This is a genomic window from Aquincola agrisoli, assembly GCF_036621135.1.
Lineage (GTDB): Bacteria > Pseudomonadota > Gammaproteobacteria > Burkholderiales > Burkholderiaceae_C > Aquincola > Aquincola agrisoli.
Genome location: NZ_JAZIBG010000036.1, coordinates 451,183 through 508,853 on the forward strand (window position 1 = coordinate 451,183; position 57,671 = coordinate 508,853).

Genomic DNA, 57,671 nt, shown 5'->3' on the forward strand with positions numbered 1-57,671 from the left:
AGCTCGGGGCAGATCTCGCGCCAGCGCGCGATGCGCTCCAGGTTGCGCTCGCCGCTGGCCGGGCGCTTCATGCGCTTGAGCACATCGGGGTGCGAGTGCTGGAACGGCACGTCGAGGTACGGCAGGATGCGGCCCGCCGCCATCAGCGGCAGCACCTCGTCGACGTGGGGGTACGGATAGACGTAGTGCAGCCGCACCCAGGCGCCGTGCTGCGCCGCCAGTTCGCCGAGCTTCTCGCACAGGTCGAGCATGCGGGTCTTGACCGGCTTGCCGTCCCAGAAGCCAGTGCGGTACTTCACGTCGACGCCGTAGGCGCTGGTGTCCTGGCTGACCACCAGCAGTTCCTTCACCCCCGCCTCGAACAGCGCCTTCGCCTCGCCCAGCACGTCGCCCACCGGGCGCGAGACGAGGTCGCCTCGCATGCTGGGGATGATGCAGAACGTGCAGCGGTGGTTGCAGCCCTCGCTGATCTTCAGGTAGGCGTAGTGCCTCGGCGTGAGCTTGATGCCCTGCGGGGGCACCAGGTCGACGAAGGGATCGTGCGGCTTGGGCACATGCACGTGCACCGCGTCCATCACCTCCTGCGTGGCGTGCGGGCCGGTGACCGCCAGCACCTTCGGGTGCACCTCGCGCACGAGGTTGCCGCCGCCCGCGCCGGCCTTGGCGCCCAGGCAGCCGGTGACGATCACCTTGCCGTTGTCCGCCAGCGCCTCGCCGATGGTGTCGAGGCTCTCCTTGACGGCGTCGTCGATGAAGCCGCAGGTGTTGACGATGACGAGGTCGGCGCCGGCAAAGGTCTTGCTGGTGTCGTAGCCCTCGGCACGCAGCTGGGTGAGGATCAGCTCGGAGTCGGTGAGTGCCTTGGGGCAGCCCAGCGAGACGAAGCCGATCTTGGGAGCGGCCGCCGTGGCAGGGGGCGTGGCGGTGGAAACGGGGTCGGTCATCCGCGGATTGTCCCGCATCGCCGGGCCGCCGGACCTGCGCAGGGGCGTGTCAGCGTTTTGGCGGGAAGCCCGGGAACAGCGTCTCGGCCTGCTTGGCCATCTGCTCCTGCATCTGCGTGAACAGGTTCTTCGACTGTTCGAGGTAGGTACCCATCAGGCCCTGCATGCCGGGCGCCTGCCCGCTCAGGAACTGCGTCCACATCTCCGGCGTGAAGGTGGCCGGGCCGGCCATGCGCTTCTGCAGCTCGACGAAGGTCTGCAGGTTCTTTTCGAGGTAGGCCCCCATCATCCCCTGCATGGCATGGCCGTAGAACCGGATGATCTGCGCCAGCATCTGCTCGGAGAACATCGGCACGCCGCCGCTCTCCTCCTCGAGGATGATCTGCAGCAGGATGCTGCGCGTGAGGTCCTCGCCGGTCTTGGCGTCGCGCACTTCGAAGGCCTCCGCGGCCAGCACCATCTGCTTCACATCCGCGAGCGTGATGTAGCTGCTGGTCTGGGTGTCGTAGAGGCGGCGATTGGGGTATTTCTTGAGTACGCGCGGCCCTTCGCCGGCCACGCCGGCGCTTGCAGCTTCCGCGGTCACGCCGCGGCGGGAAGAAGCCATGCAGAAAACTCCTGATCGGGATGAAAGGTACCCGGCCGATTCTAGAAGTCGGCCCCACGAGGACCGCGGGGGGTTTTCCCGCGGCGGTGCAGCAATCACCGCAGGCGGTAGCTCAGCCGCCGGCCCTGCACCATCGCGTCCAGCGCCAGCCACTCGCCGTCGGCGGCATACCAGAGGTCGATGGGCGATTCGGCACCGGTGAGCCGCCAGTGTTCCGCCTGCACCGCGGCACCCCGCACGTCGACCAGCCCGGTGCCCACCGGGACCATCTGCACTGCCTCGTCGCGGCCCGTCTGCGGATTGAGCAGCAGCGACTGGCGGCGCAGCGCGGGGCTCCAGTAGGCGAACGTCATCGTGCACGGGGGCAGCGCCTGAGTGGCACCTTGCGCCTCCACCTGCAGTGCCCCGCCTTCCAGCCGGGCCGACACGCTCGTTTCGCGGCCGTTGGCATCGGTGCGGGCCTGCAACTCGGCCAGGCAGTCGCCCTGCCAGCGCTCGCGGGCCTCGTGGCGGTAGCGGTAGACGGTGAAGCCCAGCCACTTCACGTCGAAGCTGGCGGTGCTGTTGACACGGCGCTCCTGGCCCTGCGATGTCACCGTGAAGCGATGCTGGCCGACTGGCTTGCCGTCGAGCAGCACGTCGAATCGCCAATCCATCGGCGCGGCGGCTTGCGGTGCCTTGCCGGCAGCGGCCTTGCTCGCGTCTCGCGCCGGCAGGTTGGCCGCCGCGGGGCCGATGATGGCCATGGCCAATGAAGCGCCTGCCAGCGCGGCCGCCAGATGCCGGCCTCGGCCGCTGCGCACCGGGGCGAATCTCGGGGGTGACGATGCTGACATGGTCGGTGCCTCACGACGCGGGCTGTGGTGCGCAGGCTCCACGCCCTGCGCGCTGGCAAACGGCACAGCATATCGGCGCCGCGGCGCTTGTCTGTCGGACGATGCCGACAGCGGCGCACCAGGCCCGGCATGGGCCCAAACGGAAAAGCCGGCAAGCTCTTTTCAGAACTTGCCGGCTTTCTGTGTTGGTAGGCGCGATTGGACTCGAACCAACGACCCCCACCATGTCAAGGTGGTGCTCTAACCAGCTGAGCTACGCGCCTGGGGAAGCCTGTGACTATAGCAGGCTTTTTCTTAGGAGCGCAAATTTTCTGAGAAAGAAGCGATCGAATCGTTGGTGTCGCCGTCCCCTCGGACCGCGGCGTGGGGCACGCTGAACTCGGCCGCAGCGCCCTCGCCCCGCAGCCAGTCGGCGATGCAGGCAGTCTGGTGGCGGTCGGCCAGCACCGGGGTGTGGCCGGTGTCGGGGATGTGGGCCACGGTGAGCGCATGGCCGCGGCGCATCCGGTCGAGGGTGCGCTGCGACAGCGCATCGGACTGCATGCCGTGCAGCACCAGCACCGGGCAGCGGATGCGCGCCCAAGCATCCCACTGCGACAGGCTGGTCTTCGCTTCGTCGCGGTAGGCGTGCAGCGCCCGCACGTCGTGGCGGTAGACCCGGCCGGCGTTGTCGTCGGACCAGCGTGTCTGGTGGTAGGCGACGAAGCGGCGGATGTCGTCGCTGACCGGCCCGTCGTGCTTCTGCGAGGCACCGACGCGTCGCGTGAGGTCGTCCGGCGTCGGGAAGACGTAGAACCGCGCCAGCGTCTCCGCCCGCCGCCGCCGCCGCGCCCGTGGGATGAACGGGCCCACGTCGTTCAGCACCAGCCGGCCCACCCGCGCCGGGTGCCTGGCCGCGTAGTCGATCGCCACCGTGCCGCCCATCGACGAGCCCAGCAGCGTGAAGGGCCTGCGCGCCGCTTCGCCGAGGTGCGCCACCAGTTGCTTGAGCTGTTCGACGTAGGTCGCACGCGTGTATTCGCGCTCGTCGGCCAGCCAGCCCGAGCGGCCGCGGCCGAGCCAGTCCATGCAGATCACGCGGTGGCTGCCGCGCAGGTCGGCCGCCAGGAAGGCGAAGCGCATCGCGCTGTTGACCACGCCGCCGCCGCAGATGAGCAGCGGCGCGTCCTCCGGCCCCCAGTCGGTGTACGAGACGCGGGTGGCGTAGGGCTTGCGCAGGCGCGCCGGCACGCCGCGTTGCAGGTGCACGGGCTGCACGTACGCGAAGCTGCGCACGGCGTACAAGCCCGCGAACCGTCCCGTCAGGTGCTCGGCGTGCGCGTCGTACGCCGCCCACCGCTCGCGCGCGGCTTCGACGGCCGGATCGTCGTGCCGGCGGGCCAGCGCCACCCGCAACGCCTGCGCCGCCGGATCGAAAGGGATCATCCTCGCTCCCCCGCCGGCCGGCTGCGCCGGTGCTCCCGCTCGCGCTGGCGCAGCACGTCGACCATCACCTGGAAGGTGCGCTGCAGCTGGCCGATCTCGTCACGGCCGGTGGCGGTGATCTGCACGCGGTCGAGCTCGCCCTGCTTCAGCGCATCGGCCGCGCGGGTCAGCGCCTGGAGCGGGCGGACGATGCTGCGCGCGAAGCGCAGCGCGAGCCCGGTGAACAGCAGGCCCACCAGCAGGCCGCTCCACAGCAGGTGCGTGTAGAGCTGGGCCAGCGGCGCCTCGAAACGTGTGCGCGATTCGGTGACGCCCACGACCCAGTCGTGCCCCGCGACGGGCGCGAAGCCGGCGATCTCGCTCGCGCCGGAGACGGTCGAGCGGTAGTCGATGTAGCCCTGCTGGCGCGCACCCACCATGGCGGCTGCCAGGTCAGGCATGTCGAGGCTGCGGATGCTGTCGCGGCGGAAGCGCTGGTCGGCGCGGATCGCCTCGGCACGTGCCGGTGGCAGCGGTGCCAGGCTGCGGTACAGCAGGTCTTCGCGCGGGTGGTGGATCAGCACGCCGTCGCCATCGATGAGGAAAGGCGTGCGGCCGGTGCCTCCGGGCACGTCGTCGAGGATCGAGGAGAACGACGCGGCCCGCAGGCGCAGCACCACGCAACCGATGATGTGGCCGTCGGCGCCGGCCACCGGTTGCGCGTAGAACATGCCCGCCTGCCCCGCGACCGCGCCGACGACGATGCCGGTGACGTGCTCGCGCCCGCCGATCGCCGCCTTGAAGTAGTCGCGGAACGCGAAGTTGCGGCCCATCACCTCCGGGTCGCTCGACACGCGGGCGACCCCCGCGGTGTCCATCACCATGATGAGATGGATGTCGGGGTTGGCCCGCACCACGGCCTGCAGCTTGTCGCGCAGCGCCGGCAGCGCCGCACCGTCCGGTTGCTGCAGGTACAGCGCGAAGTCGCTGTCCGTGCCCAGCACCCGTGCGAGCTTGCGGCTGTCGCCGATGAGCTGGGCCAGCCGGCCCGCCGTGCTGTGGGCCAGCTGCTCGAGGTTCTGCAGCTCCGCCTGCGCCACGGCGGCCAGGCTGCCGCGCAGGTTGTAGTAGCCGGTGATGCCCATCGGCAGCAAGGCGGTCAGCACCATCGCCAGTGTCATCTTCGCGGCCAGCGGCCAGGCGGCCGGCACGAACAGCGTGCGCAGCGCATCGCGCAGCCGTGTCCGGCGCCGCCGCGTGCGGCCGCCCTGCGCCTCGGCGTCGCCGGCCTGCAGGGCCTCGTGCAGCCCCAGGCTGCCGGCATGCCCGGTGAACAGCGCACGCTGCCATTCGGCGATGTCTTGCGGCCGCTGGGCCGCCTCGGGCCGCAGCGCCCAGTCGATCGCCGCCAGGAAAGGCGCGCCGAAGCGGCCGGCGCCGACCTCGCTGGCCGGCGGCATTGGGTCGGCGCCGCCGATGCGGGCATCCGCATCCGGCGGCTTGCGGCCGGCCACCATCCAGTACAACGTGGCGCCGAGCGCATGGATGTCGGTCCAGGGCCCCTGGGTGCCCTCGCCGTACTGCTCGATCGGAGCGAAGCCGGGCGTGACGACGATGTCGGCGGGCTGGACGGCATCGGCCGCCTGCTGCGCCGAGCCGAAGTCGAGCAGCACCAGGCTGCCGTCCTCGGCGCGCACCTGGATGTTGTCGGGCTTGATGTCGCGGTGCAGGAAGCCCGCCGCATGCATCACCGCGATGCCGTCGAGCAGCGGCTGCAGCAGGCGCACCAGCTCGGCCTCGGTGGTGCGCGGGTGCGCCGGCCACCAGGTCTTGAGCGGCTGGCCGCGTTCGTACTCCAGCACCATGTAGGCGGTGCGGTGCGCCTCGAAGAAGCGCGCCACGCGCACGATGTTCGGGTGCCTGAACGAGGCCAGCGTGCGCGCCTCGACCAGGAAGTTCTCCAGCCCGCTGCGGTAGCGGTCGCGGTGCCGGCTGGATTGCGCGGAGACCGAGGCATCCGAGGTGCGGAAGGCGATGGACTCGGGCAGGTACTCCTTGATCGCCACCTTGGCATTCAGGTGCACGTCGGTGGCCAGGTAGGTGATGCCGAAGCCGCCCTGCCCCAGCACGCGGTCGATGCGGTACTCCAGCAGCCGGAACCGAGGCGGCAGCGCGACGCTGTGCGCGGGCCGGGGATGCGGCGGCGGGCGGCCCACGGTGGACTGCACGACGGTGGCGTCGTCATCGGCTGCCGGATGCGGCAGCCCACGCGCCGGCACGATCACCGTGGCGTCGGGATCCTCGCCACGCGGCGCATCGAACCGATCGTTGGCGCCCATGGCGCGTCCCCCTCCCCTGTACTGCAGGACAGCACGGAGTGTCACCAGGCCCGGGAAGCGGAAAGCGCCGATCAGGCCGGCAAAGCCGCTGCAATTGCGGCCCGCCACGTGCGCGAGGACGCTACTTGCGCCGCGCCTGCCGCACGCCCGGCACGTGCGCCACCTGTGCCAGCACCGCGGCCAGGCGGGCCGCGTCGCTGACCTCCACGGTGAAGGTCATCCAGGCGGTGCCGCCCCGCACATGCTTGACCGTCTGCGTGTACACGCCGGTCACGTTCATCTTCTCCTTGGCGAACACCTCGGAGATGTCGCGCAGCAGCGCGGGCCGGTCGCCGGCCTCCACCAGCACGTCGACCGGGTAGAGCGCCTCGCCGCCCTTGCCGCCCTGCGGCGTGCCCCAGGCAACCGGGATCACGCGCTCCGGCTGGCGCTCGCGCATGTGGCGGAAGTTCGTGCAGTCGACGCGGTGCACCGCGACACCCTTGCCGCGGGTGACGAAGCCGCCGATGGCGTCGGGCGGCGCGGGCCGGCAGCAGCGCGCGAGGTTGGTCAGCAGCGAGTCGACGCCGACGACGAGCACGCCGCCACGGGGCGCCGCGCCGTCGCCCTTCGAGCGGCGCAGCGCGATCACGTCGTCCGCGGTCGGGGCCTCGGCCGGCGGCCGCAGCAACTGCTCGATGTTGCGCAGCGAATACTCGTCCTTGCCCACCACCTCGAACAGCGCGTCGGCACCGCGGAAGCCCAGGCGCGCGGCAAGGTCGTCGAGCTTGATGGCGGTGCGGCCCTCGCGCTGCAGCAGCTTCTCGACCAGCTCGCGGCCCTTGGCGATGGTCTGCGACTGCGCCAGCGCGTTGAACCACGCCCGCACCTTCGTCTTGGCCCGCGAACTCGCCAGGTAGCCCAGGTCGGGATTGAGCCAGTCCAGCGACGGCCCGCCCTCCTTGATCGCCGTGACCTCGACGGTCTGCCCGTTGGCCAGCGGCGTGTTCAGCGGCACCATCGCGCCGTCGACCTTGGCCCCGCGGCAGCGGTGGCCGAGGTCGGTGTGCAACGTGTAGGCGAAGTCCACCGGCGTCGCGCCCGCGGGCAGCTCGATCACCGCGGCCTGCGGCGTGAAGACGTAGATGCGGTCGTCATGCCGCTCGTCTGCCGTGGCGCGCTCGGCGAAGTCGCGCTCCCAGGCCAGCAGCTGGCGCAGCACCGAGCGCCGCGCCTCGGCGATGCGCTCCTCGTCGGCGCCTGAGGCGCTCACGCCCGCATAGCCCTTCGCGCCCGCCTCCTTGTAGGCCCAGTGCGCGGCAACGCCGTACTCGGCATGCTCGTGCATCGCCCGGGTGCGTATCTGCACCTCGACCGTGCGGCCGTCGTCGTCGAGCACGACGGTGTGCAGCGACTGGTAGCCGTTGGGCTTGGGCTTGGCGATGTAGTCGTCGAACTCGCCGGGCACGACGCTGTAGCGCTGCTGCACGTGGGCCAGCGCCGCATAGCAGGCCGGCACGTCGTCGACGATCACCCGCATCGCACGGACGTCGAACACCCGCGCGAAGTCGAGGCCCTTGCCGTGCATCTTCTTCCAGATGCTGTAGAGGTGCTTGGGCCGGCCCTGCACCTCGGCCGGCAGGCCCGCCTCAGCGAACTGTGCCGCCAGCTGGCGGCGAAAAGCCTCCACCGCCGCCTCGCGCTCGACGCGCTTCTCGTCGAGCAGGCGCGCCATGCGCTTGTACTCGTCCGGCTGCAGGAAGCGGAACGACAGGTCTTCCAGCTCCCACTTGATCTGCCAGATGCCCAGCCGGTTGGCCAGCGGCGCGAAGACCTGCTGCGTCTCCAGCGCCATCGCCTCGGGGCACGGCGTGCGGGAGGCCGCGTACCAGCGCATCGTCTGCAGCCGCGACGCCAGCCGCAGCAGCACCACGCGCAGGTCGCGCGAGAAGGCGAGCAGCATCTTGCGCACACGCTCGGTCTGCACGGCGCGGTCGGCGGGGCCGACGCGCGCCTCGCGCGCCGCACGCTGGATCTGCACGAGCTTCAGCGTGTGCAGCATCAGGCTCGCATAGGAGCTGCCGAACGACTTGGCCACGACCTCTTCCGGCCGCTGCAGGTAGTCGGCCGCATAGACGAGGTAGGCCGCGGCCTGCATCGCCGGCGAGGCACCGATGTCGTGCAGGATCGCCGCGACGCCGTCGGCATGGCCGAGCGCGTCCTCGCCGGTGTCCAGGCGCTCGCCGCCGAGCAGCGGATCGGCGAAGGCCCGGGCCCGCGCGAGCGCGGCCTGGCCGGCGGGATCGGCATCGCCGGCCGATGGCGGCACGGGCGTGGCGCCGGGCGGCGTGCCCGGCAGGGGCTCGGCCGGCACGTCGGCCAGCCGGACGATGGTGGCGGCGGCGTCGGCGGGGATGTCCGGGGCGTGGCTCTTCACGGCGCCAGCAGGAAATCGCGCACGGCCCGCACCTGCTCGGGCTGCACGAGCATCGGCGCATGGCCCACGCCCTCGAACTCCACGAGGCGGGCCCGCGGCCCGCGCTGGCCCATGGCGTGGGCGGCCTGCGCCGAGACGAGGTCGCTCTGCGCGCCGCGCAGCAGCAGCGTCGGGCAGGTGATGCGGTCGTACGTGGCCCACAGCACGGCTTCCCCGGCGAGGGCGAGCTCGGGCGTCAGGTTCCGGAAGCCCAGCCCGATGGCCGGGTCGTAGTGCGGCTTGAATCCGTCGCCATCGGGCCTGAGCTGCGGTCGCGACAGCGCCAGCCACTGTGCATCGGTGTGCGGCCCGAAGCCCGGCGACAGCAGGCGCAGCGCCGCCGCGGCCTCCTCCTCGGTCGCCCAGTGCGCAGGCTGCCCCACATAGGTGCCGATGCGCGACAGCCCCTCGAAGCCGATCGCCGGGCCGATGTCGTTGAGCACCAGGCGCCGCAGCGGCGAGCCGTCGAGCGCCGCGAGGCCCATGCCGATCAGCCCGCCCATCGACGTGCCGACCCAGTCGACCGTCTGCGCATCCAGCCTGGCCAGCAGCGTGACCATGTCGGCCACGTAAGCCGGCACGGCGTAGCCCGAAGGATCGGGCAGCCAGTCCGACTGGCCCCGGCCGGCGACGTCGGGGCACACCACGCGGTACTCCTGCGACATCGCCACGGCCAGCGTGTCGAAGTCGCGGCCCTGCCGCGTGAGGCCGTGCACGCACACCAGCACGCGCGGATTGGCGGGGTCGCCCCACTCCCAATACGCCATGCGATGCAGGCCCTTGCCGTACAGACATTGCACGTGGTGGAGGCGGGGTGTGGGTGTCATGTGGACGCCACGCAGGCTCGATGAGGTCATTTGATAATGCATCGTAGCAACCCCTTCACGGAGAACTTCATGCTCAAAGGAAAGACCGCCCTCGTCACGGGTTCCACCAGCGGTATCGGCCTGGGCATCGCGCTGCGCCTCGCGGCGCAGGGCGCCAACGTCATGCTCAACGGCTTCGGCGACCATGCCGGGCCGAAGGCGCAGGTCGAGGCCCTGGGCGTGAAGTGCGGCTACAGCGGCGCCGACATGAGCAAGCCCGCCGAGATCGAGGCGCTGGTCAAGGCCACCGAGGCCGAGTTCGGTTCGCTCGACATCCTGGTCAACAACGCCGGCATCCAGCACGTGGCCAACGTGGAAGACTTCCCGCCCGAGAAGTGGGACGCCATCATCGCGATCAACCTCACCTCGGCCTTCCACACCACGCGCCACGCGCTGCCGGGCATGAAGGCGCGCAACTGGGGCCGCGTGATCAACGTGGCGTCCACGCACGGCCTGGTGGCCTCGGCGCAGAAGTCGGCCTACGTCGCCAGCAAGCACGGCATCCTGGGCTTCACGAAGGCGCTGGCGCTCGAGACGGCCACCACCGGCGTCACCGCCAACGCCATCTGCCCGGGCTGGGTGCTCACGCCACTGGTGCAGAAGCAGATCGACGACCGCGCCGCGCGCGAGGGCATCAGCGTCGAGGCCGCCAAGCGCGACCTGCTCGGCGAGAAGCAGCCGTCGCTGCAGTTCACCACGCCCGAGCAACTCGGCGACCTGGCGGTCTTCATGTGCTCGCCCGCCGCCGACAACCTGCGCGGCGCCGCCATCAACGTCGACGGCGGCTGGGCCGCGCAGTAAGCCGGCTTCGGCGCTACTTCATCTGCACCGTGCCGCTGACCGTGGCGGTGACGGTGCCCTTGCCGGCCTCCACCGGCAGCGACTCGTCCGACGCTGCGGCCGCGCGCATGTACATCTTCGGCGCGATCGGGCTCATGCCGGGTTCGTTGGTCGACACCTGCACCTCGCGCACCGATGCGCCGCCGTAGCCGAACTGGCGGGCCAGTTCGTTGGCACGCGCCTGGAAGCGCTTGACGGCCTGCGCGGTCACCTCGCCCTCGACCTTCTCCGCGGCCTCGCGCGACAGGCCGTAGCTCACCCGCCCGATCGTCATCGTCTGGATGCGGCCGCTGAGCTGCGCGATCGCGTTCATGTCGCGGCCCTGCACCACCAGCTCCGCCGTGCCCTGCCAGCCGCTGATGCCGCCCTTCTGCGCATAGCGCGGGTAGAGCGAGAAGTTGCCGGTCTGCACCTCGACCTCCTGCGGCCGCGCCGCCTTGCGCGCCTCGGCCAGCGCGGCATCCAGCGCCTGCTTCAGCGCGGCCTGCACGGTGGCGGCATCGGCACCGTCGCGCGTGGCGGTGAAGGTGATGGCCAGCAGGTCCTTCGCCACCTCGACGCTGGCATTGGCGGTGATGTTGAGCACGCCTTGCGGCGGCGCGATGGTCACCGTCTGCGCCCCGGCCGTTGCGGCTGCGGCAGCCAGGGCGCCGAGCCACAGGCCACGGCGGATCATCGGACGGAAGAAGGTGTTCTCGGGTTTCATGTCGCTCCTGGACGAAAGAAGATGTGTGCCGCGAACGCGGGGAGGCGCGGCGGCCGCTTGGGCATACCCCCTGCCAACAACCCGGGGGAAAGCCGGTAGGTTGACCTACGACGCGCCTCGCAGTTACCGAAAGACTTGTAACTTGGGGTCAGAACACGGGTTAACCCTAGCCATTTCCTGCGCACAATGCGACTGTTACAAGTTTGGAGCCCTCTATGAACGCACCCGCAAACCCGCGACCGGACCGCATCGTTGTCGTCGACGACGATGCCCGCATCCGCGATTTGCTGCGGCGCTACCTGACCCAGGAAGGTTTTGAAGTGCTGCTGGCCGAAGACGCCAAGGCGCTCAACCGGGTCATTACCCGCGAAACGATCGACCTCATCGTGCTGGACCTGATGCTGCCCGGTGAAGACGGCCTGTCCATCTGCCGCCGCCTGCGCGCGGCCAACGACCTCACGCCCATCATCATGCTGACGGCCAAGGTCGAGGACGTGGACCGCATCGTCGGCCTGGAGGTCGGCGCCGACGACTACCTGCCCAAGCCCTTCAACCCGCGCGAGCTGCTGGCGCGCATCCACGCGGTGCTGCGCCGCCGCCCGGCGATGGAGGCGCCCGGCGCCCCGGCCAAGGAAGCGCAGACGGTCACCTTCGGGCCCTTCGAGTTCGACCTCTCGTTGCGCCGCCTGACCAAGGACGGCGAGCAGATCGCGCTGACCACCGGCGAGTTCTCGATGCTGAAGGCGCTGGTGCGCCACCCCCGCCAGCCGCTGTCGCGCGACAAGCTGGCGCAGCTGGCGCGCGGCCGCGAGTTCGAGCCCTTCGACCGCAGCCTGGACGTGCAGATCTCGCGCCTGCGCAAGATGATCGAGCCCGATCCGGCGCAGCCCCGCTACATCCAGACCGTGTGGGGCGTGGGCTACGTGTTCGTGCCGGACGGCGCCGCCTGACCGTGCGCCGCCTTTCCGTCCGCGGCCGGCTTCGTGGCATGAGATGACCAGCCGTCATGTCGCCCTCAGCCTGTTCTGGCGCACCTTCGTCCTGCTCGCCCTGCTGCTCACGGGCGGCATCTTCGCCTGGGTGCAGACGCTGCGCGCGCTCGAGTTCGAGCCGCGCGCGGTCCAGGCCGCGCAGCAGATCGCCTCGCTCGTCAACCTGACGCGCGCGGCGCTGCGCTACTCCGACAGCATCAGCCGCACGTCGATCGTCAAGACGATGGACGACCAGGACGCCCTGCGCGTCCTGCCTCGCGAGCCGGGCGACCGGTGGGAGCCCTTCGAGGTCGACCGCTTCACCCGCCGCGTCAGCCAGGAGCTGCACAACCGCCTGGGCGACGAGACGCTGGTCGCCCGCACGGTCAACGGTCGCGACGGGCTGTGGGTCGGCTTCACGATCGAGAACGACCTGTACTGGCTGCAGGCCGAATCCACCCGCGTCGTGCCGCTCACGCCCGGCACGTGGTTCGTGTGGGTCGGCATCGCGCTGCTCGCCACGCTGGTCGGCTCGGTGGCGATCGCGCGGCGCATCAACCAGCCGCTGCGCGAGCTGTCGTTCGCGGCCAGCCGCATCCGCGACGGCGAATTCGATTCGAGGCTCGACGAAAACACGCTGACCAGCGAGATCCGCGAGGTCAACATGGGCTTCAACCGCATGGCGCGCGAGCTTGCCAAGGTGGAGGAGGACCGCGCCATCATGCTGGCGGGCATCAGCCACGACCTGCGCACCCCTCTGGCCCGCCTGCGGCTGGAGGCGGAGATGAGCGTCAACGACGACGAGGCGCGGCGCAACATGGCGATGGACATCGACCAGCTCGACAACATCATCGACAAGTTCCTCGACTACGCACGCCCTGGCGAGACGCGGCTGGTGCCGGTGCACCTGGCGATGCTGGTCGACCGCGAGGCCGCGGGCTTCCGCGACCCGGCGCTGCAGATCACCTCGCGGGTGGCGATCGACCTGAAGGTCATGGCCGACGAGACCGAACTCGGCCGCGTGTTCGCCAACCTGTTCGAGAACGCGCGCCGCTACGGGCAGACGCCGGGCACCGACATCACCCGCATCGAGGTGACCTACTCGCGCGCCGGCCCCTGGGTCACCGCGATCGTGCGCGACCACGGCCGCGGCGTCGCGCCCGAGAAGCTGGTCGAGCTGACCACGCCGTTCTACCGCGGGGACACCGCGCGCACGGCGGCCACCGGCGCGGGCCTGGGGCTGGCGATCGTGGAGAAGTCGCTGCAGCGCATGGGCGGCAGCCTGGAACTCGCCAACGCCCCCGACGGCGGGCTGGTGGCCAACGTGCGGTTGAAGCGCGCGCCGTGATCAGGCGGCAGCCGGCGCCTGGGCCAGCAGCACCACCGCCCGCGCCTCGATCGCACGGCCCTCGCCCACCGGCCCCATCTTCTCGGCCGTCTTGGCCTTCACGTTGACCTGGCCGGGCGCCACGCCCAGCGCGTCGGCGATGCGCCCGCACATCGCCGCGATGTGCGGCGCCATCTTCGGCGCCTGCGCGACGATGGTGCTGTCGACGTTCGCGATCTCCCAGCCGGCCGCGCGCACGCGCCGCACGGCCTCGGCCAGCAGCGCGACCGAATCGGCACCCTTGAACTGCGGATCGGTGTCGGGGAAGTGCCGGCCGATGTCGCCGAGGCCGGCGGCGCCGAACAGCGCGTCGGTGATCGCGTGCAGCAGCGCGTCGGCATCCGAATGGCCGAGCAGGCCGTGGCTGTGCGGGATGGTCACGCCGCCGAGGACCAGCGGGCGGCCGGTCACGAGCTGGTGGGTGTCCCAGCCTTCGCCGATGCGCAGCAGGGGGAGAATGACAGCAGTCATCGAAGGATCCAGAATCGCGGGAATTGGATGCGGCCTCAGTGCCGCGTGACGACGAGGGGCGCGCCGCGCGTGACGACGAGGGTGTGCTCGAACTGGGCGGAGAAGTTGCCCTGCCCGCCGGTGAGCGTCCAGCCGTCGCCGGCGTCGTCGGCCCAGCGGGCGCGGGTCGAGATGAACGGCTCGATCGTGATGACCAGGCCTTCGTGCAGCGTGCGGCGTTCGTGCGGATCGTCGAAGCCCGGGATGAACCCGGGCTCCTCGTGCAGCGCGCGCCCGACGCCATGGCTGCCGAGGTTGCGGATCACCCGGAAGCCGCCGCGCCGCGCGGCGCGCTCGATCGTGCGGCCGATGCCGCGCAGCGGTGCGCCGGCACGCGCGGCGCCGAGCGCTTCGTCGAGCGCCTGCCGGGCCGTCCAGACCAGCCTGCGCTTCAGCGGCGTGTCGGGCGGCACCACGCGCGTCCCGCCGGTATCGGCGACATAGCCGTCGAGCACGGCCGAGACGTCGATGTTGACGACGTCGCCCGCCGCGATGCGCCGCGGCCCCGGCACGCCGTGCGCGGCCTCGTCGTTGATGCTGATGCAGGTCGCGGCCGGGAAGCCGTAGGTGGCCTGCGGGGCCGATTGCGCCCCGGCGGCGGCCAGCAGCCGCGCACCGATCGTGTCCAGCTCGTCGGTGCGCATCCCGGGCTCCAGCGCGCCGAGCATCGTGTGCAGCACCTCGCTGACGAGCCGCCCCGCGCGTTGCAGGCCGGCCAGGTCGGCGTCGGTCTCGATCGTCATCTCGTGTTCTCCTGCGGCCCGGCGGGCGCGGGGCCGGCGCCGAGCAGCCGCGCCGCCAGCCCGAAGTCGCCGGGGTAAGTCACCTTGAAATTGAGGGCGTCGCCGACCACCAGCCGCGGTGCCTGGCCCACGGCCTCCAGCGCGCTGGCCTCGTCGGTCACCGCGTCGCCGGCCTCGGCCAGCGCGCGGCGCAGGGCGCCCAGGCGGAACATCTGCGGCGTCTGCGCGGCCCACTTGCCGGCACGGTCCACCGTGGCGGCGACGCGACCGTCGGCATCCGCCTGCTTCAGCGTGTCGGCCAGCGGCAGCGCGAGCAGCCCCCCGACGGGATCGGCGATGCAGGCATCGATCAGCCGCTCGACCCATTCGGGCTGCAGCAGGCAGCGGGCGGCGTCGTGCACCAGCACCCAGTCGTCATCGTGCACGCCTTGCGCGTGCAGCGCGCCCAGGCCGTTGGCGACGGTCGCCGCCCGCGTCGCACCGCCGCAGCGGGCGAGCCAGCGGCCGGGGGCGCCCGCGGCCCAGCCCGGCAGCAGTTCGTCGAACAGGGCATCGTCGTCGGACAGCACCACCAGCGTCGCTTCGATGCGCGGCACCGCGGCCAGCGCGGCGAGCGTGTGCGCCACCATCGGCCGGCCGCCGAGCGGGACGTACTGCTTGGGCCGGTCGGCCCCGGAGCGCGCACCGACGCCGGCGCAGGGCACGAGGGCAAAGCAGCGGGGCATCCGTCCGGTCGGCTGGGTCATCGAGGCGATTCTAGAATTCACGATGGCTTCGCCGTCCCTTCCCCTGCCGGCCATCGCGCCCGGCAAGCGCTTCACCCTTCCCCGCCCACCCGGTTCCGCCGATGCCGCGCTGCTGGCCCGCCATGCGCTCGCGCGCCAGGCCGAAGGCCGGCTGCTCGCGATCATCACCGCCGAGCCCTCCGACGCCCAGCGGCTGGCCGACGAGCTGCCGTTCTTCGCGCCCGGGCTGCGCGTGGCGATCTTCCCCGACTGGGAAACGCTGCCCTACGACACCTTTAGCCCGCACCAGGACCTGATCTCCGAGCGGCTCGCCACGCTGTGGAAGCTGTGGACGCTCGCGCAGTCGCGCGCCAAGGGCGCGAAGGCGGCCGAGGGCGATGAAGGCGTCGACGTGGTGCTGCTGCCGGCCACCACCGCGCTCACGCGCCTGGCACCGCCCTCGTTCCTGGCGGCCACCACGTTCCGGTTCAAGCAGAAAACGCGGCTCGACGAGGCGCAGCTCAAGTCGCAGCTCACGCTGGCCGGCTACCAGCACGTCAGCCAGGTGGTGTCGCCCGGCGAATACGCGGTGCGCGGCGGGCTGATCGACCTGTTCCCGATGGGCTCGCCGGTGCCGTACCGCGTCGACCTGTTCGACGACGAGGTCGACTCGATCCGCACCTTCGACCCCGACAGCCAGCGCAGCCTGTACCCCGTGCCCGAAGTGCGGCTGCTGCCCGGCCGCGAGTTCCCCATGGACGAGGCGGCGCGCACCGCGTTCCGTGCGCGCTGGCGCGAGAAGCTGGAGGGCGACCCGACCAAGTCGCGCATCTACAAGGACATGGCCGCCGGCATCGCCACCGCGGGCATCGAGTACTACCTGCCGCTCTTCTTCGACGAGACGGCCTCCGTCTTCGACTATGTGGGCGCCGACGCGGGCATCGTGCTGCACGGCGAGGTCGACGACGCGCTGGCCCGCTTCTGGACCGACACGCGCGACCGCCACCGCTTCCTGCAGCACGACCCGGAGCGCCCCATCCTGCCGCCCGAGGCCCTCTTCCTCAAGCAGGAGGAATTCTTCGGGCTGACGCACCCGCATGCCACGCTCTCCCTGCGCGGCACCGAACCGGTCGACTGGGCGCGCCCGCTGCCCGACGTGAGCGTCGACCGCGGCGCCACCGAGCCGCTGGCCGGGCTGGAAGCGCACCTCGAGCGCACGCCTGCCCGCGTGCTGCTCGTCGCCGAGAGCGAAGGCCGGCGCGAAAGCCTGCTGGAGCTGCTGCGCGACCACCGCATCGACGTGCCCAGCGTCGGCAGCCTGGCCGAGTTCGAGGCCGGCGACGAGAAGGTGGCCATCGCCGCCGCGCCGCTGGCGCAGGGCTTCCACTGGCACACGCCGGAAGCGTCGATCCAGTTTCTGACCGAGACCGAGCTCTTCGCCACCGCGCCCAGCTCGCGCCGGCGCCGCAAGCAGGAGCAGGTCAGCAACGTCGACGCGCTGATCAAGGACTTGTCGGAGCTGAAGGTCGGCGACCCGGTGGTGCATGTCAACCACGGCATCGGGCGCTACGTCGGGCTGCTCAACATCGACCTGGGCGACGGGCCCAGCGAATTCCTGCACCTCGAGTACGCCGACAAGGCGACGCTCTACGTGCCGGTGGCGCAGCTGCACCTCATCAGCCGCTACACCGGCGTGAGCGCCGATGAGGCGCCGCTGCACAAGCTGGGCTCGCCGCAATGGGACAAGGCCAAGCGCAAGGCGGCCGAGCAGGTGCGCGACACCGCCGCCGAGCTGCTGAACCTCTATGCCCGCCGCGCCGCGCGCGAGGGCCACGCCTTCCGCTTCTCGCCGCACGACTACGAGGCCTTCGCGGCCAGCTTCGGCTTCGAGGAAACGCCCGACCAGCGCGCGGCGATCCACGCGGTGATCCAGGACATGGTGAGCCCGCGGCCGATGGACCGCCTGGTCTGCGGCGACGTGGGCTTCGGCAAGACCGAGGTGGCGCTGCGCGCGGCTTTCGTCGCGGTGATCGGCGGCAAGCAGGTGGCCCTGCTGGCGCCCACCACGCTGCTGGCCGAGCAGCACTACCAGAACATCTCCGACCGCTTCGGCAAGTGGCCGGTGAAGGTGGCCGAGCTCTCGCGCTTCCGCTCCACCAAGGAGATCAACGCCGCGCTCGAAGGCATCGAGGCCGGCACGATCGACATCGTGGTCGGCACCCACAAGCTGCTGTCGCAGAGCGTCAAGTTCAAGCGGCTGGGGCTGCTGGTCATCGACGAGGAACACCGCTTCGGCGTGCGCCACAAGGAGGCGATCAAGGCGATGCGCGCCGAGGTGGACGTGCTGACGCTCACCGCCACGCCGATCCCGCGCACGCTGGGCATGGCGCTCGAAGGCCTGCGCGACCTGAGCGTGATCGCCACCGCGCCGCAGCGCCGGCTGGCGATCAAGACCTTCGTGCGCAACGAGAGCAGCGGCACCATCCGCGAGGCCGTGCTGCGCGAGTTGAAGCGCGGCGGGCAGGTGTACTTCCTGCACAACGAGGTCGACACCATCGCCGCGCGCCAGGCCAAGCTGCAGGAACTGGTGCCCGAGGCGCGCATCGCGATCGCCCACGGCCAGATGCCCGAGCGCGAGCTGGAGCACGTGATGCGCGACTTCGTCGCCCAGCGCTTCAACGTGCTGCTGTGCTCCACCATCATCGAGACCGGCATCGACGTGCCGAGCGCCAACACGATCATCATGAGCCGGGCCGACAAGTTCGGGCTGGCACAGCTGCACCAGCTGCGCGGGCGCGTCGGCCGCAGCCACCACCAGGCCTACGCCTACCTGCTGGTGCCGGACGTCGAGGGCCTCACCAAGCAGGCCGCGCAGCGGCTGGAGGCCATCCAGCAGATGGAGGAGCTGGGCTCGGGCTTCTACCTCGCGATGCACGACCTGGAGATCCGCGGCGCCGGCGAGGTGCTGGGCGACAACCAGAGCGGCAACATGATGGAGGTCGGCTTCCAGCTCTACAACGAGATGTTGTCCGAAGCCGTGCGCTCGCTGAAGTCGGGCAAGGAGCCCGACCTGCTGAGCCCGCTGTCGGGCGTGTTCGGCGCCGCGACCGAGATCAACCTGCATGCCCCCGCGCTGCTGCCCGACAGCTACTGCGGCGACGTACACACGCGGCTGAACCTCTACAAGCGCCTGGCCTCGGCCAGCACCTCCGCGCAGATCGACACGCTGCTGGAGGAGATCACCGACCGCTTCGGCAAGCTGCCGCCTCAGGGGCAGACGCTGTTCGACACGCACCGCCTGCGCGTGCTGGCCAAGCCCTACGGCGTGAGCAAGATCGACGCCGCGCCGCGGCTGATGGTGATCAGCTTCCGTCCCAACCCGCCGGTCGATGCGATGAAGATCATCGAGCTGGTGCAGAAGAACCGGCACATCAAGCTGGCCGGCAACGACAAGCTGCGCATCGAGCGCGACACGCCCGAGCCGAAGGACCGAGCGCAGCTCATCCGCGACGTGCTGCGCTCGCTGGGGCAGCCGCAGTCCGCGGGCTGAGTCAGGCCGCGGCCGGGATCACCGCATACGCGACGATCTCCAGCTTCATGCCCGGCACGACCAGGCCCGCGACGCCCATGCTCGATCGGTTGGGGTACGGCGCCTCGAAGAACTCGCGGTAGACCGCGTCGATGGCCTTCATGTCCTGCACGTCGGTCATGTAGATCAGCACCTGGGTCACGTCGGCCAGCGTGCCGCCGGCCGCCTCGACGGCGCGGCGCAGGTTGACCAAGGTCAGGCGCGCCTGCGCCTCGACCGGGCCGGTGTCGATGCTGCCGTCGGGGCGCACAGGCCCGTGCGCGGTGAACAGCAGGCCGGCCGACTTCACGGCCCAGGAGAACGGCTGGTTCAGCGGCGGCAGGCCGACGTCGACGATTTCCTTCATGGCCAGGTCTCCCTTCAGAGTTCGGTGCGCAAGCGCCAGAGTTCGGGGAACAGCACAACGTCGAGCATCTTGCGCAGGTAGCTCACGCCGCCGGTACCGCCCGTGCCGCGCTTGAAGCCGATGACACGCTCGACGGTGGTGACGTGGCGGAAACGCCAGAGGCGGAAGGCGTCCTCCAGGTCGGTGAGTTTCTCGCCGAGCTGGTAGAGGTCCCAGTGCTGCTCCGGATCGCGGTACACCACCAGCCAGGCCTGCTCCACCGCTTCGCTCGCGGGGTAAGGCTGGGTCCAGTCGCGCTCGACGTGGCTCGCGGGCACCGGCAGCCCCCGGCGCGCCATCAGCCGCAGCGTCTCGTCGTACAGCGAGGGCGCCTCGAACGCCGCCTGCACGCGCGCCAGCAGGTCGGGGCGGTGCGCATGCGGCTGCAGCATCGCCGGGTTCTTGTTGCCGAGCCCGAACTCGATGCAGCGGTACTGGTAGCTCTGGAAACCGCTGGAACTGGCCAGCGACGGGCGCATCGCGCTGTATTCGGGCGGCGTCATCGTGGCCAGCACGGTCCAGGCCTGCACCAGCTGCTCCATGATGCGCGAGACCCGCGCCAGCAGCTTGAAGGCCATGCTCATCTCGTCGGCGGCCACGCAGCGGATGGCGGCCTGCAGTTCGTGCAGCATCAGCTTCATCCACAGCTCGCTGGTCTGGTGCTGCACGATGAAGAGCATCTCGTCGTGTGCGGCGGACTGCGGGTGCTGCGCGTTGAGGATCGCGTCGAGCTGCAGGTAGTCGCCATAGCTCATCGAGCGGCTGAAGTCGAGCTGCGCGCCTTCTTGATGGACGACGGATTCGGGAGAGACGGGACAACCCATGGCGGCCTCCTTCAGGCGAGCACGTGGGCCATGGCCTGCGCGACGTAGCCGACGTTGCGCGTGGACAAGCCCGAGATGCACATGCGGCCCGAGCGCACGAGGTAGATGCCCTGCTCGTGGCGCAGCCAGTCCACCTGCGCCGCGGAGAGGCCCGTGTAGCTGAACATGCCGCGCTGGCTGAGAAAATGCCCGATCGGCTGCCGGCCCTGTAGGCGCTCGTCCAGCCCCGCGTGCAGTTGCTGCCGCATGGCCTGGATGCGCTGGCGCATCGCGGCGAGCTCGTCGCGCCAGGCCTCGAAGAGCGCCGGCGACTGCAATACCGTGGCCACGATGCGCGCCCCGTGCGTCGGCGGCGTCGAATAGTTGCGGCGCACCGTGGCCTGGAGCTGGCCCAGCACGGTCTCGGCCGCGGCCTCGTGGGCGCAGACCACGCTCAGCGCGCCCACGCGCTCGCCGTACAACGAGAAGTTCTTGGAGAACGAGTTGGCGACGAAACAGGGCAAGCCGGCGTCGGCCAGCGCACGCACGGCAAACGCGTCCTCCTCCAGGCCATCGCCCAAGCCCTGGTACGCGATGTCCACGAACGGGATCAGCGCCCGTTCCGCCAGCACGGGGATCAGGGCCCGCCACTGCTCGTGCGACAGGTCCACGCCCGTCGGGTTGTGGCAGCTCGCGTGCAGCAGCACGATGCTGCGGGCGGGCAGGCCGCGCAGGGTCTCGAGCATCGCCTCGAAGCGCAGCCCGCGGGTCGCCAGGTCGTAGTAGGGATAGCTGTGCACCCGCAGGCCGGCGCCCTCGAAGAGCGCGAGATGGTTCTCCCAGGTGGGGTCGCTCACCCAGATCGCGGACTGCGGGAAGTATTGGTGGAGGAAATCGGCCCCCACCTTCAAGGCGCCGGAACCGCCCAGCGTCTGCAGCGTCGCGATGCGCCGGCTGGCCACCGCCTCGTGGCCGGCCCCGAACAGCACGCGCTGCACGCCGGCACGGTACTCGGCCAGGCCCTCGATCGGCAGGTAGGGCCGCGGACCGCGCTGCGCGGCCAGCGCGGCCTCCGCTTGGCGCACCGCCGCCATCACGGGCAGCCGGCCCTCGTCGTCGAAGTACAGCCCGATGCCAAGGCTGACTTTCCGGGCACGGGGATCGGCCTGGAACGCCTCCATGAGCGACAGGATGGGATCGCCGCCGTAGGGCGGCACATGGGCGAAGAACTGGGGATCCGAGGTAGGCATCGAAGAACTCCGGTTGAAGCGAATGTTATGCATTGATTGGCAAGATATTATCAATACTTACCCTGCAGATATATTTGTTTGGATAAAACATCTTTATTTATAGACTTCAATGGAATACTTATCCAAAACGCACCGGCAACCGGCCGTTGAACTGCCCCGTATTGCGCGTGCGCGCCCTGGCCGGCCCGCGGCCTCCCGTGCGCCGGAGGCCGGCACCTACAATGCCTGCCGTCCCGCGGCGCGCCCTTGCAGCGCGCCGTTTTTGCTGGCCCTCCCTCTTCCCACCGCCCCTGCATGACTGCCTCGTCCTTCGCCCCCGGCCTCGTCGTCCAGGGCTTCGTGCCGCCGCTGCGCCTGGCCGATTTCAAGCTGATCGCGTTCGACATGGACTCGACGCTCATCAACATCGAGTGCATCGACGAGATCGCCGATGCGGTGGGCCGCAAGGCCGAGGTGGCGGCCATCACCGAAGCGGCGATGCGTGGCGAGATCGCCGATTTCAAAGACAGCCTGCGCCGCCGCGTCGCGCTGCTGGCCGGTGCGCCGGCCGACGCGCTGCAGCGCGTTTTCGACGAGCGCCTGCGGCTCAACGCGGGGGCCGAGGCATTGGTGCGCACCTGCCAGGCCGCCGGCCTGAAGACGCTGCTGGTCTCGGGCGGCTTCACCTTCTTCACCGACCGTGTCCGCGACCGGCTCGCGCTCGACTTCACCCGCAGCAACGTGCTGGACGTGGCCGATGGCCGGCTGACCGGCCGGCTCGTCGACCAGCCCTGGGGCGACATCTGCGATGGCGAGGAAAAGAAGCGCATGCTGCTGGCGACCTGCGCGCAGCTCGGCATCGCCCCCGCCCAGGCCATCGCGATGGGTGACGGCGCCAACGACCTGCCGATGATGCGCGCCGCGGGCCTGTCGGTGGCCTACCAGGCCAAGCCCAAGGTCCGCGAGCAGGCCATGGTGGCGATCAACGAAGGCGGCCTCGACCGCCTGCTGGAAGTGGTGCACGCGGCCTGAGCGCGCCGTCCAGCCGCAGCGCCATGTCGCTCGCCACGCTGCGCAGCGCGCGCGACACCGACGGCAGCGCAGCCAGCCGCTGCCAGAACACCCGGGCAGGGGCCCTTCAGGCCGAGGCAGCCGCCAGTTCGTCCGGCACGAAGGCGCCGTAGTCGGGCAGGCCCAGCGCGGCGTCGGGCTTCCAGCGCATCGGCAGAATGTCGTACCCAGGCTTCGGCGCGGCGGGTGGTGGCCACGGCGCCAGTCGTGGCGCGTGAATGGCAGATGAATAAAAGATGAATGGCAAAACTCAGCCGGCAGCTCACCCTGCCATGAGCGACCACGCCTTGTCGAGGCGCTTGGCGCTCACCGGCTGCGGCGTGCGCAGCTCCTGCGCGAAGAGGCTCACGCGCAGCTCCTCCAGCAGCCAACGGTACTCGGTGAGCCGCGCGTCGGACGTGCCCTTCAGGTCGGACAGCCGGCGCAGGTAGCGCTGCTCCAGCGGCCGCAGCTCGGCCAGGCGCTGTGCGTCGCGCGCCGGGTCGGCGCGCAGCTTGTCGAGCCGCAGCACCACGGCCTTCAGGTAGCGCGGAAGGTGCTGCAGCGCGCTCCACGGCGTCTCGAGCAGGAAGCGCTTGTTCACCAGGCGCTGCAGCTGCGCCGTGACGTCGTCAGCCACGTCCTTCGGCGCGCGGCTGTCCTTCAGCTTGCGCAGCGCGGCGGCGTGCTCGGCCAGCACGGTGCCGGCCATGCGCGCCACTTCCTGCGCGATGAGGTTCAGCCGTGCGCGGCCTTCGTCGATGCGGGCCTGGAACGCACGCGCGTCGGTGGGCAGCGGGTCGGCCAGGAAGGCCCGGTCGAGCGCCACGTCGATGATCTGGTCGCGCAGCTCCTCCTGCGTGCCGAGCGGCATGAACCACACGGCCATCTGACGCAGGTCGGGAATGTTCTTCTCCAGGTACTTCAGCGGCTCCTTGATCGCCAGCGCCACCAGCCGGCGCAGGCCGGCGCGGTGCTTGGCGGCGGCGACGTCGGGCTCGTCGAAGACCTCGATCTCGACATGCGTGCGCTTGTCGATCAGCGCCGGGAAGCCGACCAGCGTCTGCCCGGCCTTTCGGATCTCCATCAGCTCGGGCAGCTCGCCGAAGGTCCAGGCGGTGTAGGTCTTCGTCGGCGCGGACTCTCCCGCAGGCAGAGGACGTGCAGCCGCGGCCGCCGGGCTCGCTCTGCCTTCGGCAACGGGCGGGGATGGGGGCTTGGCGCCCTCCGACGCCGCCGCCCCCGCCAGCTTCAACCCCGCCAGCGCCTGGAACGCCGAGCGCGCCTGCCCGCCCAACTCGGCCTTCAGCGAAGCGAGGTTGCGCCCCATGCCCAGCTGCCGGCCGTGCTCGTCGACGACGCGGAAGTTCATGAACAGGTGCGGCGGCAGCGTCTCCAGCTTGAAGTCGTTGCGCTGCACCGCGAGCTGCGTTCGATCGCGCACCGACTTCAGCAGGGCATCGAGCAGCCCGCCCTGCGCGAACGGTGCCGTCTCGGCGAACTCGGCCGCATAGTCGGGCAGTGGCACCAGGCGCGAACGCGGACGCTGGTGCAGGCTCTTCACCAGCGCCAGCACCTTGTCCTTCAGCATGCCGGGCACCAGCCATTCGCAGCGCTCGTCGCTGACCTGGTTCAGCGCGTAGATCGGCACGGTGACGGTCACGCCGTCCTTGGCGTCGCCGGGCTGGTGCAGGTAACTCGCGGCGCAGTCGACGCCGCCCAGCCGCAGCACCTTCGGGAAGGCCGAGGTGGTGATGCCGGCCGCCTCGTGGCGCATCAGTTCGTCGCGCGTGAGCTTCAGCAGCTCGGGCTGCTGCTTCACGGCGTCGCGGTACCAGCGCTCCAGCATCGGGCCGCTGGCCACGTCGGCCGGGATCTGCTGGTCGTAGAACGCGAAGATCAGGTCGTCGTCGACCAGCACATCCTGCCGGCGCGCCTTGTGCTCCAGCTCCTCGACCTGCCGGATCAGCTTGCGGTTGTGCGCCAGGAACGGCAGCCTCGCGCCCCAGGCCGCACCCGCCCGGCCGCCGGCGTCGCCCTCGCCACCGCGCTGCTGCACCGGCGCGGCACCTGCGTCGGCGCCCAGCGTCAGGTCGGCCACCAGGCCCTCGCGGATGAAGATCTCGCGGGCGCCGGCCGGGTCCACATTGGCGTAGTTCACCCGCCGGTTGTTGTAGACGACGATGCCGTACAGCGTGGCGCGCTCCATCGCCACCACCTCGCCGGCCTTCTTCTCCCAGTGTGGCTCCAGCAACTGCGTCTTCAGCAGGTGGCCGGCGATGCGCTCGATCCACTGCGGCTCGATGGCGGCCAGGCCGCGGCCGAAAAGGCGCGTGGTCTCCACCAGCTCGGCCGCCACCAGCCAGCGCGCCGGCTTCTTGCTCAGGTGCGCGCCGGGGTGCTTCCAGAACTTGATGCCGCGCGCGCCGAGGTACCAGTCCTCGTCATCGGACTTCACGCCGATGTTGCCCAGCAGGCCGGCCAGCATCGCCATGTGCACCTGCTCGTAGGTGGCCGGCGTGGTGTTCAGGCGCCAGTTGTGTTCGCGCACCACGGTGAGCAGCTGCGAATGGATGTCGCGCCACTCGCGCACGCGTCGCACCGAGACAAAGCTGTCGCGCAGCCGCTGCTCCTGCTGCCGGTTGCTGAGCTTGTGGGTGTCGACGGCCGCGGCCGGGCCCGCGGGCGCCTTGCCGCCGGCCGCCCTGGGCGGTGCGGCCTGCGCGTGGCCATGCACGCCACGGCCCTCCTCGATCCAGTGCCAGAGCTTCAGGTAGCCCATGAACTCCGACTTCTCGTCGTCGAACTTCTTGTGCTTCTCGTCGGCGGCCTGCGCGGCTTCGAGCGGCCGGTCGCGCACGTCCTGGCCGCTGAGCGCGGAGGCGATGATCAGCACCTCCGAGAGCGACTCGCGCTGGCGCGCCTCGAGGATCATGCGGCCCACCCGCGGGTCGAGCGGCAGTCGCGACAGCTCCTGGCCGATCGGCGTCAGCTCGTTCGCGTCGTCGACCGCGCCGAGTTCGCCCAGCAGCGCGTAGCCGTCGGCGATGGCCTTGCGCGGCGGCGCCTCGATGAAGGGAAAGTCCTCCACCGAGCCGAGCTTCAGCGACTTCATCCGCAGGATCACCCCGGCCAGCGACGACCGCAGGATCTCCGGGTCGGTGAAGCGCGGGCGGCCGTTGAAGTCCGTCTCGTCGTAGAGCCGGATGCACACGCCGTTGGCCACGCGGCCGCAGCGGCCCGCGCGCTGGTTGGCCGCCGCCTGGCTGACCGGCTCGACCTGCAGCTGCTCGACCTTGTTGCGGTAGCTGTAGCGCTTGACGCGCGCCAGGCCCGCGTCGATCACGTAGCGGATGCCGGGCACCGTCAGCGAGGTTTCGGCCACGTTGGTGGCGAGCACGATGCGCGGTGCACCACCGGTGGTGAACACGCGGTCCTGCTCCTGCTGCGACAGCCTCGCGAAGAGCGGCAGGATGTCGGCATGGCGCAGCGCCGGCTGCGGCGCCAGGTGCTTGCGCAGGTGGTCGGCGGCCTCGCGGATCTCGCGCTCGCCGGGCAGGAAGACGAGGATGTCGCCCGCCGCGCGGCCGGCCCAGAGTTCGTCCACGCCATCGGCGATGGCGTCGTGCAGGCCGTATTCGCGGCTTTCCTCGAACGGGCGCCAGCGCTGCTCGACCGGGAACAGCCGGCCCGACACCATGATGACGGGCGCCGGGCCCTTCGCCGATGCGAAGTGGCTGGCGAAGCGGTCGGCGTCGATGGTCGCCGACGTCACGATGATCTTCAGGTCGGGGCGCCGCGGCAGGATCTGCCGCAGGTGGCCCAGCAGAAAATCGATGTTCAGGCTGCGCTCGTGCGCCTCGTCGATGATCAGGGTGTCGTAGGCGCGCAGCAGCGGGTCGGTCTGCGTCTCCGCCAGCAGGATGCCGTCCGTCATCAGCTTGACCGAGGCGCCCGGCTGCAGCCGGTCCTGGAAGCGGACCTTGTAGCCCACCACCTCGCCCAGCGGGGTCTTCAACTCCTCGGCGATGCGCTTGGCCACGCTGGAGGCCGCGATCCGCCGTGGCTGCGTGTGGCCGATGAGCTTGTTGCCGCCGCGCAGCTTGCCGCGGCCGAGCTCGAGCACGATCTTGGGCAGCTGCGTGGTCTTGCCCGAGCCGGTCTCGCCGCAGACGATGACGACCTGGTGCTCGGTGATCAGGCGCGCGATTTCCTCGCGCCGGCCGGAGACAGGCAGCGATTCGGGAAACTCGATGGCGAGCGCGGCGGAGGGGCGGGGTGCATTCACGGGGCGCGGATTATCGCCAGCCCTGCTGCCAAGGCTGCATCAGGCCTCGGCGGCAGCACGCTGCGGCACAATTCGACCCCCATTGCCGTGCCCCCCATGAACCTGATCTTTCCCCATACCTTCGTCCCGTGGTTCCGCTCCGTCGCGCCGTACATCCACGCGTACCGAGGCAAGACTTTCGTGGTGGCGATGGCGGGCGAAGGCATTGCCGCTGGCAAGTTGAGCGCCTTCGTGCAGGACCTCGCGATCCTGCAGGCGATGGGCATCAAGCTGGTGCTGGTGCACGGGTTCCGCCCCCAGGTCAGCGAGCAGTTGCGCGCCAAGGGCCACCCCGAGCGTTTCAGCCACGGCCTGCGCATCACCGACGCACCGGCGCTCGATGCGGCGCAGGAGGCCGCGGGCCAGCTGCGCTTCGAGATCGAGGCCGCGTTCTCGCAGGGCCTGCCCAACACGCCGATGGCCAACGCCACCGTGCGCGTGGTGTCCGGCAACTTCCTGACCGCGCGGCCGGTGGGCATCGTCGACGGCGTGGACTTCATCCACAGCGGCATCGTGCGCAAGGTGGACGCCATCACCATCCGCCGCACGATCGACAGCGGTGCGGTGGTGCTGCTGTCGCCCTTCGGCTTCTCGCCCACCGGAGAGGCGTTCAATCTCACGATGGAGGATGTGGCGACCTCCACGGCCATCGCGCTGCAGGCCGACAAGCTGATCTTCATGAGCGAGGTGCCCGGCATCCGCGAATCGCAGGACGACCCGGAAAGCGCCATCGACACGGAACTGGCGCTGGCCGACGCCGAGAAGCTGCTGGCCTCGCTGCCGCTGCCCAACCGCCCCCTCGACCCCGGCTTCTATCTGCGCCACTGCGTCAAGGCCTGCCGCGAAGGCGTGGAGCGCTCGCACATCCTGCCCTTCAGCCAGGACGGCGCGCTGCTGATGGAGGTGTATACCCACGATGGCATCGGCACGATGGTGGTCGATGAAAAGCTCGAAAGCCTGCGCGAAGCCACCGCCGACGACGTCGGGGGCATCCTGCAGTTGATCGAGCCGTTCGAGCGCGACGGCACCCTCGTGCGGCGCGAGCGCACGTCCATCGAGCGCGATATCGCCAACTACACCGTCATCGAACACGACGGCGTGATCTTCGGCTGCGCCGCCCTGTATCCGTACCCCGAAGCCGGCACGGCTGAAATGGCTGCGCTCACCATCAGCCCGCAGGTGCAAAGCCAGGGCGACGGCGAACGCATTCTCAAGCGCGTGGAACAGCGCGCAAAATCGATGGGCTTGTCGAGCATTTTTGTGCTCACCACGCGCACGATGCACTGGTTCATCAAGCGCGGATTCCAGCCCGTCGACCCCGATTGGCTGCCCGAGGCACGCAAGCGCAAATACAACTGGGACAGGCGCTCCCAGGTGCTCGTCAAGCCGCTCCAATAACCCCGCCTCCAGGAGAACCTCCATGACCCGTACCGTCCAATGCGTCTACCTCAAGAAGGAAGCCGAGGGTTTGACCTTCGCGCCCTACCCGGGCGAGCTGGGCAAACGCATCTACGACAACGTGAGCAAGGAAGCCTTCGAGGCCTGGAAAAAGCACCAGACCATGCTGGTGAATGAAAACAGGCTCAACCTGGCCGACGCACGCGCACGCCAATACCTGGCGCGCCAGATGGAAAGGTTCTTCTTCGGCGAGGGCGCCGACCAGCCCACCGGGTTCGTGCCGCCCTCGGCCTGAGCCATCCCCCTGCCCCTGCTTTCGACGAGAATTCGATGACTTTTTCTAGATTATTTCTGGCGGCGACGGCGGCCATTACCCTCCAAGCGCCGGTCCAGGCCCAGGAACAGGTGCTCAACCTGTATTCGGCCAGGCACTATCAGACCGACGAGGCGCTCTACGCCAACTTCACCAAGGCCACCGGCATCCGCATCAACCGCGTCGATGCCGACGATTCCGGCATCCTCGCGCGGCTGAAGAGCGAAGGCAGCAGCAGCCCGGCCGACGTGGTCCTGCTGGTGGATGCGGCGCGCCTGTGGCGCGCGGAATCCGACGGCCTGTTCCAGCCGGTCAAGAGCAGCGTGCTCGAGAGCCGCATCCCCGCCCATCTGCGCGGCAAGGATTCCGGCGCGGGTGCCGCCTGGTTCGGCATGTCCACCCGGGCACGCGTCATCGTCTACAACAAGGCAAAGGTCAAGCGGGAAGACGTCGCCACCTATGAATCGCTGGCCGAGCCCAAGAACAAGGGCAAGGTCTGCACGCGCTCCGGCTCGCATCCCTACAACCTCTCGCTGTTCGGCGCGATGGTCGAGCACATGGGCGCCGAAAAGGCCGAGGGGTGGTTGCGCGGGGTGAAGGACAACATGGCGCGCCAGCCCGTGGGCGGCGACACCGACCAGATCAAGGCCGTGGCCAGCGGCGAATGCGATATCGCCTTGAGCAACAGCTACTACTTCGCCCGGTTGATGCGCTCGACCAAGCCTGAAGACCAGGCCATCGTCGAAAAGGTCGCGGTCGTGTTCCCGAACCAGCAAAGCTGGGGTACGCACGTCAACATCGCCGGGGCCGGTGTCGCGAAATTCAGCCCCCACCGCGAGGCGGCTGTCCGCTTCCTGGAGTATCTCGCCAGCGACGAGGCGCAGAACTATTTCGCGAACGGCAATAACGAGTGGCCGGCCGTGCCCACCGTGAAACCGTCCAATCCGGCACTGGAAACGCTGGGCTCGTTCAAGTCGGAAACCATCCCGGTTTCGTCGGTCGGCATGAACCAGACCAAGGTCCAGCAAATGCTGGACAGGGTTGGTTACAAATAGGGTCGCCTTTCCGATGGGGGGTCCTACGGAGCGGGCCGTGGTATATTCGCCGCGTGCCCGAATCGTCCTGAGGAGACTCCATTGGCTACCCTGCAAGAACTCCTGGCCCAGAAAGCATCGCTCGAAAAGCAGATTGCCGATACCCAACGCGAGGAACGCGCCAACGCGATTGCCAAGGTCAAGTCCATCATGTCCGAGCATGGCTTGACGGTGGCCGATCTGTCCCAGCGAGCGCCGTCTGCCCCGCGCGCAGAGGGCACGCGCAAGGTGGCGGCCAAATACCGCAACGGCGAAACCGGTGAAACCTGGTCCGGTCGCGGGCTGCAACCCAAATGGCTGAAGGCGGCGCTGGCAGAAGGCAAGCAGTTGACCGATTTCGCGGTCTGAGCCCTTCCCCATTCGATCGGCGAGCGCCGCGCAGCGGCCTCGCCGATCTGCTTTTCAGGCCGGGTGATCCCCATGCCCCGCTCCCCGGAGCGCTGCGTTGATCTAGGATCCGGTGCGCGCCCGGCGCGTGTTTAGGTTGTTCACGTGCCGTTGTGGGTCCTACCGTGTCCACGCTACCGCCCACACTCCCCCATCCCTCCCCCGACTCGCCGGACACCACGCCCGCGGTCACCGCCACGCCGGTGAAGCGGCCGCGATGGCAGGCCGCCGTGCAAGCGGCAGGCGTCGCCGTGGCGTGCGCCGGCCTCGGCTTCGCCGCGCTGCGCCTCGCGCGCATCGACGACACCTCCGCACTGCTTTGGTGGCCCGCCGGCCTGGCGCTGGGCGCGCTGCTGCGCTGGGGGCGGGGGCTCTGGCCCGCGGCGTTCATCGGCTTGTTGGCCGCCCACGCCGCCGCAGGCTTCCACATTGGCGGCGCGCTCCTGCTGGCAGCCAGCGGCACGCTGGGGCCGTGGTTTGCAGCCGGGTGGCTCGGCCGGCGCCGCTTCCAGGCCAGCGCCCCGGGCATCCGCGATGCGCGGCTGCTGGTCTCCGCCATGGCCGCCAGCGCGTTGTGGATGGCGGCCGCGCAACTGCTCTGGTGGTCCTGGACGGACGACGCCTCGATGTCGGCCCTGGCCGTCGGCGTGGTGGCCTGGATGGGCAGCATGGTCGGCGGGCTGCTGGGCACCCTGCCCTGGCTGGCCGCACGGGAGCCAGCCGCCACGCGCCGCACGCCCTGGGAACGCTGGGAGATGGGCGTGCCAGGCGCGGCAGCGCTGTCGGTGGCCGTGCTGGGCTGCGCCTTCGCGCTGCTGCGCGCGCATCCCCCGCTGTCGGCCGCGCAGACGTCGCTGCTGTTCGTGCCGCCGGTGCTGCTGGCCTGGCTGGCAGCACGCGGCGCCGGGCGCTGGGCGTCGTCGGTGCTCTTCCTGCTGGGCGTTGGCGCGATGCTGTCGCTGGGCAGCGGCGGCGGCCCCCTCGCCGGCACCGGCCGTGACCCCGGCCATGCCTTGCTGATCCTGTGGGCCTACCTCCTCGCCTGCGGCATGCTGCTGCTGGGCGTGCAGGCCGGCATCGGCGAACTGCGCCGCATCAAGAACCGCCTGCAGCTGGCGCTTGATGCAGCGGACGTCGGCATGGCCGACTGGGATCTGCGCACCGGCCGGTGCTACACCTCCCCCCGTTGGCAGGCGTTGCTGGGCCCGGCGGAGCGCCACGCGTTGCCGCCGCAGGCGGCCTGGCTCGAGCAGGTCCACGCCGACGACCGCAGCCGCGAACGCGCTGCGCTCGCGCGCCTGGCCGACCCGCGCAACGAGAGCTACCGCCATGACCTTCGCCTGCGCACGCCCGCCGGCTGGGGCTGGTTCCACGCGCAGGTGCTGGTCGGCGAGCGGGGCGACGGCGACGTGCCGCGACGGCTCGTCGTCACGTTGGCCGACATCGGCGAGCGGCGCGCCAACGAAGAGCGGCAGCGGCTGTCCGCGAGGCTGTTCCAGCACCTGCACGAAGGCCTGCTGATCACCGACGCAGACCTGCGCGTGCTCGACGTCAACCCGACGTACTCGCAGATCATGGGCGTCTCGCGCCACGAACTGCTGGGCACCATCCCGCCGCTGCTCGCTGCCGCGCGGGCCGGCACGCCGGGGCACGATGCGGCGGCCGCGGCACGCCACGGCAGCATGTGGGCCAGCCTGCGCGCGACCGGCACCTGGCGCGGCGAGGTCGTCGAGCGCCGCCGCAACGGCGACCCGTGCGCGCTGCAGGTCACAATCTCCGCAGTGCTCGGGCCGGACAGCCAGCCGCGCTACCACGTCCTCGTGATCTCCGACATCACCGACCAGCACCTGCAGCGCCAGCGGCTGGAGCGCCAGGCCCTGTTCGACGAACTCACCCGGCTGCCGAACCGCGCCCGCCTGGCGCAGATGCTGGCCGATGCGATGGCCGCCGCCGACCGCGAAGGCAACCTGCTGGCCGTCTGCTACCTCGACCTCGACCACTTCAAGCCGGTCAACGACCGCTTCGGGCATGCGGCCGGCGACCGGCTGCTGGTCGAGCTGGCGCACCGGCTGCGCGGCGCGCTGCGCAGCAACGCCGCCTGGTCCGATGCCGCGGCGCGGCTCGGCGGGGACGAGTTCGTGCTGCTGCTGCGTGCCGGCACGCTCGACGAGGCGCGCCTGGCCGTGGAGCGGGTGCTCCGGGTGATCTCGCAACCCTACGCCATCGAACCGGGCGCGGACCCGGTCACCATCACCGCCAGCGTCGGCGCCACCGTCTATCCGCTCGACCGCAGCGACGCCGACACGCTGCTGCGGCACGCCGACCACGCGATGTACGGCGCCAAGCAGTCGGGCCGCAACGGCTACAGCTTCTTCGACCCCGAGCACAGCCGGCGCACCGAGGAACGGGTCATGGCGATCGGCCGCATCCAGGAGGCACTCGACAGCCACGAGCTGGAGCTGTACTACCAGCCCAAGGTCGACATGCGCCAGGGTGCGGTGCTGGGCATGGAGGCGCTGCTGCGCTGGAACCACCCGGAGCACGGCGTGATTCCACCGGCCCAGTTCCTGCCGCTGATCGAGCACACCGGCCTGTCGGCACGGGTCGGCGACTGGGTGCTCGACCAGGCGCTCGAACAGCTCGCGCGCTGGCGGCGCATGGGCTTCGACCTGTCGGTGAGCGTCAACGTCTCGGCCCGCCACCTGCAGGAACCCGACTTCGCGCAGCGCCTGGCCGAGCTGCTGGCGCGGCACGCCGATCCGCTGGGCGAGCGGCTCGAACTGGAGGTGCTGGAGACCGCGGCGCTGGCCGACATCGACTACACCTCGGCGCTGCTGGAGCGCTGCCGGCGCCTGGGCGTGCGCTTCTCGCTGGACGATTTCGGCACCGGCTACTCGACCCTCACCTACCTGAAGCGGCTGCCGGTCGACGTGTTGAAGATCGACCGCTCCTTCGTGCGCAACATGCTCGACGATCGCCAGGACCTGGCGATCGTCGAGGGCGTGATCGGGTTGGCCCGCACCTTCGGCTGCAGCGTCGTGGCCGAAGGCGTCGAGATGCCGGCGCAGGCACGGCTGCTGATCGACATGGGCTGCGACATCGGCCAGGGGCACGGCATCGCCAGTCCCATGCGCGCGGGCGAGGTGCCGCGCTGGACGCGGGAGTACCGCGGGCCTTTCGCGCTCGGCGCCGCGCCGTCCGACGGCTCCCCGCCGCCCCAGGTCGCCTGACGGCCCGCCCGTGCGCGGCGGGCCGCTCGATAGACTGCGAACATGATTCCCGCCGGGTTTATCCAGGAGCTGCTGTCGCGCGTCGACATCGTCGAGGTGGTCGGCCGCCACGTGCAGCTGAAGAAGACGGGGGGCAACCTGATGGGGCTGTGCCCCTTCCATGGGGAGAAGTCGCCGAGCTTCTCGGTCAGCCCGAGCAAGCAGTTCTACTATTGCTTCGGCTGCGGCGCCTCGGGCGACGCGGTGAAGTTCCTGGCCGAACACACCGGCGCGAGCTTCCGCGAGGCGGTGGCCGACCTGGCCCAGCAGGTCGGACTGACGGTGCCCGACGACGAGCGCAACCCGGAGGAGCGGGCCCAGGCCGCGCGCGCCAAGGAGCAGCAGGCAAGCCTGACCGACGTGCTGGCCCGCGCGGCCGACCACTACCGCAAGCAGCTGCGCGGCAGCCCGCGCGCGATCGACTACCTGAAGGGCCGCGGGCTGACCGGCGAGATCGCCGCGCGGTTCGGCCTCGGCTACGCACCCGACGGCTGGCGAAGCCTGGCGAGCGCTTTTCCCCGCTACGACGACCCGCTGCTGGCCGAGTCGGGGCTGGTGATCCTGCACGAGGCGGACAACGGCGGCGACGAGAAGCGCTACGACCGCTTCCGCGACCGCGTGATGTTCCCCATCCGCTCGGTGCAGGGCGAGGTGATCGGCTTCGGCGGCCGCGTGCTGGACCGCGGCGAGCCGAAGTACCTCAACTCGCCCGAGACGCCAGTGTTCGTCAAGGGCCGCGAGCTGTACGGCCTGTTCGAGGCGCGCGCGGCAATGCGCCAGCGAGGCTACGCGCTGGTCGTCGAGGGCTACATGGACGTCGTGGCGCTGGCGCAGCTCGGCTTCGAGAACGCCGTCGCCACGCTGGGCACGGCGTGCGGGGAGGAACACGTGCGCAAGCTCTTCCGCTTCACCGATTCGATCGTCTTCAGCTTCGACGGCGACGCCGCCGGGCGCCGCGCGGCCGCGCGGGCGATGGAGTCGGCGCTGCCCCATGCCAGCGACACGCGCACGATCCGGTTCCTGTTCCTGCCGCCCGAGCACGACCCGGACTCGTACGTTCGCGAGTTCGGCGCCGACGCGTTCGAACGCTGCGTGAACGACGCGCTGCCGCTGTCGCGCCAGCTCGTCGAGGTGGCGCGGGAGGGCTGCGACCTGGCGACGCCCGAAGGCCGGGCCCGTTTCCTCGCCCAGGCCCGGCCGTTCTGGGCGGCGTTGCCTGCGGGCGCGCTGTCGAGGCAGATGCTCGGCGAGATCGCCCGCCAGGCGGCCCTGCCGGACGCCGAACTGGCGTCGCAATGGTCGGCGGCCGCGGCAGGCCGGCCGCAGCGCGCGCCGGCAGGCCCGCCGCAGGAACCCCGGGAAGCCGGCGCGGCGAGGCCGTTCCGCGCCGGCCCGGGGCGGGCCGCGGCCCGCCCGGCCGGCACGCGGCGCGCGCCGCGCAAGCCCGAGGACCGCATCGTCCACCTGCTGATGACCCACGGCGAGTGGTGGGACCGCCTGTCGCCGGACGATCTCGACATCCTGCACACGCTGGACGGACCGCATGGCGTGCTGCTGCGGTGGCTGGAACGCGAGCTGCACGACCACGGCGCCCGCCCGTGGGCCGTGATGCGGGTCGCGCTGGAAGCCGACGCCACCACCCTCGAGGCCTTCGAGGCGACCACCAGCCACGACGCGGACGACGCCGACGGCAGCTTCGAATCGCTGCGCTGGCTGCTCGACGGCCTGCTCATCGTCGACCTCGAGCGCCGCATGAGCCACGAGGCCGCAGCAGCGGCCGCCGACCCGGGCGCGATGGCGCGATTCCGCGAGTTGGACCAGCGCTGGCGGGCGCTCAAGGCGAGCCGCCCCGCCTCCGCGGACAGGGACGACTGACGCGCAAAGCGTGCCGTAACCCGGTTTCATGGGTATAATCCGCGTTTCCTTCCGGCGGCCCAACCTCCTGGGCTGGATGTCTGAGCTGACGCCAGGGGGCTGAACACCCCGCAGTTTGTGGCCGAGCCCACATCGCAACCAGCCCGCGCCGATGCCGCCGCCGGGGCCGCCACGGAAAATTTCTGCGCCGCTTCCCACCCATCCGTTCCGCCATGTGCCTGCGCCCCGGGAAGCCTTCACCGTTCGAGGATTTCGCATGACCGCCAAGAAGACCACTGCTGCGCCTGCCAAGGCCAAGGCCGAGGACAAGAAGAAGCCTGTCGCCGCCAAGGGCAAGGCGGCCGGGCGCAAGAAGGGGGATGAGGACAAGTCCGCGCTGGACGCGGACCTGTCCGACATCGAGTCCGAGCTGGAAGGCGAGCCCGAAGCGGAAATCGCGGAAGCCGAACCCGCGGGTGCCGGCGCCGAGGGCGTGGCGGAAGCCAAGGCCAAGCCGCTGCGCATGAAGGTGTCGCGCGCCAAGGAGCGCGCGCTGATGCGCGAGTTCGGCCTCGAAGAGACCGCGCTCACCGAAGAAGAAGCCGCCAAGCGCCGCCAGGAGCTGAAGACGCTCATCAAGATGGGCAAGACGCGTGGCTTCCTGACGCACCAGGAGATCAACGACCACCTGCCCGAGAAGCTGGTCAACGAGGAAATCCTCGAAGCCATCATCTCCATGCTCAACGACATGGGCATCGCGGTGTACGAGCAGGCGCCCGACGCCGCCACGCTGCTGATCGCCGGCGGCTCAACCACCACCTCGACCGAGGAAGAAGCCGAAGAGGCGGCCGAGGCCGCGCTGTCGACCGTCGACTCCGAATTCGGCCGCACGACCGACCCGGTGCGCATGTACATGCGCGAGATGGGCACCGTCGAGCTGCTGACGCGCGAGGGCGAGATCGAGATCGCCAAGCGCATCGAAGGCGGCCTGCAGGCCATGATGCTGGCGATCAGCGCGTCGCCCACCACCATCGCCGAGATCCTTGCGATGGCGGACAAGATCCGCGCCGGCGAAATGCAGATCTCCGAGGCCGTGGACGGCTTCGTCGCCGAGGACGAGGCCGACGACTACGTGGCCGAGGAAGATTTCGACGAATTCGACGAAGAGGAAGACGACGACGACGGCCAGGGCGGCAGCAAGGCGCTGACCAAGAAGCTCGAGGAGCTGAAGGCCGCCGCGCTGGTCAAGTTCGACGCGCTGCTGGAGCACTTCGACCGCATGCGCAAGTCCTTCGAGAAGGAGGGCTACCAGTCGAGCGCCTACAACAAGGCGCAGATGGCCGTCAGCGGCGAGATCATCGGCATCCGCTTCACCGTCAAGACCATCGAACGCCTGTGCGACATCCTGCGCACGCAGGTGGACGACGTGCGCCGCTACGAACGCGAGCTGCGCAAGATCGTGGTCGACAAGTGCGGCATGCCGCAAGAGCACTTCATCAAGACCTTCCCGCCGAACGCCCTGAACCTCGAATGGGCCGAGAAGGAAGTGGCCGCCGGCAAGCCGTACAGCGCCGTGCTCGGCCGCAACCTTCCCGCGGTGCAGGAGCTGCAGCAGAAGCTGATCGACATCCAGGCCAAGGCCGTGGTGCCGCTGGACGACCTGAAGCTCATCAACAAGCGGATGAACCAGGGCGAGAAGGCCTCGCGCGACGCCAAGAAGGAAATGATCGAGGCCAACCTGCGCCTCGTGATCTCCATCGCCAAGAAGTACACCAACCGCGGCCTGCAGTTCCTCGACCTGATCCAGGAAGGCAACATCGGCCTGATGAAGGCGGTCGACAAGTTCGAATACCGCCGCGGCTACAAGTTCTCGACCTACGCGACGTGGTGGATCCGCCAGGCCATCACCCGCTCGATCGCCGACCAGGCCCGCACCATCCGCATCCCGGTCCACATGATCGAGACGATCAACAAGATGAACCGCATCTCGCGCCAGCATCTGCAGGAGTTCGGCTTCGAGCCGGACGCGCCGACGCTGGCCGAGAAGATGGAGATCCCCGAGGACAAGATCCGCAAGATCATGAAGATCGCCAAGGAGCCGATCTCCATGGAAACGCCGATCGGCGACGACGACGACAGCCACCTGGGCGATTTCATCGAGGACACGAACAACGTGGCCCCGGTCGATGCCGCGATGCAGGCCGGCCTGCGCGACGTGGTCAAGGACATCCTCGACAGCCTGACCCCGCGCGAGGCCAAGGTGCTGCGCATGCGCTTCGGCATCGAGATGTCGACCGACCACACGCTGGAGGAGGTCGGCAAGCAGTTCGACGTGACGCGCGAGCGCATCCGCCAAATCGAGGCCAAGGCGATCCGCAAGCTCAAGCACCCGAGCCGCTCGGACAAGCTGCGCACCTACCTCGACAACCTGTGAGCTTGCGCATCCGCGCAACAGCAGCAAAGCCCGGCACTGCCGGGCTTTTTCGTTGCGGCGGGAGCCCCCGCTAAACTGCTGCGTCCGCGCTCTCCCCCACCTGCCACGCCGCATGACTGTCATTGCCGAACGCACCGTCCTGTTCGCCGACCTGCGCGGCAGCACGGCGCTGTACGAGCAACTGGGCAATGCGGAGGCGAGTTCCGTGGTCACCCACACCGTCACGGCGCTGGCGGGCACCGTGGCCGAATGCGGCGGCCAGGTCGTCAAGACCCTGGGGGACGGCCTGATGGCCGTGTTCGGTTCGTCGCTCGACGGCGTCGAAGCGGCGGGCCGCATGCACGGCGCGCTCGACCAGCTGCTGTCGCGCGGCCGAGCGCACGGCGCGTCGCCGGGCCTGCGCTCGCTGCGCATCCAGGTCGCGCTCGCCCGCGGCGAGGTGGTCGAGATGGGCGGCGACTGCTTCGGCGATGCGGTCAACGTCGCGGCGCGGCTGATCGACCACGCCGGGGACAACGAGACGCTCGTCACCGATGCGGTGCTCCACGGCCTGCCGTCCCACCTGCGCCAGCGCTTCCGCAGCCTCGACTGGATGCACCTGCGCGGCCGTGCGGACCCGGTGCTGGTGTACCTCCTCAGCAACGGCCGCAGCGATCTCGACGCCACGACGCAGTTCGACCCGGTCTCTCCGACGGCCGAGCCCGACGGCATCCGGCTCGTCTGGGGCGACGTCGAGCGGGTGTACGTGTGCGAGCAGATGCCGGTGATCCTGGGCCGCAGCCCGCAGGCCAGCTTCTGCGTCGACGACTCGCGGGTGTCGCGCTCGCATGCGCGCATCCACTGGCATGGCGGCGCCATCCAGCTCACCGACCTCAGCTACAACGGCACCTACGTCCGCTTCCGCGACGACAACGGCATCCTGAGCCTGAGGCGGAGCTCCTGCACCCTGCACAGCAAGGGCACCATCGGCCTGGGCGGAAGCCCGCTGGACAGCACCTCGCCGATCGTGCACTTCGAAGTCCTGCGCTTCGGCGATACCCAGACCCACGACCTCGACGGGCTGACCCTTCTGTAAAGGCACTTCGCGCGATGAATGCAGTACCCGGCGCCCCAGCTCCTGTCAGCGCACGGGAGGGGCTGCCAGCCGCCGCGCTGGACCAGCTCGACGCCAGCCCCGACCCCGCTTTCGACGCGCTCGTGCGCCAGGCGGCGCGCTGCAGCGCAAGCCCCATCGCCGCGCTCACCGTCTTCACCGGCCAGCGTGCCTTCAGCAAGGCCGCCGTCGGCATGCTGCGGCACGAAGCTGCCCTGCTGCAGCCGCTGTGCGCCCGCGTGGTCGCGAGCGACCACGCGCAGGTGCTGCGCGGCATCGCCGGCGACGAAGCGCTCGAGGCCGCAGGCCGCCGCACGGCGCAGGCGCTGCAGATCGAGGTCTATGCCGGCGTGCCGGTGCGGGTGCACGGCCTGCCGGTGGGCACGCTGTGCACGATGGGCCCCGCCTCGTTCGAGGCCGACGACGCCGTGCTGCAAGGCCTGCACGACCTGGCCACCGCCTGCGGCGGACTGGTCGAATCGCGGCTGGCTGCGCTACCCGCGCTGGCGCGAGAGGCCGGGAACCGCGCCGCCCAGCGGGCGCAGCAACTGCTGAACCAGACGCTGGAGGGCCTGGCCGCCAGCGTGATGATCAGCGACGCCGACGGCCGCATCCTGATGGCCAACCAGCGCTGGCACCGGCAGATCGGCGCCCTGCTGCCCCGCGGCTGCGACCGTTGGCCGGATGCCGTGCGGCACCTGGCGCGGGCCGGCCACTACCAGCAGGCAGTCGGCCGCGAAGACGCTTTTGTCGCCTGGCGGCTGTCGCTGCCGGCGCCGTCGCCGAAACCTCAGGAAACGCAGTGGCGCGGCGGCTGGGTGCTGCTGAACGACCGCCTGCTGCCGGACGGCACCGTGGTGCACCTGTCGATGGACATCACCGACCGCCGTCGCGCCGCGATGGCGCTGGCCGAGGAGCAGTCCCGCGCCCGCACCTCCGACGCCAGGATGCGCGCCGTGCTCGGCGCGGTGCCCGACCTCTGGTTCGTCATCGACGACGACGGCCGCTACCGGCACTGCTCCGACCCCGACCACCCCGCCATCGCCTGGCCCTACATGGAATCGCGCGGCCGCAGCATGTTCGAGGTGCTGCCGCCCGATCTCTCGGCCGCCACCCGCGCCGCCGTGCAGCGCGCACGCGCCACCGGCGAGACGCAGCGGCAGGAGTACGAGCTCGAGGTGCGCGGCGTGCCCGGCTGGTACGAGGCCCGCATCTCCCCGATGCCGCACGGCGAGTTGCTCTACCTCGTGCGCGACCTCACCGAGCTGCGCGCGCTGGCGGCCGAGGTCCGCCTCAACGAGGCGCGCTGGAAGTTCGCGCTCGACGGTGCCGGGCACGGCGTGTGGGACTGGCATGCCGATACGGGCAACACCTACTTCTCCAGCTACTGGAAGGAGATGCTCGGCTACGCCGACCACGAGATCGGCAATCGCTGGGACGAATGGTCGTCGCGCGTGCATCCGGACGACCTGCCCGTCGTCCTGGAGGCGCTGCGCGCCTACCAGCACGGGGAAGCCCCCGCCTACGAGATCGACTACCGCATGCGCCACCGCGACGGCCACGAGCTGTGGATACGCGACCGCGGACAGATCGTCGCGCGCCGTGCCGACGGCAGTGCCCTGCGCATGGTGGGCACGCAGTCGGACATCACCCGCCAGCGCTCGACCGAGGCCGCCCTGCGCAACAAGCAGGCGGCCGAACTGGCCAGCCGCAGCAAGAGCGAGTTCCTCTCGCGCATGAGCCACGAGATGCGCACGCCGCTGAACGCGGTCATCGGCTTCGCGCAACTGCTGCGGCTGCAGGGCGGAGCGCGCCTCGACTACGTCGACCACGTGCTCGAGGCCAGCCAGCACCTGCTGACGCTGATCAACGACGTGCTGGACCTGCAGCAGGTCGAGGAAGGCCGTCTGAACCTGCACCTGCAGCCGGTGGCAGCGGCGCCGCTCGTGAACGCCTGCGCGACGATGCTGCAGCCGCTGGCGCAGGCGCGCGGGGTGACGCAGCAGCTGCCCGCCGCGCCGGCGAACCTGCCGCGCCTGGTGGCCGACGAGCAGCGGCTGCGGCAGGTGCTGCTGAACATCGGTTCCAACGCGATCAAGTACAACCGGCCGGGCGGCCAGGTGCGCTGGTCGATGGAAGCGACGCCCGGCGGGGTGCTGGCCATCGTCGTCGAGGACACCGGCTCCGGCATGACGGAGGACCAGCAGGCCCGCCTGTTCCAGCCGTTCGAGCGGCTGGGGCGCGAAAGCAGCATCGAGGGCAGCGGCCTGGGGCTGCTGATCGCCCGCCGGCTGGTTGGCGACATGGGGGGTGCCGTCGCGCTGAGCAGCCAGCCGGGCGTCGGCACGCGCGTGCGCATCGAGCTGCCCGTGGAGGCCATGGAGGCCTACGCCGCGGCGCCGCCGCCGGCAGGCCCCGCCGAGACGGCGGAGAAGACCGCCGTCGAGGCCGTCGCCGCACGCGCTGCCGACGACCAGGCGCCGCCGCTGCAGCTGCTGTACCTCGAGGACAACCGCGTCAACGCGCTGCTGTTCGCGGAGGCCCTGCGCCAGCACACCGACATCGAGCTGCACATCGCCGAAACCGGCGCGCAGGCGTTCGAGCTGCTCGAAGGCATGCAGCCGGACGTGCTCGTGCTCGATGCCAACCTGCCCGACTGCAGCGGCTACGACGTGCTGGCGCGCATCCGCGGCATGCCCGCCCTGGCCCGGGTGCCGGCCTACATGTGCTCCGCCGACGCCGCGCCCGAAGACATGGCGCGGGCCCGCGAGGCGGGCTTCGAGGGCTATTGGGCCAAGCCGCTCGATCTCTCCCGTATCCTCGCGGACCTTCGCCGGCTCGGTGCCGGCATCCGCTGACCGCCCTTTCCATGACGCCATCCTATGAAGCGCCGCAGCGCACCGCGGTGCTGCTGGTCAACCTCGGCACGCCCGATGCACCGACCGCCCCTGCCCTGCGCCGGTACCTGGCTGAGTTTCTCGGCGATCCCCGCGTGGTCGAGATCCCGCGCGCCGTCTGGCTGCCGATCCTGCACGGCATCATCCTGCGCACCCGCCCCGCCAAGTCCGCCGCGAAGTATGCGAGCATCTGGACGCCCGACGGCTCGCCGCTGGCGGTGTGGACGCAGCGCCAGGCCAAGCTGCTGGCCGGCCACCTCGGCGAACGCCTCGGCCAGCCCCAGCCGGCGGTGCTCGTGCGCCACGCGATGCGCTACGGCAACCCGTCGATCCCCGCGGTGCTCGACGAGCTGAAGGCGGCCGGCGCCGCGCGCATCCTGGTGCTGCCGCTGTACCCGCAGTACGCCGGCTCGACGACCGCCACCGCCAACGACGCCGTCACGGCATGGATGGCCCGGCAGCGCGACCAGCCGGAGCTGCGCTTCGTCAACCACTACCACCAGGACGCCGGCTACATCGGTGCCCTCGCCAAGCGCGTCACCGACCACTGGGCGGCCAACGGCCGGGGCGGCAAGCTGGTGATGAGCTTCCACGGCGTTCCCGAACGCACCGTCAAGCTTGGCGACCCGTACCAGGCCGAATGCCTGGCCACCGCAAGCCTGCTGGCCCGCCGGCTGGGCCTGCGCGAAGGCGAGTGGCAGGTCACGTTCCAGAGCCGCTTCGGCAAGGCGAAGTGGCTGGAGCCCTACACCGAGCCGACGCTGGTCGCGCTGGCGAAGCAGGGGCTGCAGCGCGTCGACGTGATGTGCCCGGGCTTCACCGGCGATTGCCTGGAGACGCTGGAGGAGATCAACCAGGAGGCGCGCGCGGCCTTCGTGCAGGCCGGCGGCCGGGAGTTCCACTACCTGCCCTGCCTGAACGACCAGCCGGAGTGGATCGGTGCGCTGACGGCGATCGCCCAGCGCCACCTGCAGGGCTGGGAGGTCGGCGGGGTGCCGACCGCTGCGTGAGCCGCTCCCTCAGCGCCGCAGCAGCTTGACCACCCGCGGCAGCACGACCACCAGGACCACCGCGGCCAGCAGCGTCGCCGACATCGGGCGCTCCCACAGGATGCTCCACCGGCCCTCGCCGATCGACAGCGCGTTGCGCAGCTGCGCCTCGGCCAGCGGGCCGAGGATCATGCCGATGACGACCGGCGCCGCCGGGAAGTCGAAGCGGCGCATCAGCAGGCCGAGCAGGCCGATCGCGTACAGCAGGAACAGGTCGAACGCCGACTGCCGCATGCCGTATACCCCCACCGTCGCGAAGATCAGGATGCCCGCGTAGAGCTGCGCCTTGGGCACCTTCAGCAGCTTGACCCACAGCCCCACCATCGGCAGGTTGAGCACCAGCAGCATCACGTTGCCGATGTAGAGCGAGGCGATCAGCGCCCAGACCAGCGTGGCGTTGGTGTCGAGCAGCTGCGGGCCGGGCTGGATGCCGTAGTTCTGGAAGGCGCCGAGCAGGATGGCGGCCGTGTTCGAGGTCGGGATGCCCAGCGTCAGCAGCGGGATCAGCGTGGCGGTGATCGCCGCGTTGTTGGCGGCTTCCGGCCCCGCGACGCCTTCGATGGCGCCGGTCGTGCCGAACTCGCCCTTGTGCTTGGACAGCTTCTTCTCGGTGGCGTAGCTGAGGAAGGTCGGGATCTCGCTGCCGCCGGCCGGGATGGTGCCGAACGGGATGCCGATGAACGAGGCGCGCAGCCACGCCGGCCACGAGCGACGCCACTCCGTGCGGGTCATGTGCACCTTGGTGAGCTTGTTCTGCGTCTCGACCGTGCGGCCTTCGAACAGCACCACGTGCAGCGCTTCTGCCACGGCGAACAGGCCCACCGCGATCAGCACCACCTCCATGCCGTCCATCAGCTCCGGCACGCCGAGCGTGTAGCGCGCCTGGCCGGTGATCTGGTCGATCCCGATCAGCCCCAGCGCCAGGCCGATGAAAAGCGCCGTCACGCCGCGCAGCGCGCTCTTGCCGAGCACCGACGTCACCGTGGCGAAGGCCAGCACCATCAGCATGAAGTATTCGGGCGGCCCCAGCAGCACCGCGTACTTGGCGACGACGGGGGCGGCCAGCGTCACGACCACCGTGGCGATGGTGCCGGCGACGAACGAGCCGATCGCGGCCGTGGCCAGCGCGGCGCCGGCACGGCCGTTCTTGGCCATCTTGTTGCCTTCCATCGCGGTGACCATGGAGGCCGCCTCGCCGGGCGTGTTCAGCAGGATCGAGGTCGTCGAGCCGCCGTACATTGCGCCGTAGTAGATGCCCGCGAAGAAGATCATCGAGCCCGTGGGCTCGACCTGCAGCGTGATGGGCAGCAGCATCGCCACCGCCGTGGCGGGCCCGATGCCGGGCAGCACCCCGATCGCGGTGCCGATGGTGCAGCCCAGCAGCGCCCACAACAGGTTCACCGGCGTGCCCGCGGTGATGAAGCCCTGCAGCAGTTGGTTCCAGATGTCCATGTCGAATCAGATCCAGCCCGTGCCGGTCAGGCCCGGCAGGTTGATGGCCAACAGCTTCGTGAAGAGCCAGTACACGGGTGCGGAGATCGCCAGGCCGACCAGCGCATCCTTGGCCAGCGTCGCGGGCCGCAGGTCGGGCTGGCCCTGCGAGGCCTTGTAGCCGCGCGTGGCGAGCACGAAACACAGCGTGCAGCTCAGGATGAAGCCGATGGTGGTGATCAGCGCCGCGTTGAGCAGGATGCCGGCCGACACCGCGGCGAAGCCGGGCCAGCAGGCCGCGGCCGCCGGTGTGTCGCCGGCCTCGTCGGCGTCCATCTGGCGGAAGCCGCCGGTCAGCGACTCCCAGAGCAGCCACGCGCCGCACACCGCCAGCGCCGCCGCCACGACCCAGGGCACGAAGTTCGGCCCGATGCCGGCATACCCTGCCTCAGCGCTGATCTGCGTGGCGCCGGCGGCCAGCAGCGCGGCGACCACCAGCGTGCCGGCGGCGACGAAGGTCTGGGCGCGCGGCATCAGACCATGCCCGACTTCGCCATGATCGCCCGCAGCGACGCGAATTCGTCGTCGACGAACTTGTCGAAGGCGGGACCGGTCATCAGCGCGGGGGTCCAGTCGTTGCGCTGCAGCGCCTCGGCCCAGGACTTGTGCTTGGTCGCGGCCACGATGGCGTCGGTCAGCGTCTTGCGCTGCGCCGGCGTGATGCCGGCGGCGCCGAACACGCCGCGCCAGTTGCCGATGACGACGTTGTAGCCGAGCTCCTTCATCGTAGGGATGTCCTGGCCGCTCAGGCGCGCCTCGGAGGTGACGGCGATCGGGCGCATCTTGCCGGCCTTGATGTATTCGGCGAACTCCGACAGGCCGCTGCCGCCGACGGTGACGTTGCCGCCGAGGATGGCGGCCGTCGCCTCGCCGCCCCCGCGGAAGGCCACGTAGTTGATCTTGGCCGGGTCGACCCCGACCTCGCGCGCCAGCATGGCCGCGGCGATGTGCTCGGTGGAGCCGCGGGAGCCGCCGCCCCACTTGACGCTGCCCGGGTCCTTCTTGAGCTGCTCGACCACGTCCTTCATCGTCTTGAGGGGCGAGTTGGCCGGCAGCACGAACACGTTGTACTCGCTGATCAGCCGGGCGATCGGCGTGGCCTGCGAGAGCTGCACCGGCGGCTTGCCGGTGATGATGCCGCCCAGCATCACCGCGCCCATCACCATCAGCGCGTTGCCGTCGCCCTTGCTGCTGTTGACGAACTGCGCCAGGCCGATGGTGCCGGCTGCACCGCCCTTGTTCTCGTAGCTCACGGTGCTGGCCGCGCCGGCGTCGATCAGGGCCTTGCCCAGGGCGCGGCCGGTGGAATCCCAGCCGCCGCCCGGATTGGCCGGGATCATCATCTTCAGGTTGGAGGCGGCCCAGGCCGACATCGGCAAGGCACCCGAGGCGGCCAGTGCGGCCAAGGACTTGAGGAACGTGTCGCGTCGCATGCGGTGGTCTCCTGACGGGATGGAGTTCTGGTGAAAATGGCTGCCGTGATCTTCGCCAAGAAACCTGTCAAACGGCTGTCCGTGCACCTAGGGAATGCGCTAGGGCGCTGACCGCCATGAAGCTGCTGCTGATCGAGGACAACCCGGCGATGCAGACGACGCTGCAGCGCTCGTTCCAGCGGCGCGGCATCCAGGTCGTGGTGTGCGGCGAAGGCCGCCGTGCGCTCGACCGCTGGGCCGCCAGCGTGCCCGACGTGGTGCTGCTCGACCTGAGCCTGCCCGATGTCGACGGCCTGGACGTGCTTGCGCAGGCACGGCAGCGCGGGTACACGACCCCGGTGCTGATCCTCACCGCGCGCGGCACGGTTGGCGACCGGGTGCTCGGCCTGAACACCGGCGCCGACGACTACCTGGCCAAACCCTTCGACCTCGACGAGCTGGACGCGCGCATCCGGGCGCTCGCGCGGCGCAGCGGCCACGCCGCGCCTGCCCCCGAGTTCTGCGGGCTGCGCATCGATGCCGACAGCGGCGCGGTCTACCACCAGGGCGTGCCGATGGACCTGTCGCCGCGCGAATCCGCGCTGCTGCGCGGCCTGCTGGCGCAGCCCGGGCAGGCCGTGTCGAAGGAGCGGCTCTTCGAGCTGGTGTTCCCGGGCGATGTGCAGGCGCAGGCCGAGGCGATCGAGGTGGTGGTGTACCGGCTGCGCAAGCGCCTGGCCGCCACCGGCGCGCAGCTGGTGACGCTGCGCGGGCTCGGCTACCTGCTCAAAGGGTGAAGGCGCAGCCGGTGCGGCCCCGTGCCTTGCGCTCGATGCGCAGCCGCCTGCTGTGGGGGCTGCTGCTGCCGATGCTCGCGCTGGTGGCGCTGAACACCGCCAGCCTGTACCGGCAGGCGCTGCGCTCGGCCGACACCGCCTACGACCGCACCCTGCTCGCCTCCGCCAAGTCGCTGGGCGAGCTGCTGGACGTCGAGCGCATCGACGGCCGGCCGCGTGTCAGGTCGACGGTGCAGTACTCGGCGCTGGAAGCGTTCGAGTCCGACAACCGCAGCAGCATGTTCTACAAGGTCACCGGCTTCGACGGCGAAGCCGTGGCCGGCTACCCCGACCTGCCGCCCTGGCACGGGCAGCTGCCGTCCAAGGGCCTGTACGCCGCGCTGGTCGACTTCTACGATGCCGAATACCGCGGCGAGCCCGTGCGCGTGGCCGTGCTGCTGCAGCCGGTCGCGGGCCGCGACGGCATGGGCGTCGCGACGATCCAGGTGGCCGAGACGCTGGAGCTGCGCAAGACGCTCGCCCGGCAGATCCTGCTCGACACGGTGTGGCGGCAGGCGGCACTGCTGGGCGTGCTGGTCGTCGTGGTGGTGGTCGTGGTCCAACGGGCCACGCAGCCGGTGCGCGACCTGAGCCGGCGGCTGCGCGAACGCCGGGAGGGCGACCTGACGCCCATCGACGCCGGCGGCGCGCCCAAGGAGCTGCGGCCGTTGATGGAGGCCACCAACGACGTGATGGCCCGGCTGCAGCACCTGCTCGACCACCAGAAGCGCTTCGTGCGCGATGCCTCGCACCAGCTGCGCACGCCGCTGGCGGTGCTGAAGGTGCAGGTGCAATCGGCGCTGCGGGGCGACGTGCCGCCGAGGCAGGCGCTGGAAGAGATCAACAGCACCGTCGAGCGCGCGACGGAGCTGGCCAACCAGATGCTGGCGCTGGCCAAGGTCGAACAACTGCGGCAACAGGGGCGTCCGGCCGCCCAGGACTGGGCGGCCATCGTGCGGGCGGTGGCGCTCGACGTCGCGCCGCTGGCGGCCGACAGCGGGCTCGACTTGTCGCTCGAGACCCAGCCGGCGTCGGTGGAGGCGCATCCGTGGGCGCTGCGCGAGCTCACCCGCAACCTGCTGCACAACGCCGTCAAGCACGGCCCGCCGGGCTCGGCCCTGCAGGTGCGCCTGACGGCGGCCGGCGGGCAGGCCGTGCTGACCGTCTGCGACGAAGGGCCCGGCATCTCCGCCGCCCTGCGCCAACGGCTCTTCCAGCCCTTCAGCGCGGGCGAACCGGGCAGCGGATCGGGCCTCGGGCTGGCGATCTGCCGCGAGATCGCCGAGTCGATCGGCGGCTCCATCGTGCTCGACAACCGCCCGGCCGCCGGCGCTGGCGGCGAGGTGGCCGGCCTCGACGTCGTCGTGCGGCTGCCGCTGGCGGACAATACCGGCCGCCCATGACGACGCCCCGCCCCGACCCAGAAGCCCGAGAGCACCCGCGCCTGGACAAATGGCTCTGGGCGGCACGCTTCTATAAAACCCGCTCGCTCGCCGCCGAGGAGATCGGCAAGGGCCGGGTGAGCGTCAACGACCAGGTCGCCAAGGCCTCGCGCGAAGTGCGCCTGGGCGACCGCATCCAGTTCCGCCAGGGCGCCGTGCAGCGCATCGTCAAGGTGTGCGGCCTCAGCCACGTGCGCGGCCCGGCACCGGTGGCGCAGGCGCTGTACGAGGAAACGGCGGATAGCATCGCGGCCCGCGAACGGGCTGCCGCCGCCCGCCGCCAGGGCGTGGAGCCGGCGGCGGCGATCGAGCAGGGCCGGCCCACCAAGCGCGACCGCCGGCAGCTCGCCGACTGGCAGCGCTGGAGCGCATCGATCGACGACGCGGACGAGCCGTAACGCGCGACAAAGCCGCTCACAAAAAGCCCTCTTGAAACCGGGGAATCCCGCCCCACCTCGGCGGCAGACCCGCCAATCTGCTTGAAGAAACGATGACGTCCAACGACCCCGCACAGCAAACTTCCCTGGACCCGGCCGCCGAGGCAGCCGCCCCCGGCAGCGCGCCTGCCCAGGACGCCGCCGCGGCGCCCTCGCCCGAAACCCGCCTGGCCGAGCTCGAAGCCAAGCATGCCGAAGTGGCCGATGCGTACCTGCGCTCCAAGGCCGAGATCGAGAACACCCGCCGCCGCGCCGACGAGGAGATCGCCAAGGCGCGCAAGTTCGCGGTCGAAGGTTTTGCGGAGGCGCTGCTGCCCGTCAAGGACAGCCTGGAGGCCGCCCTGGCGATCCAGAACGCCACCACCCAGCAAATGCTCGAGGGCGTGCATGCCACGCTGCGGCAGCTCGGCCAGGCGCTCGAGCGCAACAAGGTGATCGAGATCGCGCCGCCTGCCGGCACCAAGTTCGATCCCCATCAGCACCAGGCGATCAGCGTGGTGCCTGCCGAGCAGGAGGCCAACACCGTGGTGGCCGTGCTGCAGAAGGGCTACCTCATCGCCGACCGCGTGCTGCGGCCGGCGCTGGTGACCGTCTCGGCGCCCAAATAAGGCTTAGCCAGCGCGCCGCACGGCTTGAAAACACCTGAGTTATCCACAACTCGAACACAACCGGATTTTTCAGTTTCAGGAGATCAGAACATGGGCAAGATCATTGGCATCGACCTCGGCACCACGAACTCGTGCGTCGCGGTCATGGAAGGCAATACCACGCGTGTGATCGAGAACAGCGAGGGTGCACGCACCACGCCGTCGATCATTGCGTACCAGGAAGACGGCGAGATCCTCGTCGGCGCGGCCGCCAAGCGCCAGGCCGTCACCAACCCGAAGAACACGCTGTACGCGGTCAAGCGCCTGATCGGCCGCAAGTTCAGCGAGAAGGAAGTGCAGAAGGACATCGACCTGATGCCCTACAGCATCACCGCCGCCGACAACGGGGACGCCTGGGTGGAAGTGCGCGGCAAGAAGCTCGCGCCGCCCCAGGTCAGCGCCGAAGTGCTGCGCAAGATGAAGAAGACCGCGGAGGACTACCTCGGCGAGGAAGTGACCGAGGCCGTCATCACGGTGCCGGCGTACTTCAACGACAGCCAGCGCCAGGCCACCAAGGACGCCGGCCGCATCGCGGGCCTGGACGTCAAGCGCATCATCAACGAGCCGACGGCAGCCGCGCTGGCCTTCGGCCTCGACAAGCACGGCAAGGGTGACCGCAAGATCGCCGTGTACGACCTGGGTGGCGGCACGTTCGACATCTCGATCATCGAGATCGCCGACGTCGACGGTGAAAAGCAGTTCGAGGTGCTCTCGACCAACGGCGACACGTTCCTGGGTGGCGAAGACTTCGACCAGCGCATCATCGACTACATCGTCACCGAGTTCAAAAAGGAACAGGGCGTCGACCTGACGAAGGACGTGCTGGCCCTGCAGCGCCTGAAGGAAGCTGCCGAGAAGGCCAAGATCGAGCTGTCGAACTCGTCGCAGACCGACGTGAACCTGCCGTACGTGACGGCCGACGCCTCCGGCCCGAAGCACCTCAACATCAAGCTCACCCGCGCCAAGCTCGAAAGCCTGGTGGACGAGTTGATCGAGCGCACCATCGCGCCTTGCCGCACCGCCATCAAGGACGCCGGCGTGTCGGTCGGCGAGATCGACGACGTCATCCTGGTCGGCGGCATGACCCGCATGCCCAAGGTGCAGGAGAAGGTCAAGGAGTTCTTCGGCAAGGAGCCGCGCAAGGACGTCAACCCTGACGAAGCCGTGGCCGTGGGCGCCGCCGTGCAGGGCCAGGTGCTGGGCGGCGAGCGCAAGGACGTGCTGCTGCTCGACGTCACCCCGCTGAGCCTGGGCATCGAGACCCTGGGCGGCGTGATGACGAAGATGATCAAGAAGAACACGACCATCCCGACCAAGTTCAGCCAGGTCTTCTCGACGGCCGACGACAACCAGCCGGCGGTGACGATCAAGGTGTTCCAGGGCGAGCGCGAGATGGCCTCGGGCAACAAGAGCCTGGGCGAGTTCAACCTCGAAGGCATCCCGCCGGCGCCGCGCGGCGTGCCGCAGGTCGAGGTCACGTTCGACATCGACGCCAACGGCATCCTGCACGTCAGCGCCAAGGACAAGGGCACCGGCAAGGAGAACAAGATCACCATCAAGGCGAACTCGGGCCTGTCGGAAGCCGAGATCGAGAAGATGGTGAAGGACGCCGAGCTGAATGCCGCCGAGGACGCGAGGAAGCTCGAGCTGGTGCAGGCCCGCAACCAGGGCGAGGCGCTCGTGCACTCCGTCAAGAAGAGCGTGGGCGAGCATGGCGACAAGCTCGACGCGCCCGAGAAGGAAAAGATCGAAGCGGCGCTGAAGGACCTGGAAGAAGCCCTGAAGGGTGAGGACAAGGCCAACATCGACGCCAAGACCGAGGCCCTGATGACGGCCAGCCAGAAGCTCGGCGAGAAGATGTACGGCGATGCCCAGGCCGCCGCGGCCGCGGCCGGCGCAGCCGGTGCGGCGGATGCACCGGAAGGCGCCGCCCCGAAGAGCGAAAGCCGCGTCGACGACGACAACGTGGTCGATGCCGACTTCAAGGAAGTGAAGAAGTGATGTGCTGAGCTCGACGGGACGGCCCTGCCCGGTCCGTCCCGCTGAAGCGCCAGCGCCGCGTCCGGGCGCGAAGGTTGCAAGCCTTCGCCCCCGGCGCGGCTTCATCACTTCCAGCCCCTCACCAGCCTGACATCCATGGCAACCAAGCGCGACTATTACGACATCCTCGGCGTGGCCAAGAACGCCGACGACGACGCGATCAAGAAGGCCTACCGCAAGCTGGCCATGAAGTTCCACCCCGACCGCAACCAGGGTGACGAGGCCAAGAAGGCGGAAGAGAAGTTCAAGGAGGCCAAGGAGGCCTACGAGATGCTCTCCGACCCGCAGAAGCGGGCCGCCTACGACCAGTACGGCCACGCGGGCGTCGATCCCAACATGGGCGGCATGGGGCGCGGCGGCCCCGGGCAGGAAGGCTTCGGCGGCTTTGCCGAGGCCTTCGGCGACATCTTCGGCGACCTGTTCGGCCAGCAGGGCGGCGGCGCGCGGCGCGGCGGCGGCCAGCAGGTCTACCGCGGCAGCGACCTGTCGTACGCGATGGAGATCACGCTCGAGGAAGCCGCACACGGCAAGGAAACGCAGATCCGCATCCCGAGCTGGGACACCTGTGAGACCTGCAAGGGCTCGGGCGCCAAGCCCGGCACCAGCCCCAAGACCTGCACGAGTTGCAACGGCAGCGGCACGGTACACCTGCGCCAGGGCTTCTTCAGCATCCAGCAGACCTGCCCGCACTGCCACGGTACCGGCAAGATCATTCCCGAGCCCTGCACCACCTGCAACGGCGCCGGCAAGATCAAGCGCCAGAAGACGCTGGAGGTGAAGATCCCCGCCGGCATCAACGAAGGCATGCGCATCCGCTCGGCCGGCAACGGCGAGCCCGGCACCAACGGCGGCCCGGCGGGCGATCTCTACATCGAGATCCGGATCAAGCAGCATGAGATCTTCGAGCGCGACGGCGACGACCTGCACTGCACGGTGCCGGTGCTCACCACGACCGCGACGCTGGGCGGCTCGATCGAGGTGCCCACGCTCGGCGGCAAGGCCGAGATCGAGCTGCCCGAAGGCACCCAGCACGGCAAGACCTTCCGCCTGCGCGGCAAGGGCATCAAGGGCATCCGCTCCAGCTACCCCGGCGACCTGTACTGCCACGTGGCGGTCGAAACGCCCGTCAAGATCACCGAGCACCAGCGCAAGCTGCTGAAGGAACTCGACGAGTCGTTCCGCAAGGGCGGCGACAAGCACTCGCCCAACGCCAAGAGCTGGACCGACCGGGTCAAGGACCTGTTCAAGTAGGCCCCGTCGACGCGTAACAAAGCGTACGCAATGCCCGCCCGCCCTCAAGCGGTGCGGGCTGCGCGTCGAAATCAGGCCACGCCCGGGCGGCTGGCCTGCGGACATGGCGCACACGCGGGTGGCGGTGTCGACCGGGCAGACCGGAGATCCTGCGGCCATGCCGATACAGACGCCCTACTCGAGCCTTTCCGCGCTCGTCGTCGACGACATGGCCGTGCAGCAGACCACGCTGCGCGGCCAGCTCGCGAGCCTGGGCATCGGCCGCGTCGATGCGGCCGGCACGGCGGAAGACGCCTTGCGCCTCGTGCGCTCGCGGCCCTATGGCCTGATCCTTTGCGACTACAACCTCAACCAGAAGACCGACGGCCAGCAGCTCTTCGAGCACCTGCGCGAGACTGGCGCCCTGCCGCCGGACTGCCTGTTCTTCATGATCACCGCGGAGAACGCGTACGCCTCGGTGGCATCGGCCACTGAACACCGGCCCGACGCCTACCTCCTGAAGCCGATCACCGCCGCCGACATCTCGGAGCGGCTGAAGATGCTGATCGAACGCCGGCAGGCCCTGCTCGGCATCCACCAGCGCCTGGGGCGGCGCGACCTGGCCGGCGCCCTGGGCGAATGCGACAAGGTGCTCAAGCGCAAGGACCGCTGGTTCGTCCAGGCCATGCAGTTGCAGGGCGACATCCTGCTGCAGCTCGGCCGCCACGCGGAGGCCCGCAGCCTCTATGAACAGGCGATTGCGCTGCGGGCCGACCAGGCGTGGGCACAAGTCGGCCTCGCCAAGGCACTGAAGGCCGCCGGGGACCTGGAGGCTGCCCGGCAACTGGCCGCCGACATCTTGGCCTCCCCGGCGGGCGGCAAGCACCTGGCCGCCTACGACGTGCTGGCTCAATCCCTCGAAGCCCTGGGGCGCGATGCCGAAGCGCTGCAGGCGCTGGCCGACGCCGCTGCCGTGGTCCCATCGGCGAAGCGGCAGCGGCTGCTGGGTGAAAGCGCCTACCGCCAGGGCGAGCTCGCCATCGCGCGGGACGCGCTGCGCAAGGCCACCAAGGCCACGCAGGGCGCCATGAACGCACAACCCCAGGACAGCCTCACGCTGGCGCAGGCGCAAGTCGACCTCGGCGACCTGGCCGGCGCGATCGGCACGTTGAAGGAGGCCGGGCGCACGCTGCAGGGCGAAGCCCGCCTCGAAGCGGCCGCAGCCGCGATCGGGGCACAGGCGCAGGCACGCGCGGGCGATCCGGCTGCCGCCGCGGCCAGCGCCGCGCGGGCGCGCGATGCGCTGAAGCAGGCCGGTGCGGATTTCGCGACCATTGCCGTGGCCAAGGCCCAGCTGGTGGCCGGCTCGGCCGCCGACGGCCTGGCCCTGCTCGGTTCGGCCGTCGCCATCGACCACGAGAGCCCGGCGCTGCGCGGGCTCGTCGCCCGCACGCTGCGGGAAACGGGCCATGAAGACCGCCTGGCCGAGATCGTCGACGCCCCCGCCGCCGCCGTGACCGCCCGTGTGGACGCCGCCCGCCGCCTGCTCCGGGAAGGCCAGGTCGACGAGGCGCTCGCGGCGATCGAGGAGACGGCGCGCCTGCATGCCGAGAACACGGGTGTGCTGCTGCAGGCCGCGCAGATCCATTGCCTGTCGCTGCGCCTGCGGCGCCGCGCCGATGCCGGCACGACGGAGCGCATCGCGCTGTACTTTGCCCGGCTGGACAAGTTGATGCCGGGCAGCGATCGCCTGGCGCAACTGCGGCGCTACTACGCCGACAGCCTGCGCGAGCTCGCCGCCGCGCCCGCCGCCGCCTGAGCCCGCGCATGCACGCCGACCTGGCTGCCCTCGTGGTGCACGATCTCAAGAATGCGCTGGGGGCCCTCGAGGCCGAACTGGGTGTGCTGGCGCAGCAGCCCGACCGCGCGCGCGCGCTGCAGTCGCACCGCCATTGCAGCGCCCTGCGGGAACGCTTTGTGATGTACCTCGCCCTCTACGGCGCCGACGGCGAGATGCGCGCCCACCCCACCGACGAATCGCCGGCCGACCTGCTGCAGGCGCTCGCGGGCCCCGTGGCGGGCGACCCGCCGGCGCTGTCCATGCAGGTGGCCCTGCAGCCCAGCGCCCCGCCCTTCTGGTTCTTCGACCGGCGGCTCGTGCGCCTGGCCCTGGAAGCTGCACTGCACAACGCCAAGCGTTTCGCGCGCAGGCAGGTCGCGCTCGGCGCCCGTTGCGAAGAGGGCTGCCTGGTCCTGCATGTCGACGACGACGGGCCGGGCCTCGGCGCCGCCCTGCCGTCGAACGCCTCGACGGGCCTCGGCACGGCGTTGTGCAAGGCGGTCGCCAGGGCCCACGCCAACGCCGGCCGCACCGGCCGCGTGACGCTCGGCCCCCGCCCCGGCGGGGGAGCGCGGTTCGAGTTGTGGTTGCCCTGAACGGACTGCGACCTGGGGATGCCCAGCGCACAAGGTGACGGGGCGCTGCTATAAGCAATGCACACGCAGGACGCGTGAGGTGCAAGGAGTTCCCATGCAGCGCCGACACCCGCTTCATTCCACCGCGGCTCGCACGGCCTGCGAGCGGGCACGGCCCAGCGGAGCCTGAAATGGCTGTGCTCCAGATCGGCGACGGCGGGCCCACAGTCCGCAAGCTGCAAAAGGCGCTGCTGACGGCAGGGTTCGACCCGGGCCTGGTCGACGGCGAATTCGGTGCCGGCACCGAGGCCGCCGTGATTGCCTTCCAGCACAGCGCCGGCCTGCTGCCCGACGGCATCGCCGGTCCGCGCACCTTGCGGGCATTGGGCCTGGCGCGCAGCGACAAGCTGCCGTCGGCCATCGACCGCTTCAGCGTGCAGGTGGTGGCCCAGATGTTCCCCAGCACGCCGCTCTCGCCGATCCGCATGAACCTGCCGGTGGTGCTCAAGGGCATGGCCGATGCAGGCATGCCCGACCGCATCATGCTGCTCGCGGCCCTGGCGACGATCCGCGCGGAAACGGCGGGTTTCGTACCGGTCGACGAGGGGCTCTCACGCTTCAACACCTCGCCGCGCGGGCGCGCCTTCGACCTCTATGACAAACGCGCCGACCTGGGCAACCACGGCGCCCCGGACGGCGAGCGCTACAAGGGCCGGGGGTTTGTGCAACTCACCGGCCGGCACAACTACACCGTGTACGCGGAGCGGCTGGGCGAGCCGCTGGTGGCGAAACCCGAGCGCGCGAACGAACCGGAAGTCGCGGCGGCGCTGCTCGCCGTGTTTCTGAAGGACCGGGAACTACAGATCAAGTCGGCGCTGCTCGAAGGTGACCTGCGTACCGCGCGCCGCGCCGTCAACGGCGGATCGCACGGCCTCGATGCCTTCAGCGAGGCCTGGCGCATCGGCGACATGCTCACCGACGACGACGAGGCGTAGCTTCGTCAGAACAGCGAGGCCTGGCCCGCCTCACCCGGCTTCGCCGGCGGCCGGAACTGCGTCAGGTCGAGCTCGATGCGATGGCGGTCGAGGCCCAGCCGTGCCATCGCCTTGCGCACCCGCTGGCGCAGCAGTTCGGCCCACACACCCTGGCCACGCATGCGGCTGCCGAAGTCGGGGTCGTTGTCCCGCCCACCGCGCATCTCGCGGATGCGCGCCATCACGCGTGCCGCGCGGTCGGGGAAGTGCTGCTCCAGCCATTGCTGGAACAGCGGGTTCACCTCCCACGGCAAGCGAAGCACGATGCTGAAGGCGGAAGTGGCGCCCGCCTCGGCGGCGGCCTCGAGGATGCGCTCGACTTCCGGCTCGTTGATGAACGGGATCACCGGCGACACGCTCACGCCCACCGGCACGCCGGCCTGCGTCAAGGCCTTGATGGTCTGCAGCCGCCTGTGCGGCGCGGCGGCACGTGGCTCCATCACCCGAGCCAGGCGCGCATCCAGCGTCGTGATCGACACGTAGACCGCCGCCAGCCTTTCGGCGGCCATCGGTGCGATCAGGTCGAGGTCGCGCTCGACGCCTGCCGACTTCGTCACCAGCGAAAACGGGTGCCGTGCCTCCGACAGCACCTCGATCACCGACCTCGTGATGCGCAGCCGGCGCTCCACGGGCTGGTACGCATCGGTCGCGGAGCCGATGTTCAGCAGCTGGGGCACATAGCCGCGGCGGTTGAAGGCCTCGCGCAGTCGTTCGGCCGCGTTGACCTTGGCGATGATGCGCGTTTCGAAATCGAGGCCCGGCGAGAGGTTGAGGTAGCTGTGGGTTGGGCGGGCGAAGCAATAGATGCAGCCGTGCTCGCAGCCCCGGTACGGGTTGATCGACAGGTCGAAATGGATGTCGGGCGATTCGTTGCCCGCGAGGATCGACTTGACGTTCTCCTCCACCAACTGCGTGCCGGGGGCAAGCACCTCCTCCTTCGCCGCCTGCTCGAGCGCGCCCCAGCCGTCGTCGAAGGCTTCGCGGGCGTCGCTGTGGAAGCGGTGCTCGATGGCCCACACCGTGCCGCGCCCCTTGACGGGTGTGCGCGGCATGTACATGAGCGTGGGGGTGGGTGGCGCAACGGCTCGGTCGACTGGCATGACTGTGAATATATACAGTACATGGCCTGCCGGCAAACATCTTCGCAGCGGCAGCGTCGCTGCCGGTGCACGCCTCAGTATTCGTCGGACGCGCTGCCCGGCGCGAGGTTGTCGAACTTGGTCAGCGGCTTCAGGAAGGTGAGCTTCACCGTGCCGACCGGGCCGTTACGCTGCTTGCCGATGATGATCTCGGCAACGCCCGGCTCCTTCGAGTCCTTGTTGTAGTACTCGTCGCGGTAGATGAACATGATGACGTCCGCATCCTGCTCGATGGCGCCCGACTCGCGCAGGTCGCTCATCATCGGCCGCTTGTCGGTGCGCGTTTCCACCGACCGGTTGAGCTGCGACAGCGCGATCACCGGGCACTGCAGCTCCTTGGCCAGCGCCTTCAGCCCCCGCGAGATCTCGCCGATCACGGTGGCGCGGTTCTCCTCGCTGCTGCTGCTGGTGCCGCTCATCAACTGCAGGTAGTCGATGACGATCAAGCCCAGCTTGCCGCACTGGCGGGCCTGGCGGCGTGCGCGTGCGCGCAATTCGGCCGGGTTGAGCGCCGGCGTCTCGTCGATGAAGACGCTGGCCTTCGACAGCTTGTCGACCGCTTCGGTGAGCCGGCCCCACTCGTCATCGCGCAAGGCGCCGGTGCGCAGGTGCTGCTGGTCGATGCGGCCGAGCGAGCCCACCATCCGCAGCGCGAGCTGCGAGGCGCCCATTTCCATCGAGAACACCACCGCCGGCAGGCCCTCGTTCACCGCGACGTGCTCGGCGATGTTCAGCGCGAATGCCGTCTTGCCCATCGACGGGCGCGCGGCCAGCACGATCAGGTCGCCCGGCTGCAGGCCGGCCGTCATGCGGTCCATGTCGTAGAAGCCGGTGCGCACGCCGGTGACCTCCTCGGCGCCGTTTTCGGCGAGCTCGGTCACGCGGTCGATCAGTTGCATGACCAGGTGGTCCATGCTCTGGAAGCCCTGCTTGGTGCGCGAGCCCTCCTCGCCGATCTTGAAGATCTTGCCTTCCGCCTCGTCGAGGATCTGCGACACCGCCCGCCCCTGGGGATTGAAGGCGTTGGTGGCGATCTCGTCGCTG

General features: G+C 70.1%; 45 protein-coding genes and 1 tRNA gene (2 of these 46 only partly in view). 24 read left to right on the top strand and 22 right to left on the bottom strand.

Annotation, left to right across the window (positions count from 1 at the left end; translation table 11 throughout):
• The 8 genes from rimO to V4F39_RS18715 form a co-directional block, all read right to left on the bottom strand.
• Window positions 1-944, bottom strand: partial view of a 30S ribosomal protein S12 methylthiotransferase RimO gene (gene rimO, locus V4F39_RS18680; RefSeq protein WP_332291305.1) — the 5' portion only. 454 nt of this gene lie to the left of the window's left edge; 944 of the gene's 1,398 nt are visible here — the first part of the coding sequence; it begins with the start codon at window positions 942-944; the stop codon falls past the left edge of the window.
• Between the two features lie 49 nt (window positions 945-993).
• A complete protein-coding gene (gene phaR / locus V4F39_RS18685) occupies window positions 994-1,551 on the bottom strand; it encodes a polyhydroxyalkanoate synthesis repressor PhaR (RefSeq protein WP_332291306.1) in 558 nt (185 codons plus the stop codon).
• A gap of 95 nt (window positions 1,552-1,646) precedes the next feature.
• Entirely contained in the window at window positions 1,647-2,297 is a 651-nt protein-coding gene (locus tag V4F39_RS18690) for a DUF6134 family protein (RefSeq protein ID WP_332291307.1), read from the bottom strand.
• Between the two features lie 276 nt (window positions 2,298-2,573).
• Window positions 2,574-2,650: transfer RNA gene (locus V4F39_RS18695), tRNA-Val, on the bottom strand.
• A 31-nt stretch (window positions 2,651-2,681) separates the two neighbouring features.
• Complete coding sequence (locus V4F39_RS18700) at window positions 2,682-3,812, bottom strand: alpha/beta fold hydrolase (RefSeq protein ID WP_332291308.1); 1,131 nt, start codon at window positions 3,810-3,812, stop codon at window positions 2,682-2,684.
• Window positions 3,809-6,130, bottom strand: a complete 2,322-nt coding sequence (locus tag V4F39_RS18705) for a protein kinase domain-containing protein (protein WP_332291309.1) — start codon at window positions 6,128-6,130, stop codon at window positions 3,809-3,811. Before V4F39_RS18705 ends, V4F39_RS18700 begins: the two co-directional genes overlap by 4 nt.
• A gap of 121 nt (window positions 6,131-6,251) precedes the next feature.
• On the bottom strand, window positions 6,252-8,546 hold the full coding sequence (locus V4F39_RS18710; RefSeq protein WP_378234994.1) for a RelA/SpoT family protein: 2,295 nt from the start codon (window positions 8,544-8,546) through the stop codon (window positions 6,252-6,254).
• Window positions 8,543-9,412 carry an alpha/beta fold hydrolase gene (locus V4F39_RS18715; protein WP_332291310.1) on the bottom strand — a complete coding sequence of 290 codons (870 nt, stop codon included), beginning with the start codon at window positions 9,410-9,412 and terminating at the stop codon, window positions 8,543-8,545. The genes V4F39_RS18710 and V4F39_RS18715 overlap by 4 nt, the downstream gene beginning before the upstream one ends.
• Window positions 9,413-9,481: 69 nt before the next feature.
• Here V4F39_RS18715 and V4F39_RS18720 point away from each other — a divergent pair, with 69 nt between their 5' ends.
• Window positions 9,482-10,252, top strand: a complete 771-nt coding sequence (locus tag V4F39_RS18720) for a 3-hydroxybutyrate dehydrogenase (RefSeq protein ID WP_332291312.1) — start codon at window positions 9,482-9,484, stop codon at window positions 10,250-10,252.
• A 13-nt stretch (window positions 10,253-10,265) separates the two neighbouring features.
• Here the strand turns inward: V4F39_RS18720 and V4F39_RS18725 are convergent, their stop codons facing one another.
• The gene (locus V4F39_RS18725; protein ID WP_332291313.1) at window positions 10,266-10,997 is read right to left on the bottom strand and encodes an SIMPL domain-containing protein; all 732 of its coding nucleotides are present in this window, start codon (window positions 10,995-10,997) and stop codon (window positions 10,266-10,268) included.
• Window positions 10,998-11,212: 215 nt separating this feature from the next.
• On the opposite strand from V4F39_RS18725, the gene ompR reads away from it, so the two are divergent.
• Together ompR and V4F39_RS18735 are read left to right on the top strand one after the other, a co-directional pair.
• Complete coding sequence (ompR, locus tag V4F39_RS18730; RefSeq protein ID WP_332291314.1) at window positions 11,213-11,947, top strand: osmolarity response regulator transcription factor OmpR; 735 nt, start codon at window positions 11,213-11,215, stop codon at window positions 11,945-11,947.
• 43 nt (window positions 11,948-11,990) lie between these two features.
• Window positions 11,991-13,316 (top strand): sensor histidine kinase, encoded by a 1,326-nt coding sequence (locus V4F39_RS18735; RefSeq protein WP_332291315.1) that lies wholly within the window; start codon window positions 11,991-11,993, stop codon window positions 13,314-13,316.
• Here the strand turns inward: V4F39_RS18735 and ispF are convergent, their stop codons facing one another.
• Genes ispF through ispD form a run of 3 tightly spaced genes read right to left on the bottom strand, consistent with a single transcriptional unit; the run spans window position 13,317 to window position 15,354 of the window.
• A complete protein-coding gene (ispF, locus tag V4F39_RS18740; RefSeq protein WP_332291316.1) occupies window positions 13,317-13,826 on the bottom strand; it encodes a 2-C-methyl-D-erythritol 2,4-cyclodiphosphate synthase in 510 nt (169 codons plus the stop codon).
• A gap of 35 nt (window positions 13,827-13,861) precedes the next feature.
• Complete coding sequence (gene map, locus V4F39_RS18745) at window positions 13,862-14,608, bottom strand: type I methionyl aminopeptidase (protein ID WP_332291317.1); 747 nt, start codon at window positions 14,606-14,608, stop codon at window positions 13,862-13,864.
• The gene (ispD, locus tag V4F39_RS18750) at window positions 14,605-15,354 is read right to left on the bottom strand and encodes a 2-C-methyl-D-erythritol 4-phosphate cytidylyltransferase (RefSeq protein ID WP_332291318.1); all 750 of its coding nucleotides are present in this window, start codon (window positions 15,352-15,354) and stop codon (window positions 14,605-14,607) included. Before ispD ends, map begins: the two co-directional genes overlap by 4 nt.
• 22 nt (window positions 15,355-15,376) lie before the next feature.
• On the opposite strand from ispD, the gene mfd reads away from it, so the two are divergent.
• Entirely contained in the window at window positions 15,377-18,883 is a 3,507-nt protein-coding gene (gene mfd / locus V4F39_RS18755; RefSeq protein ID WP_332291319.1) for a transcription-repair coupling factor, read from the top strand.
• Window position 18,884: 1 nt separating this feature from the next.
• On the opposite strand, the gene V4F39_RS18760 is transcribed toward mfd, so the two are convergent.
• The 3 genes from V4F39_RS18760 to V4F39_RS18770 are packed head-to-tail and all read right to left on the bottom strand — an operon-like array spanning window position 18,885 to window position 21,360.
• Window positions 18,885-19,268, bottom strand: coding sequence for a RidA family protein (locus V4F39_RS18760; RefSeq protein WP_332291320.1), 384 nt, complete (start codon window positions 19,266-19,268; stop codon window positions 18,885-18,887).
• A 14-nt stretch (window positions 19,269-19,282) separates the two neighbouring features.
• Window positions 19,283-20,131: a tryptophan 2,3-dioxygenase gene (gene kynA / locus V4F39_RS18765; protein WP_332291321.1), complete on the bottom strand. Its 849-nt coding sequence runs from the start codon at window positions 20,129-20,131 to the stop codon at window positions 19,283-19,285.
• An 11-nt stretch (window positions 20,132-20,142) separates the two neighbouring features.
• Window positions 20,143-21,360 carry an amino acid aminotransferase gene (locus V4F39_RS18770; RefSeq protein ID WP_332291322.1) on the bottom strand — a complete coding sequence of 406 codons (1,218 nt, stop codon included), beginning with the start codon at window positions 21,358-21,360 and terminating at the stop codon, window positions 20,143-20,145.
• A 294-nt stretch (window positions 21,361-21,654) separates the two neighbouring features.
• Between V4F39_RS18770 and serB the strand changes: the two genes are divergently transcribed.
• Complete coding sequence (gene serB, locus V4F39_RS18775; RefSeq protein WP_332291323.1) at window positions 21,655-22,371, top strand: phosphoserine phosphatase SerB; 717 nt, start codon at window positions 21,655-21,657, stop codon at window positions 22,369-22,371.
• A 106-nt stretch (window positions 22,372-22,477) separates the two neighbouring features.
• Here serB and V4F39_RS18780 read toward each other — a convergent pair whose 3' ends face one another.
• Entirely contained in the window at window positions 22,478-22,657 is a 180-nt protein-coding gene (locus tag V4F39_RS18780; RefSeq protein ID WP_332291324.1) for a hypothetical protein, read from the bottom strand.
• A gap of 15 nt (window positions 22,658-22,672) precedes the next feature.
• On the bottom strand, window positions 22,673-26,677 hold the full coding sequence (gene hrpA, locus V4F39_RS18785; RefSeq protein WP_332291326.1) for an ATP-dependent RNA helicase HrpA: 4,005 nt from the start codon (window positions 26,675-26,677) through the stop codon (window positions 22,673-22,675).
• 96 nt (window positions 26,678-26,773) lie between these two features.
• Here hrpA and argA point away from each other — a divergent pair, with 96 nt between their 5' ends.
• The 10 genes from argA to hemH all read left to right on the top strand — a co-directional run bounded on the left by argA (window position 26,774) and on the right by hemH (window position 42,465).
• The gene (gene argA, locus V4F39_RS18790; protein ID WP_332291327.1) at window positions 26,774-28,114 is read left to right on the top strand and encodes an amino-acid N-acetyltransferase; all 1,341 of its coding nucleotides are present in this window, start codon (window positions 26,774-26,776) and stop codon (window positions 28,112-28,114) included.
• 22 nt (window positions 28,115-28,136) lie between these two features.
• Window positions 28,137-28,409, top strand: coding sequence for an oxidative damage protection protein (locus V4F39_RS18795; protein WP_332291328.1), 273 nt, complete (start codon window positions 28,137-28,139; stop codon window positions 28,407-28,409).
• Window positions 28,410-28,444: 35 nt separating this feature from the next.
• The gene (locus tag V4F39_RS18800) at window positions 28,445-29,482 is read left to right on the top strand and encodes a Fe(3+) ABC transporter substrate-binding protein (RefSeq protein WP_332291329.1); all 1,038 of its coding nucleotides are present in this window, start codon (window positions 28,445-28,447) and stop codon (window positions 29,480-29,482) included.
• A gap of 81 nt (window positions 29,483-29,563) precedes the next feature.
• On the top strand, window positions 29,564-29,869 hold the full coding sequence (locus tag V4F39_RS18805; protein ID WP_332291330.1) for an H-NS histone family protein: 306 nt from the start codon (window positions 29,564-29,566) through the stop codon (window positions 29,867-29,869).
• Window positions 29,870-30,033: 164 nt separating this feature from the next.
• Window positions 30,034-33,138 carry a bifunctional diguanylate cyclase/phosphodiesterase gene (locus V4F39_RS18810; protein ID WP_332291332.1) on the top strand — a complete coding sequence of 1,035 codons (3,105 nt, stop codon included), beginning with the start codon at window positions 30,034-30,036 and terminating at the stop codon, window positions 33,136-33,138.
• A gap of 42 nt (window positions 33,139-33,180) precedes the next feature.
• Window positions 33,181-35,052: a DNA primase gene (dnaG, locus tag V4F39_RS18815; RefSeq protein ID WP_332291333.1), complete on the top strand. Its 1,872-nt coding sequence runs from the start codon at window positions 33,181-33,183 to the stop codon at window positions 35,050-35,052.
• A gap of 256 nt (window positions 35,053-35,308) precedes the next feature.
• A complete protein-coding gene (gene rpoD / locus V4F39_RS18820; RefSeq protein ID WP_332291335.1) occupies window positions 35,309-37,465 on the top strand; it encodes an RNA polymerase sigma factor RpoD in 2,157 nt (718 codons plus the stop codon).
• Window positions 37,466-37,577: 112 nt separating this feature from the next.
• Complete coding sequence (locus tag V4F39_RS18825; RefSeq protein ID WP_332291336.1) at window positions 37,578-38,540, top strand: adenylate/guanylate cyclase domain-containing protein; 963 nt, start codon at window positions 37,578-37,580, stop codon at window positions 38,538-38,540.
• A gap of 14 nt (window positions 38,541-38,554) precedes the next feature.
• Complete coding sequence (locus V4F39_RS18830; RefSeq protein WP_332291338.1) at window positions 38,555-41,416, top strand: hybrid sensor histidine kinase/response regulator; 2,862 nt, start codon at window positions 38,555-38,557, stop codon at window positions 41,414-41,416.
• Between the two features lie 11 nt (window positions 41,417-41,427).
• Window positions 41,428-42,465, top strand: coding sequence for a ferrochelatase (gene hemH, locus V4F39_RS18835; protein ID WP_332291339.1), 1,038 nt, complete (start codon window positions 41,428-41,430; stop codon window positions 42,463-42,465).
• A gap of 9 nt (window positions 42,466-42,474) precedes the next feature.
• Here the strand turns inward: hemH and V4F39_RS18840 are convergent, their stop codons facing one another.
• From V4F39_RS18840 to V4F39_RS18850, 3 genes are read right to left on the bottom strand one after another with little or no spacing between them, the layout of a single operon-like run.
• On the bottom strand, window positions 42,475-43,956 hold the full coding sequence (locus V4F39_RS18840; protein WP_332291340.1) for a tripartite tricarboxylate transporter permease: 1,482 nt from the start codon (window positions 43,954-43,956) through the stop codon (window positions 42,475-42,477).
• 6 nt (window positions 43,957-43,962) lie between these two features.
• The gene (locus V4F39_RS18845) at window positions 43,963-44,469 is read right to left on the bottom strand and encodes a tripartite tricarboxylate transporter TctB family protein (RefSeq protein WP_332291341.1); all 507 of its coding nucleotides are present in this window, start codon (window positions 44,467-44,469) and stop codon (window positions 43,963-43,965) included.
• Complete coding sequence (locus V4F39_RS18850) at window positions 44,469-45,428, bottom strand: Bug family tripartite tricarboxylate transporter substrate binding protein (protein ID WP_332291343.1); 960 nt, start codon at window positions 45,426-45,428, stop codon at window positions 44,469-44,471. Before V4F39_RS18850 ends, V4F39_RS18845 begins: the two co-directional genes overlap by 1 nt.
• Before the next feature lie 116 nt (window positions 45,429-45,544).
• Between V4F39_RS18850 and V4F39_RS18855 the strand changes: the two genes are divergently transcribed.
• The 9 genes from V4F39_RS18855 to V4F39_RS18895 all read left to right on the top strand — a co-directional run bounded on the left by V4F39_RS18855 (window position 45,545) and on the right by V4F39_RS18895 (window position 55,449).
• On the top strand, window positions 45,545-46,204 hold the full coding sequence (locus V4F39_RS18855; protein ID WP_332291344.1) for a response regulator transcription factor: 660 nt from the start codon (window positions 45,545-45,547) through the stop codon (window positions 46,202-46,204).
• A gap of 35 nt (window positions 46,205-46,239) precedes the next feature.
• On the top strand, window positions 46,240-47,646 hold the full coding sequence (locus V4F39_RS18860; RefSeq protein WP_332291345.1) for a sensor histidine kinase: 1,407 nt from the start codon (window positions 46,240-46,242) through the stop codon (window positions 47,644-47,646).
• Window positions 47,643-48,083: an RNA-binding S4 domain-containing protein gene (locus tag V4F39_RS18865; RefSeq protein ID WP_332291346.1), complete on the top strand. Its 441-nt coding sequence runs from the start codon at window positions 47,643-47,645 to the stop codon at window positions 48,081-48,083. The genes V4F39_RS18860 and V4F39_RS18865 overlap by 4 nt, the downstream gene beginning before the upstream one ends.
• 92 nt (window positions 48,084-48,175) lie before the next feature.
• Window positions 48,176-48,730: a nucleotide exchange factor GrpE gene (grpE, locus tag V4F39_RS18870; protein WP_332291347.1), complete on the top strand. Its 555-nt coding sequence runs from the start codon at window positions 48,176-48,178 to the stop codon at window positions 48,728-48,730.
• 90 nt (window positions 48,731-48,820) lie between these two features.
• A complete protein-coding gene (gene dnaK, locus V4F39_RS18875; RefSeq protein ID WP_332291348.1) occupies window positions 48,821-50,770 on the top strand; it encodes a molecular chaperone DnaK in 1,950 nt (649 codons plus the stop codon).
• Between the two features lie 135 nt (window positions 50,771-50,905).
• On the top strand, window positions 50,906-52,060 hold the full coding sequence (gene dnaJ / locus V4F39_RS18880) for a molecular chaperone DnaJ (RefSeq protein WP_332291350.1): 1,155 nt from the start codon (window positions 50,906-50,908) through the stop codon (window positions 52,058-52,060).
• A 157-nt stretch (window positions 52,061-52,217) separates the two neighbouring features.
• Window positions 52,218-53,858: a response regulator gene (locus tag V4F39_RS18885; RefSeq protein WP_332291351.1), complete on the top strand. Its 1,641-nt coding sequence runs from the start codon at window positions 52,218-52,220 to the stop codon at window positions 53,856-53,858.
• 8 nt (window positions 53,859-53,866) lie between these two features.
• Window positions 53,867-54,475, top strand: coding sequence for a sensor histidine kinase (locus V4F39_RS18890; protein WP_332291352.1), 609 nt, complete (start codon window positions 53,867-53,869; stop codon window positions 54,473-54,475).
• Window positions 54,476-54,645: 170 nt separating this feature from the next.
• The gene (locus V4F39_RS18895; RefSeq protein ID WP_332291353.1) at window positions 54,646-55,449 is read left to right on the top strand and encodes a peptidoglycan-binding protein; all 804 of its coding nucleotides are present in this window, start codon (window positions 54,646-54,648) and stop codon (window positions 55,447-55,449) included.
• 5 nt (window positions 55,450-55,454) lie between these two features.
• Here V4F39_RS18895 and V4F39_RS18900 read toward each other — a convergent pair whose 3' ends face one another.
• The gene (locus V4F39_RS18900; protein ID WP_378234995.1) at window positions 55,455-56,588 is read right to left on the bottom strand and encodes a PA0069 family radical SAM protein; all 1,134 of its coding nucleotides are present in this window, start codon (window positions 56,586-56,588) and stop codon (window positions 55,455-55,457) included.
• 74 nt (window positions 56,589-56,662) lie between these two features.
• Window positions 56,663-57,671, bottom strand: partial view of a replicative DNA helicase gene (gene dnaB / locus V4F39_RS18905; RefSeq protein WP_332291354.1) — the 3' portion only. The gene runs 404 nt beyond the window's last position; 1,009 of the gene's 1,413 nt are visible here — the last part of the coding sequence; the start codon falls outside the window, past its right edge; it ends in the stop codon at window positions 56,663-56,665.

What these genes read in the sequence shown, in the direction of transcription:
- V4F39_RS18830 (WP_332291338.1), top strand. Translation starts at nt 38,555, where the DNA reads ATGAATGCAGTACCCGGCGCCCCAGCTCCTGTCAGCGCACGGGAGGGG.
- grpE (WP_332291347.1), top strand. Translation starts at nt 48,176, where the DNA reads ATGACGTCCAACGACCCCGCACAGCAAACTTCCCTGGACCCGGCCGCC.
- V4F39_RS18825 (WP_332291336.1), top strand. Translation starts at nt 37,578, where the DNA reads ATGACTGTCATTGCCGAACGCACCGTCCTGTTCGCCGACCTGCGCGGC.
- V4F39_RS18700 (WP_332291308.1), bottom strand. Translation starts at nt 3,812, where the DNA reads ATGATCCCTTTCGATCCGGCGGCGCAGGCGTTGCGGGTGGCGCTGGCC.
- mfd (WP_332291319.1), top strand. Translation starts at nt 15,377, where the DNA reads ATGGCTTCGCCGTCCCTTCCCCTGCCGGCCATCGCGCCCGGCAAGCGC.
- rpoD (WP_332291335.1), top strand. Translation starts at nt 35,309, where the DNA reads ATGACCGCCAAGAAGACCACTGCTGCGCCTGCCAAGGCCAAGGCCGAG.
- V4F39_RS18840 (WP_332291340.1), bottom strand. Translation starts at nt 43,956, where the DNA reads ATGGACATCTGGAACCAACTGCTGCAGGGCTTCATCACCGCGGGCACG.
- V4F39_RS18770 (WP_332291322.1), bottom strand. Translation starts at nt 21,360, where the DNA reads ATGCCTACCTCGGATCCCCAGTTCTTCGCCCATGTGCCGCCCTACGGC.
- V4F39_RS18845 (WP_332291341.1), bottom strand. Translation starts at nt 44,469, where the DNA reads ATGCCGCGCGCCCAGACCTTCGTCGCCGCCGGCACGCTGGTGGTCGCC.
- argA (WP_332291327.1), top strand. Translation starts at nt 26,774, where the DNA reads ATGAACCTGATCTTTCCCCATACCTTCGTCCCGTGGTTCCGCTCCGTC.
- ispD (WP_332291318.1), bottom strand. Translation starts at nt 15,354, where the DNA reads ATGACCCAGCCGACCGGACGGATGCCCCGCTGCTTTGCCCTCGTGCCC.
- map (WP_332291317.1), bottom strand. Translation starts at nt 14,608, where the DNA reads ATGACGATCGAGACCGACGCCGACCTGGCCGGCCTGCAACGCGCGGGG.
- kynA (WP_332291321.1), bottom strand. Translation starts at nt 20,131, where the DNA reads ATGGGTTGTCCCGTCTCTCCCGAATCCGTCGTCCATCAAGAAGGCGCG.
- V4F39_RS18855 (WP_332291344.1), top strand. Translation starts at nt 45,545, where the DNA reads ATGAAGCTGCTGCTGATCGAGGACAACCCGGCGATGCAGACGACGCTG.
- V4F39_RS18890 (WP_332291352.1), top strand. Translation starts at nt 53,867, where the DNA reads ATGCACGCCGACCTGGCTGCCCTCGTGGTGCACGATCTCAAGAATGCG.
- dnaG (WP_332291333.1), top strand. Translation starts at nt 33,181, where the DNA reads ATGATTCCCGCCGGGTTTATCCAGGAGCTGCTGTCGCGCGTCGACATC.
- V4F39_RS18850 (WP_332291343.1), bottom strand. Translation starts at nt 45,428, where the DNA reads ATGCGACGCGACACGTTCCTCAAGTCCTTGGCCGCACTGGCCGCCTCG.
- V4F39_RS18715 (WP_332291310.1), bottom strand. Translation starts at nt 9,412, where the DNA reads ATGACACCCACACCCCGCCTCCACCACGTGCAATGTCTGTACGGCAAG.
- V4F39_RS18760 (WP_332291320.1), bottom strand. Translation starts at nt 19,268, where the DNA reads ATGAAGGAAATCGTCGACGTCGGCCTGCCGCCGCTGAACCAGCCGTTC.
- V4F39_RS18705 (WP_332291309.1), bottom strand. Translation starts at nt 6,130, where the DNA reads ATGGGCGCCAACGATCGGTTCGATGCGCCGCGTGGCGAGGATCCCGAC.
- dnaJ (WP_332291350.1), top strand. Translation starts at nt 50,906, where the DNA reads ATGGCAACCAAGCGCGACTATTACGACATCCTCGGCGTGGCCAAGAAC.
- V4F39_RS18900 (WP_378234995.1), bottom strand. Translation starts at nt 56,588, where the DNA reads ATGCCAGTCGACCGAGCCGTTGCGCCACCCACCCCCACGCTCATGTAC.
- V4F39_RS18725 (WP_332291313.1), bottom strand. Translation starts at nt 10,997, where the DNA reads ATGAAACCCGAGAACACCTTCTTCCGTCCGATGATCCGCCGTGGCCTG.
- V4F39_RS18690 (WP_332291307.1), bottom strand. Translation starts at nt 2,297, where the DNA reads ATGGCCATCATCGGCCCCGCGGCGGCCAACCTGCCGGCGCGAGACGCG.
- V4F39_RS18885 (WP_332291351.1), top strand. Translation starts at nt 52,218, where the DNA reads ATGCCGATACAGACGCCCTACTCGAGCCTTTCCGCGCTCGTCGTCGAC.
- V4F39_RS18720 (WP_332291312.1), top strand. Translation starts at nt 9,482, where the DNA reads ATGCTCAAAGGAAAGACCGCCCTCGTCACGGGTTCCACCAGCGGTATC.
- V4F39_RS18735 (WP_332291315.1), top strand. Translation starts at nt 11,991, where the DNA reads ATGACCAGCCGTCATGTCGCCCTCAGCCTGTTCTGGCGCACCTTCGTC.
- ispF (WP_332291316.1), bottom strand. Translation starts at nt 13,826, where the DNA reads ATGACTGCTGTCATTCTCCCCCTGCTGCGCATCGGCGAAGGCTGGGAC.
- V4F39_RS18795 (WP_332291328.1), top strand. Translation starts at nt 28,137, where the DNA reads ATGACCCGTACCGTCCAATGCGTCTACCTCAAGAAGGAAGCCGAGGGT.
- V4F39_RS18800 (WP_332291329.1), top strand. Translation starts at nt 28,445, where the DNA reads ATGACTTTTTCTAGATTATTTCTGGCGGCGACGGCGGCCATTACCCTC.
- V4F39_RS18860 (WP_332291345.1), top strand. Translation starts at nt 46,240, where the DNA reads ATGCGCAGCCGCCTGCTGTGGGGGCTGCTGCTGCCGATGCTCGCGCTG.
- V4F39_RS18895 (WP_332291353.1), top strand. Translation starts at nt 54,646, where the DNA reads ATGGCTGTGCTCCAGATCGGCGACGGCGGGCCCACAGTCCGCAAGCTG.
- serB (WP_332291323.1), top strand. Translation starts at nt 21,655, where the DNA reads ATGACTGCCTCGTCCTTCGCCCCCGGCCTCGTCGTCCAGGGCTTCGTG.
- dnaK (WP_332291348.1), top strand. Translation starts at nt 48,821, where the DNA reads ATGGGCAAGATCATTGGCATCGACCTCGGCACCACGAACTCGTGCGTC.
- V4F39_RS18865 (WP_332291346.1), top strand. Translation starts at nt 47,643, where the DNA reads ATGACGACGCCCCGCCCCGACCCAGAAGCCCGAGAGCACCCGCGCCTG.
- hemH (WP_332291339.1), top strand. Translation starts at nt 41,428, where the DNA reads ATGACGCCATCCTATGAAGCGCCGCAGCGCACCGCGGTGCTGCTGGTC.
- ompR (WP_332291314.1), top strand. Translation starts at nt 11,213, where the DNA reads ATGAACGCACCCGCAAACCCGCGACCGGACCGCATCGTTGTCGTCGAC.
- phaR (WP_332291306.1), bottom strand. Translation starts at nt 1,551, where the DNA reads ATGGCTTCTTCCCGCCGCGGCGTGACCGCGGAAGCTGCAAGCGCCGGC.